The organism is Streptomyces sp. NPDC048057 (assembly GCF_040653095.1).
Lineage (GTDB): Bacteria > Actinomycetota > Actinomycetes > Streptomycetales > Streptomycetaceae > Streptomyces.
The window spans coordinates 1-56,985 of the sequence record NZ_JBEZNF010000009.1 but is presented as its reverse complement, the minus strand read 5'-3'; the positions used below and the strand labels follow the sequence as shown (position 1 = coordinate 56,985).

Annotated in this window: 47 protein-coding genes, 1 tRNA gene, 1 other RNA gene and 1 pseudogene (1 of these 50 only partly in view); 13 read left to right on the top strand and 37 right to left on the bottom strand. The window is 72.8% G+C overall.

Annotation, left to right across the window (positions count from 1 at the left end):
* From AB0E05_RS12360 to hppD, 3 genes are all read right to left on the bottom strand, one after another.
* On the bottom strand, nt 1-71 hold the beginning of the coding sequence (locus AB0E05_RS12360) for a HAMP domain-containing sensor histidine kinase (protein WP_361962182.1). Its footprint begins 2,053 nt before the window's first position; the window shows 71 of its 2,124 coding nt (coding positions 1-71); its start codon is at nt 69-71; its stop codon lies off the left edge, out of view.
* Complete coding sequence (locus tag AB0E05_RS12355; RefSeq protein WP_361962180.1) at nt 61-807, bottom strand: response regulator transcription factor; 747 nt, start codon at nt 805-807, stop codon at nt 61-63. The genes AB0E05_RS12360 and AB0E05_RS12355 overlap by 11 nt, the downstream gene beginning before the upstream one ends.
* 183 nt (nt 808-990) lie before the next feature.
* The gene (gene hppD / locus AB0E05_RS12350) at nt 991-2,136 is read right to left on the bottom strand and encodes a 4-hydroxyphenylpyruvate dioxygenase (RefSeq protein ID WP_361962178.1); all 1,146 of its coding nucleotides are present in this window, start codon (nt 2,134-2,136) and stop codon (nt 991-993) included.
* 121 nt (nt 2,137-2,257) lie between these two features.
* Between hppD and AB0E05_RS12345 the strand changes: the two genes are divergently transcribed.
* The 3 genes from AB0E05_RS12345 (at nt 2,258) to AB0E05_RS12335 (ending at nt 3,704) form a co-directional block, all read left to right on the top strand.
* Nucleotides 2,258-2,737: an Lrp/AsnC family transcriptional regulator gene (locus AB0E05_RS12345; protein ID WP_361962176.1), complete on the top strand. Its 480-nt coding sequence runs from the start codon at nt 2,258-2,260 to the stop codon at nt 2,735-2,737.
* A gap of 65 nt (nt 2,738-2,802) precedes the next feature.
* Nucleotides 2,803-3,489: a winged helix-turn-helix domain-containing protein gene (locus AB0E05_RS12340; protein ID WP_361962174.1), complete on the top strand. Its 687-nt coding sequence runs from the start codon at nt 2,803-2,805 to the stop codon at nt 3,487-3,489.
* Nucleotides 3,486-3,704, top strand: a complete 219-nt coding sequence (locus AB0E05_RS12335; RefSeq protein WP_361962172.1) for a hypothetical protein — start codon at nt 3,486-3,488, stop codon at nt 3,702-3,704. Before AB0E05_RS12340 ends, AB0E05_RS12335 begins: the two co-directional genes overlap by 4 nt.
* A gap of 42 nt (nt 3,705-3,746) precedes the next feature.
* Here AB0E05_RS12335 and AB0E05_RS12330 read toward each other — a convergent pair whose 3' ends face one another.
* The 4 genes from AB0E05_RS12330 to AB0E05_RS12315 form a co-directional block, all read right to left on the bottom strand.
* Nucleotides 3,747-4,535, bottom strand: coding sequence for a S16 family serine protease (locus AB0E05_RS12330; protein ID WP_361962170.1), 789 nt, complete (start codon nt 4,533-4,535; stop codon nt 3,747-3,749).
* 247 nt (nt 4,536-4,782) lie between these two features.
* Entirely contained in the window at nt 4,783-5,424 is a 642-nt protein-coding gene (locus AB0E05_RS12325) for a helix-turn-helix domain-containing protein (RefSeq protein ID WP_361962168.1), read from the bottom strand.
* Nucleotides 5,425-5,729: 305 nt separating this feature from the next.
* Entirely contained in the window at nt 5,730-7,520 is a 1,791-nt protein-coding gene (locus AB0E05_RS12320) for a DEAD/DEAH box helicase (protein WP_361962166.1), read from the bottom strand.
* A gap of 212 nt (nt 7,521-7,732) precedes the next feature.
* Nucleotides 7,733-9,298, bottom strand: coding sequence for an MFS transporter (locus AB0E05_RS12315; RefSeq protein WP_361962164.1), 1,566 nt, complete (start codon nt 9,296-9,298; stop codon nt 7,733-7,735).
* A gap of 179 nt (nt 9,299-9,477) precedes the next feature.
* On the opposite strand from AB0E05_RS12315, the gene AB0E05_RS12310 reads away from it, so the two are divergent.
* Nucleotides 9,478-9,549, top strand: a tRNA-Cys gene (locus AB0E05_RS12310).
* Nucleotides 9,550-9,603: 54 nt separating this feature from the next.
* Here the strand turns inward: AB0E05_RS12310 and AB0E05_RS12305 are convergent.
* The 11 genes from AB0E05_RS12305 to AB0E05_RS12255 all read right to left on the bottom strand — a co-directional run bounded on the left by AB0E05_RS12305 (nt 9,604) and on the right by AB0E05_RS12255 (nt 23,010).
* Nucleotides 9,604-10,161 (bottom strand): AAA family ATPase, encoded by a 558-nt coding sequence (locus AB0E05_RS12305; protein WP_361962162.1) that lies wholly within the window; start codon nt 10,159-10,161, stop codon nt 9,604-9,606.
* Between the two features lie 439 nt (nt 10,162-10,600).
* Nucleotides 10,601-12,916 carry a xanthine dehydrogenase family protein molybdopterin-binding subunit gene (locus AB0E05_RS12300; RefSeq protein ID WP_361962160.1) on the bottom strand — a complete coding sequence of 772 codons (2,316 nt, stop codon included), beginning with the start codon at nt 12,914-12,916 and terminating at the stop codon, nt 10,601-10,603.
* Nucleotides 12,913-14,508, bottom strand: a complete 1,596-nt coding sequence (locus tag AB0E05_RS12295; protein WP_361962519.1) for a 2Fe-2S iron-sulfur cluster-binding protein — start codon at nt 14,506-14,508, stop codon at nt 12,913-12,915. Before AB0E05_RS12295 ends, AB0E05_RS12300 begins: the two co-directional genes overlap by 4 nt.
* 137 nt (nt 14,509-14,645) lie before the next feature.
* Nucleotides 14,646-15,542 (bottom strand): FAD binding domain-containing protein, encoded by an 897-nt coding sequence (locus tag AB0E05_RS12290; RefSeq protein ID WP_361962158.1) that lies wholly within the window; start codon nt 15,540-15,542, stop codon nt 14,646-14,648.
* A gap of 308 nt (nt 15,543-15,850) precedes the next feature.
* The gene (locus tag AB0E05_RS12285) at nt 15,851-17,542 is read right to left on the bottom strand and encodes a beta-N-acetylhexosaminidase (RefSeq protein WP_361962156.1); all 1,692 of its coding nucleotides are present in this window, start codon (nt 17,540-17,542) and stop codon (nt 15,851-15,853) included.
* Nucleotides 17,543-17,629: 87 nt separating this feature from the next.
* Nucleotides 17,630-18,454, bottom strand: a complete 825-nt coding sequence (locus AB0E05_RS12280) for a carbohydrate ABC transporter permease (protein WP_361962517.1) — start codon at nt 18,452-18,454, stop codon at nt 17,630-17,632.
* Between the two features lie 80 nt (nt 18,455-18,534).
* Entirely contained in the window at nt 18,535-19,533 is a 999-nt protein-coding gene (locus AB0E05_RS12275; protein ID WP_361962154.1) for a sugar ABC transporter permease, read from the bottom strand.
* A gap of 25 nt (nt 19,534-19,558) precedes the next feature.
* A complete protein-coding gene (locus AB0E05_RS12270) occupies nt 19,559-20,863 on the bottom strand; it encodes an extracellular solute-binding protein (protein ID WP_361962152.1) in 1,305 nt (434 codons plus the stop codon).
* Nucleotides 20,864-21,150: 287 nt separating this feature from the next.
* On the bottom strand, nt 21,151-21,432 hold the full coding sequence (locus AB0E05_RS12265; RefSeq protein WP_361962150.1) for a DUF3039 domain-containing protein: 282 nt from the start codon (nt 21,430-21,432) through the stop codon (nt 21,151-21,153).
* A 52-nt stretch (nt 21,433-21,484) separates the two neighbouring features.
* Complete coding sequence (locus AB0E05_RS12260; RefSeq protein WP_361962149.1) at nt 21,485-22,252, bottom strand: ABC transporter permease; 768 nt, start codon at nt 22,250-22,252, stop codon at nt 21,485-21,487.
* A complete protein-coding gene (locus AB0E05_RS12255) occupies nt 22,249-23,010 on the bottom strand; it encodes an ATP-binding cassette domain-containing protein (protein WP_361962147.1) in 762 nt (253 codons plus the stop codon). Before AB0E05_RS12255 ends, AB0E05_RS12260 begins: the two co-directional genes overlap by 4 nt.
* Before the next feature lie 113 nt (nt 23,011-23,123).
* On the opposite strand from AB0E05_RS12255, the gene AB0E05_RS12250 reads away from it, so the two are divergent.
* A complete protein-coding gene (locus tag AB0E05_RS12250) occupies nt 23,124-24,338 on the top strand; it encodes a histidine kinase (RefSeq protein WP_361962144.1) in 1,215 nt (404 codons plus the stop codon).
* Complete coding sequence (locus AB0E05_RS12245; protein WP_361962142.1) at nt 24,335-25,021, top strand: response regulator transcription factor; 687 nt, start codon at nt 24,335-24,337, stop codon at nt 25,019-25,021. Before AB0E05_RS12250 ends, AB0E05_RS12245 begins: the two co-directional genes overlap by 4 nt.
* On the opposite strand, the gene AB0E05_RS12240 is transcribed toward AB0E05_RS12245, so the two are convergent.
* Nucleotides 24,994-25,554, bottom strand: a complete 561-nt coding sequence (locus AB0E05_RS12240) for a YqgE/AlgH family protein (RefSeq protein WP_361962140.1) — start codon at nt 25,552-25,554, stop codon at nt 24,994-24,996. The genes AB0E05_RS12245 and AB0E05_RS12240 overlap by 28 nt on opposite strands.
* Nucleotides 25,555-26,030: 476 nt before the next feature.
* Here AB0E05_RS12240 and murA point away from each other — a divergent pair, with 476 nt between their 5' ends.
* Nucleotides 26,031-27,371 carry a UDP-N-acetylglucosamine 1-carboxyvinyltransferase gene (murA, locus tag AB0E05_RS12235; RefSeq protein ID WP_361962138.1) on the top strand — a complete coding sequence of 447 codons (1,341 nt, stop codon included), beginning with the start codon at nt 26,031-26,033 and terminating at the stop codon, nt 27,369-27,371.
* A gap of 137 nt (nt 27,372-27,508) precedes the next feature.
* Here the strand turns inward: murA and AB0E05_RS12230 are convergent, their stop codons facing one another.
* The 8 genes from AB0E05_RS12230 to AB0E05_RS12195 all read right to left on the bottom strand — a co-directional run bounded on the left by AB0E05_RS12230 (nt 27,509) and on the right by AB0E05_RS12195 (nt 37,585).
* Nucleotides 27,509-27,790, bottom strand: coding sequence for an HU family DNA-binding protein (locus AB0E05_RS12230; protein ID WP_004571953.1), 282 nt, complete (start codon nt 27,788-27,790; stop codon nt 27,509-27,511).
* A 333-nt stretch (nt 27,791-28,123) separates the two neighbouring features.
* Nucleotides 28,124-29,557 (bottom strand): NAD-dependent malic enzyme, encoded by a 1,434-nt coding sequence (locus AB0E05_RS12225; RefSeq protein ID WP_361962136.1) that lies wholly within the window; start codon nt 29,555-29,557, stop codon nt 28,124-28,126.
* Nucleotides 29,558-30,071: 514 nt separating this feature from the next.
* A complete protein-coding gene (locus AB0E05_RS12220; RefSeq protein ID WP_361962515.1) occupies nt 30,072-32,522 on the bottom strand; it encodes a UvrD-helicase domain-containing protein in 2,451 nt (816 codons plus the stop codon).
* Between the two features lie 104 nt (nt 32,523-32,626).
* A complete protein-coding gene (locus AB0E05_RS12215; RefSeq protein ID WP_361962134.1) occupies nt 32,627-33,460 on the bottom strand; it encodes a zf-HC2 domain-containing protein in 834 nt (277 codons plus the stop codon).
* Entirely contained in the window at nt 33,457-34,044 is a 588-nt protein-coding gene (locus tag AB0E05_RS12210; protein WP_361534955.1) for a sigma-70 family RNA polymerase sigma factor, read from the bottom strand. The genes AB0E05_RS12215 and AB0E05_RS12210 overlap by 4 nt, the downstream gene beginning before the upstream one ends.
* A gap of 287 nt (nt 34,045-34,331) precedes the next feature.
* The gene (locus tag AB0E05_RS12205) at nt 34,332-34,970 is read right to left on the bottom strand and encodes an ABATE domain-containing protein (protein ID WP_361962131.1); all 639 of its coding nucleotides are present in this window, start codon (nt 34,968-34,970) and stop codon (nt 34,332-34,334) included.
* Between the two features lie 253 nt (nt 34,971-35,223).
* Nucleotides 35,224-36,453, bottom strand: a complete 1,230-nt coding sequence (locus AB0E05_RS12200) for a serine hydrolase domain-containing protein (protein WP_361962129.1) — start codon at nt 36,451-36,453, stop codon at nt 35,224-35,226.
* Between the two features lie 112 nt (nt 36,454-36,565).
* Entirely contained in the window at nt 36,566-37,585 is a 1,020-nt protein-coding gene (locus AB0E05_RS12195) for a LysR family transcriptional regulator (RefSeq protein WP_361962127.1), read from the bottom strand.
* A 90-nt stretch (nt 37,586-37,675) separates the two neighbouring features.
* On the opposite strand from AB0E05_RS12195, the gene AB0E05_RS12190 reads away from it, so the two are divergent.
* The gene (locus AB0E05_RS12190) at nt 37,676-38,872 is read left to right on the top strand and encodes an MFS transporter (protein WP_361962125.1); all 1,197 of its coding nucleotides are present in this window, start codon (nt 37,676-37,678) and stop codon (nt 38,870-38,872) included.
* Between the two features lie 26 nt (nt 38,873-38,898).
* On the opposite strand, the gene ssrA is transcribed toward AB0E05_RS12190, so the two are convergent.
* The 5 genes from ssrA to ftsE all read right to left on the bottom strand — a co-directional run bounded on the left by ssrA (nt 38,899) and on the right by ftsE (nt 42,916).
* Nucleotides 38,899-39,293: a transfer-messenger RNA gene (gene ssrA / locus AB0E05_RS12185) on the bottom strand.
* Between the two features lie 194 nt (nt 39,294-39,487).
* Nucleotides 39,488-39,973 carry an SsrA-binding protein SmpB gene (smpB, locus tag AB0E05_RS12180; protein ID WP_361962123.1) on the bottom strand — a complete coding sequence of 162 codons (486 nt, stop codon included), beginning with the start codon at nt 39,971-39,973 and terminating at the stop codon, nt 39,488-39,490.
* A gap of 18 nt (nt 39,974-39,991) precedes the next feature.
* Complete coding sequence (locus tag AB0E05_RS12175; protein WP_361962121.1) at nt 39,992-41,155, bottom strand: S41 family peptidase; 1,164 nt, start codon at nt 41,153-41,155, stop codon at nt 39,992-39,994.
* Between the two features lie 68 nt (nt 41,156-41,223).
* Nucleotides 41,224-42,141: a permease-like cell division protein FtsX gene (ftsX, locus tag AB0E05_RS12170; protein ID WP_361962119.1), complete on the bottom strand. Its 918-nt coding sequence runs from the start codon at nt 42,139-42,141 to the stop codon at nt 41,224-41,226.
* An 85-nt stretch (nt 42,142-42,226) separates the two neighbouring features.
* Nucleotides 42,227-42,916: a cell division ATP-binding protein FtsE gene (gene ftsE, locus AB0E05_RS12165; RefSeq protein ID WP_361962117.1), complete on the bottom strand. Its 690-nt coding sequence runs from the start codon at nt 42,914-42,916 to the stop codon at nt 42,227-42,229.
* A 265-nt stretch (nt 42,917-43,181) separates the two neighbouring features.
* On the opposite strand from ftsE, the gene AB0E05_RS12160 reads away from it, so the two are divergent.
* A complete protein-coding gene (locus AB0E05_RS12160) occupies nt 43,182-43,373 on the top strand; it encodes a hypothetical protein (protein ID WP_361534982.1) in 192 nt (63 codons plus the stop codon).
* A gap of 148 nt (nt 43,374-43,521) precedes the next feature.
* Here the strand turns inward: AB0E05_RS12160 and AB0E05_RS12155 are convergent, their stop codons facing one another.
* The 4 genes from AB0E05_RS12155 to AB0E05_RS12140 all read right to left on the bottom strand — a co-directional run bounded on the left by AB0E05_RS12155 (nt 43,522) and on the right by AB0E05_RS12140 (nt 49,232).
* Nucleotides 43,522-44,217: a hypothetical protein gene (locus AB0E05_RS12155; RefSeq protein WP_361962114.1), complete on the bottom strand. Its 696-nt coding sequence runs from the start codon at nt 44,215-44,217 to the stop codon at nt 43,522-43,524.
* 358 nt (nt 44,218-44,575) lie between these two features.
* Entirely contained in the window at nt 44,576-45,688 is a 1,113-nt protein-coding gene (gene prfB / locus AB0E05_RS12150) for a peptide chain release factor 2 (protein ID WP_361962112.1), read from the bottom strand.
* A 346-nt stretch (nt 45,689-46,034) separates the two neighbouring features.
* Nucleotides 46,035-47,282, bottom strand: a complete 1,248-nt coding sequence (locus AB0E05_RS12145; protein WP_361962110.1) for a serine/threonine-protein kinase — start codon at nt 47,280-47,282, stop codon at nt 46,035-46,037.
* A 168-nt stretch (nt 47,283-47,450) separates the two neighbouring features.
* Complete coding sequence (locus tag AB0E05_RS12140; protein WP_361962108.1) at nt 47,451-49,232, bottom strand: protein kinase; 1,782 nt, start codon at nt 49,230-49,232, stop codon at nt 47,451-47,453.
* Between the two features lie 546 nt (nt 49,233-49,778).
* On the opposite strand from AB0E05_RS12140, the gene AB0E05_RS12135 reads away from it, so the two are divergent.
* From AB0E05_RS12135 to AB0E05_RS12120, 4 genes are all read left to right on the top strand, one after another.
* Nucleotides 49,779-53,015: an FHA domain-containing protein gene (locus AB0E05_RS12135; protein ID WP_361962106.1), complete on the top strand. Its 3,237-nt coding sequence runs from the start codon at nt 49,779-49,781 to the stop codon at nt 53,013-53,015.
* Nucleotides 53,016-53,247: 232 nt separating this feature from the next.
* Nucleotides 53,248-54,606: an ABC transporter substrate-binding protein gene (locus AB0E05_RS12130; RefSeq protein ID WP_361962103.1), complete on the top strand. Its 1,359-nt coding sequence runs from the start codon at nt 53,248-53,250 to the stop codon at nt 54,604-54,606.
* A gap of 73 nt (nt 54,607-54,679) precedes the next feature.
* The gene (locus AB0E05_RS12125; RefSeq protein ID WP_361962101.1) at nt 54,680-55,966 is read left to right on the top strand and encodes a sugar ABC transporter permease; all 1,287 of its coding nucleotides are present in this window, start codon (nt 54,680-54,682) and stop codon (nt 55,964-55,966) included.
* Nucleotides 55,963-56,874, top strand: a complete 912-nt coding sequence (locus tag AB0E05_RS12120) for a carbohydrate ABC transporter permease (protein WP_361962099.1) — start codon at nt 55,963-55,965, stop codon at nt 56,872-56,874. The genes AB0E05_RS12125 and AB0E05_RS12120 overlap by 4 nt, the downstream gene beginning before the upstream one ends.
* A 20-nt stretch (nt 56,875-56,894) precedes the next feature.
* On the opposite strand, the pseudogene AB0E05_RS12115 reads toward AB0E05_RS12120, so the two are convergent.
* Nucleotides 56,895-56,985: pseudogene (locus tag AB0E05_RS12115) on the bottom strand (carbohydrate ABC transporter permease); the annotation flags it as partial.

The following is a 56,985-nucleotide window of genomic DNA, read 5'->3' as shown; positions in this document are numbered from 1 at the left end:
CGGCGCCCGCGCCCAGGACCGGTAGCGGTCTTGGTGGCGGTACTGGTGGCGGTGGCTCGGTCAGGACGCACGGCCGGCCCCCTTCGCCGGATCGGCGAGCTTGTAGCCCACGCCGAAGACCGTGAGCAGCCGTTGGGGCTTCTTCGGCTGCTGCTCGATCTTCTTGCGGAGGTTCATCACGTGGACGTCCACGGTCCGGTCGCCGATGTAGCGGGTGTAGCCGTGGAGCTCCTGGAGGAGGCGCTGGCGGGTGAAGACCCGGCCCGGCTCGGCGGCCATGGCGCTGAGGATGCGGAACTCCCCCGGGGTGCACTCGACTCCGGTGCCGTCCAGGGTGATCTCGTGCCGCTCGGGGTCGATCACGAGGGCGCCGACGGTGATCAGGTGGTCCTCGGCGGGGGCGGCGGCAGGGGCGGCTGCGGCACCCGGCGCCACGGGAGGCGCGGTGCGGCGCAGCAGCGTGCGCACCCGGGCCATCAGCTCCCGCGGGCTGTACGGCTTCGTCATGTAGTCGTCGGCGCCGAGGTCGAGCCCGAGCAGGAGGTCGTCCTCGGTGGAGCGGGCGGTGAGCATCAGCACCGGGAGTCCGTACGACTCGGCCCGCAGGATGCGCAGCACGTCGAGCCCGTCGGTGCGGGGCATCATCACGTCGAGCACGAGGAGGTCCGGCGCCCGGTGGCGGACCTGCTCGACGGCGGCGCGGCCGTCCGTCACGACCGTGACCGTGTGGCCCTCCCGCTGGAGGTAGCGGCGGACCAGCTCGGCCTGTTTGTCGTCGTCCTCGGCGATCATCACATGTGCGCACACGCCAACGATGGTAGGCAGCGGAAACGAACACGCGCTCAGGCCTGTGGATAACTCCGGTGGACAACTCCGTGCGAACGGCCGCGTGATGGGCCGCCGGCCCGGCCGTGCGCACGGCGTCGGGCCGCGGACGGCCGGGCGCGGTGCGCGCCGGCCGTCCGCGCAACGACGGTGCGCCCTACGGCGTCAGAGGTTGCCGCGCTTGGCCTGCTCGCGCTCGATCGCCTCGAACAGCGCCTTGAAGTTGCCCTTGCCGAAGCCCATGGAGCCGTGTCGCTCGATCATCTCGAAGAAGACCGTCGGCCGGTCCTGGACGGGCTTGGTGAAGATCTGCAACAGATAGCCGTCCTCGTCGCGGTCGACGAGGATCTTCAGCTCCCGCAGGGTCTCCACCGGCACCCGGGTCTCGCCGGCCCACTCGCCGAGGGTGTCGTAGTACGAGTCGGGGGTGTCGAGGAACTGGACGCCCGCGGCCCGCATGGTCCGCACCGAGGCGACGATGTCGTTGGTGGCGAGCGCGATGTGCTGGACGCCGGCGCCGCCGTAGAACTCCAGGTACTCGTCGATCTGCGACTTCTTCTTCGCGATCGCCGGCTCGTTGATGGGGAACTTCACCTTCAGGGTGCCGTCGGCGACGACCTTCGACATCAGGGCGGAGTACTCGGTGGCGATGTCGTCGCCCACGAACTCCTTCATGTTGGTGAAGCCCATGACCTTGTTGTAGAAGCCGACCCACTCGTTCATCCGGCCGAGTTCGACGTTGCCCACGCAGTGGTCGATGGCCTGGAAGGTGCGGCGGGCCGGCGGCTCGACGATCGGGGCGGTAGCGGTGAAGCCGGGCAGGTACGGCCCGTCGTAACCGGAGCGCTCGACGAGGGTGTGCCGGGTCTGGCCGTAGGTGGCGATCGCGGCGAGGACGACGGTGCCGTGCTCGTCCTTCAGCTCGTACGGCTCGGTGATGCCGCGGGCGCCGTGCTCGGTGGCGTAGGCGTACGCGGCACGGACGTCCGGGACCTCGATGGCGAGGTCCACGACGCCGTCGCCGTGCTCGGCGACGTGCTCGGCGAGGAAGGCGCCCCACTCCGAGGTCTGCTTGATGACGGAGGTGAGGACGAACCTGGCGGAGCCGTTCTCCAACACGTAACTGGCCGTCTCGCGGCTGCCGTTCTCCGGCCCGGCGTAGGCGACGAGCTTCATCCCGAAGGCGGTGGAGTAGTAGTGGGCGGCCTGCTTGGCGTTGCCGACGGCGAAGACGACCGCGTCCATTCCCTTCACCGGGAAGGGGTCGGCCTCGCGCGCGGTGGTGGGGTGGTGATCGATGGTCTCAGTCATGGTTGCAGGCTCCACCCGATCCACAAGGTGCGCAATAGTTCGTCGTTCCTCTGGGCAACCTGTCCACCCGGGGTCCACGATGGTGGCCCCTTCTGTACATGGTGACCATCGGGGAGCGGGTATGGCGATCGATCATTTGGACGGCCGGCTCATCGTGCTGCTGGCCCGCGAGCCCCGCATCGGCGTCCTGGAGGCGTCGCGGCGCCTCGGGGTCGCCCGGGGCACCGTCCAGGCGCGGCTGGACCGGCTGCGGTCGCACGGGGTGATCCGGGGCTTCGGCCCGGACGTCGACCCGGCGGCGCTCGGCTATCCGGTGACGGCGTTCGCGACGCTGGAGATCAAGCAGGGGCAGGGCCCGGACGTGCGCAGTCATCTGGCGTCCGTGCCGGAGGTGCTGGAGCTGCACACCACGACCGGGCACGGCGACATGCTGTGCCGGCTGGTGGCGCGCTCCAACGCGGACCTCCAGCGGGTGATCGACCGGGTGGTGGGGTTCGAGGGGATCGTCCGGGCGTCCACGGCGATCGTGATGGAGAACCCGGTGCCGCTGCGGATCATCCCGCTGGTGGAGCAGGCCGCGGCTGAGCCGGGGCCCGGCTGAGGCGCCCGGAGAATCCATGCCAACACATCTTTGCAACGAGGTGGATGCAAAGCTATCTTTGCATCATGTCGGAACAGCACCCCGCCTCGGAACAGCACCCCGCTCCGGAACCGTCTCCCGTCGCGCCCCACGCCCCCGAGGACCCGCGCGCCTACCAGCCGTTGAACCCGCGGTCGCTGCGCGGCCTCGCCCACCCCCTGCGCATCCGACTGCTGGCCTCGCTCCGCCACGACGGACCCGCCACCGCCTCCGGCCTCGCGGAGAAGCTCGGCGAGTCGAGCGGGGCGACCAGCTACCACCTGCGACAGCTCGCCACCCACGGCTTCGTCGAGGACGCGCCCGAGCGCGGCAAGGGGCGCGAGCGCTGGTGGCGGGCGTCCACGGCCGGCACGAGCATCGACCACTCCCTGTTCACCGACCCCGATCCCGCGGTCCGGGGCGCGGCGGACCTGTTCATCCACGAGATCGCCACCCTCCACACCGAGGAGGTCAGCACCTGGCTGGGCACCGCGCACGAGTGGCCCGAAGCCTGGCGGCGAGCCTCGGACCTCAGCGACTTCACCCTGCGGCTGACGCCCGCGCAGGCGTTGGACCTGAGGGACAAGGTGCACGCCCTGATCGAGGAGTACCCCGTCGAGGACCCGGGGCCGGACGCGGCGAAGTTCCGGGTGCACCTGCACGCCTTCCCCCGCGGCGGGCCGGACGGAACACCGGGCGAGGGGCGTCGGGACGAACCGGGAGGCGTCGGATGATGCACGAAGGCGATCCGGAACTCCGGCTCCGCCTGGCCGCGGAACGCGCCGCCCGGCTACGGGGCGAGGCCCGGGCGGCGGCGCTGGCCGCGCGGGCCCGGGCGCTGCGCCCGCCGCGCCCGCCGCTGGAGGTGCGCGTGGGGTGGGCCCTGGTGGAGGTGGGCCTGCGGCTGGTGCAGCGGCAGGCCGGGCCGATGCGGTCCCGCACGGCCTGATCCGCCCTCACGGATCCGTACGGGCCCCTGCGAACGGTCCGCTCAGCAGGACGGGACCTTCTCGCCCTTCTGGAGGGCCCGCAGCGCGTCCACCGCGCCGTCCAGGGTGGTGACGGGAATCAGCTGGAGCCCCTTCGGCAACTCGGCGTCGGCATCGGCGCACTCCCCCTCGGGCACCAGGAAGACGGTCGCGCCGTCCCGCTTGGCGGCCTGCGTCTTCAGGGAGACCCCGCCGACCTCACCGACCTTCCCGTCCGGGCTGATCGTGCCCGTACCGGCGACGGTACGGCCCCCGGTGAGGTCGCCGCCGGCGCCGTTGCCGTCGAGCTTGTCCACGATCCCCAGCGAGAACAGCAGCCCGGCGCTCGGCCCGCCGATGTCCTCCAGCCGCAGGGACACCTTCACCTTGGCGGGGTCCTCGTCGAGGTACGAGAGCGCCGCCTTGGCCGCGTCGTTCTGCGACTCCTCCATCGCCTCCAGGTTGATCTTCTCCACCTGCCGGTCGGACTTGCCCGCGGGATAGACGGACTCCCGGGGCAGGACCGCGCGGTCCGTGCGGAACCAGCTGTCCACCACGTCCTGGACGTCCACGTCCGTGGACGGTCCGGTCGCCACGATCGTCGTCATGCGCAGTTGCCCGCTGGTCTTGCGCACGGGCGCGCCCTCGATCGAGATCACCGGCTGGCCGTCCTGCTCCCCGAGCACGTCGGCCGTGGTCCCCGGCTGGGCGATCACGAACGGCAACGGCACGAAGACCGCGACCGCGAGCAGCGCGATGACGGGGAGGGTGCTGAGGGCGATGGCGCGGGGGCGAGTGAGACGGGAGAGCACGGAGCCAATCTAGTGGCAGCGGCGCCGGGGCAGCGCCGCGGCCACGGCTTGGGGGGCTCGGCAGCACCGCGACTCGGGGTGCCAAGCATTGCTGGCAGGCGTCTGCGGGCTGCTTGCGGTTGTTCGCGCAGTTCCTCCCCCTGTGCCCTGCGGGCACGAGGGCACCCCCCAGCGCCCCTGTTCCGCTGCCCTCGATGGCATACCTGCGGCCCGGCGGGGGCTTGTCACGGCGCTGGCGCGCCGCGCGTCACCGCAGCGCCTCGGCCACCTCGCGGGCCGCGTCGACCACGCGGGGGCCCACGCGTTCGGGGATCGAGTCGGCGAGCATCACGACGCCCACGCTGCCCTCTATGCCGGTCACCCCGACGAGGGGGGCCGCCGCGCCGCTCGCGCCCGCTTCGAGTTCGCCGTGGGTGAGGGTGTAGTCGGGGTCGTCGGCGGGGGCCTGGCGGGCGGCCAGTATCGCCTTGCCCGCGGCGCCCCGGTCCAGCGGGTGGCGGAACCCGGCCCGGTACGCGACGTGGTAGTCCGTCCACGTCGGCTCGACCACGGCGACGGCGAGCGCCTCCGCGCCGTCCACGAGCGTGAGGTGGGCCGTCGCGCCGATGTCCTCGGCGAGCGCCCGCAGCGCGGGCATCGCGGCCTCCCGCACCAGCGGGTGCACCTGGCGCCCCAGGCGCAGCACGCCGAGGCCGACCCTCGCCCGGCCGCCGAGGTCGCGGCGGACGAGGGCGTGCTGCTCCAGGGTGGCGAGCAGCCGGTAGACGACGGTGCGGTTGACGCCGAGCTTTCCTGACAGCTCGGTGACGGTCAGCCCGTGGTCGGTGTCGGCGAGCAGCTTGAGGACACGCAGTCCCCGGTCGAGCGTCTGGGAGGTCTCCGCGGTCACGACGCCCTCTCCTTCGGAGTGAGTGACGGCGGGTCCCCCGGTCGTCGCGGCACCGGTCCCGTCGGCGTCGCACCGAAGGCCCACCGACGGGCCATGGCACACCGGTTGGGCTCCGCGGCTGCGCTGCCACGGGGCGCTTGGATTGTGTGACCGGGACAGTAGCGAGCCGGTTCGCTCAGCGGAAGACCCCGTCCAGAATCCGGTCCCCCAGCTGTGATATAGGACCGGTTCCTCCCCGTTCCTCCCGGGGAAGTCCGCGACGAGTCCCCGGCAAGCCCCGCGTGATGACCCGCAGCGGCCCGGGGTCACCGCATCCGCGTCGCCCACTCCTGGACCTTCTTGATCCGCTCCCGGATCTGGCCGGCCGTCGCCTCCGCGCTCGGCGGCCCGCCGCACACCCGCCGCAGCTCGGTGTGGATGACGCCGTGCGGCTTGCCGCTCTGGTGGACGTACGCGCCGACCATCGTGTTGAGCTGCTTGCGCAGCTCCAGGAGTTCCTTGTGGGAGACCACGGGCCGGCGTTCGGCCGGCAGCTCCAGCAGGTCGGCCTCGGTGTCCGGCTTCTTGCGGCTGTGCGCGATCTGGCGGGCCTGGCGCTTCTGGAGCAGCATCTGCACCTGGTCGGGTTCGAGGAGGCCGGGAATGCCGAGGTAGTCCTGCTCCTCCTCGCTGCCGGGGTGCGCCTGCATGCCGAACTCGGCGCCGTTGTACATCACCCGGTCGAAGACGGCGTCCGACTCCAGCGCCTCGAAGGGCAGCTGGTCCTGCTCGCCGGTGTCCTCGTCCTGCGCCTGGTTCGCCTCGTCCATCTCCTTCTCGGACTCGGCGTACGGGTCCTCCTCGCCCTCCTTCTTCGGCCGGTCGAGGACGTGGTCGCGCTCGACCTCCATCTCGCCGGCGAAGCCGAGCAGGTTGGGGATGGTCGGCAGGAAGACGGACGCGGTCTCGCCGCGCCGCCGGGAGCGCACGAAGCGCCCCACGGCCTGGGCGAAGAAGAGCGGCGTGGAGATGGTGGTGGCGTACACCCCGACGGCGAGCCGGGGCACGTCGACGCCCTCGGACACCATCCGCACCGCCACCATCCAGCGCTCCGTGCCGTCGCTGAACTCGTCGATGCGCTGGGAGGCGCCCGAGTCGTCGGAGAGGACGACGGTCGCCTTGGTGCCGGTGATCTCCCGGATCAGCTTGGCGTACGAACGCGCCGAGTCCTGGTCGGAGGCGATGACGAGGCCGCCGGCGTCCGGCACCGACTTGCGGACCTCGATCAGCCGCTGGTCCGCGGCGCGCAGCACGTTCGGCATCCACTCGCCGCGCGGGTCCAGCGCGGTGCGCCACGCCTGGGAGACCGCGTCCTTGGTCATCGGCTCGCCGAGCCGGGCCTCGATCTCGTCGCCGGCCTTGGTGCGCCAGCGCATGTTGCCGCTGTACGAGAGGAAGATGACGGGCCGCACGACGCCGTCGGAGAGCGCGTTGCCGTACCCGTACGTGTAGTCGGCGGCGGAGCGGCGGATGCCGTCGTTGCCCTCCTCGTACGTGACGAAGGGGATCGGGTTGGTGTCCGAGCGGAACGGGGTGCCGGTCAGCGCGAGGCGCCGGGTCGCCGGCTCGAACGCCTCCAGGCACGCCTCGCCCCAGGACTTGGAGTCGCCGGCGTGGTGGATCTCGTCCAGGATGACCAGCGTCTTGCGCTGCTCGCAGCGGTTGCGGTGCAGCATGGGCCGCACCCCGACGCCCGCGTACGTCACGGCGACGCCCTGGTACTCCTTGCTGAGCGGCCCCGCGCTGTACTCCGGGTCCAGCTTGATCCCTATCCGCGCCGCGGCGGCGGCCCACTGCTTCTTCAGGTGCTCCGTCGGCGCGACCACGGTGACCTGTTGCACCACGTGGTGATGGAGCAGCCAGGAGGCGAGGGTGAGCGCGAACGTGGTCTTCCCGGCGCCGGGCGTCGCGACCGCGAGGAAGTCCCGCGGCTGCTCCTGCACGTACTTGTCCATGGCCGACTGCTGCCAGGCGCGCAGCTTCCCTGCGGTGCCCCAGGGGGCACGGCCGGGGAAGGCGGGAGAGAGGTGGTGGGAGTGGGCGGCGGTGGTAGTCACGGTCTCCGGTTCGACGGGCGCGACGGGCACGGAGCCCCGGCTCGACGGGGCTCGCCGCGGTCGCGGGCGGTTCCAGCCGAGCCCCTCGGGGGCTCGGTATGACAACCGGGCCACCCTACCGGTGTGCCCGGACCGCTCCGGCTCGGACCGGGCCGGCCCGTGGGCGAGTGCGAGTTACCTCACACGGGCCGTGCCGTACGTCCGGGTGCGCGTCAGGCGCCCGCCCCTTCGGGGGTACGGGTCCGCAGCCGGGTGGCGACCCAGGCGCCCGCCAGGGCCACCAGCGCCATCGGCAGGAAGACCGCGGCGAAGGCGCCCGGGTGGGAGCCGGCGGACTCCGCGGCGGAGGTGGAGGCGTGGTGCGCGACGGAGCCGCCGCCGAGCGCCGCGAAGGCCGCGCCGCCGATCGCCAGCAGCATGATGTTCGACAGCCCGTCGGAGATCTGGAGCGCGGCCGAGTTCGTCCCGGCCTCCTCGGGCGCGGACAGCTTGAGCAGCAGCACGCTGGTGGACGCGATGACCATGCCCATGCCGAAGCAGCCGACGCCCCAGGCGACGGCGAGGCTCCAGACCGGCACGGAGTCGATCAGTACGGCCGGGGCGGCGGCGATGGCCACGGCGACCAGGACCATGCCGAGGGCCACCAGCCGCTCGCGGTGCGGCTCCATCTGGGGGCGGGACTGGAGGAACGAGCCGAGCGCCCAGGTGAGCCCGCCGGCCGCGAGGGAGAGGCCGGCCATCGTCGGGGACAGCCCGCGCTGGGTGACCAGCATCAGCGGGATGAAGGACTCGGCGGCGACGAAGGAGCCCGCGGCGACACCGCGCAGCAGCACCACCGACGGGAGTCCGCGGGCCGCCCGGTAGGTGCCCCTGGGCAGCAGCCCGAGGACCGCGGGCACCAGCAGCGCCGCGCCCGCGACGGCCGGCAGCACCGACAGCCACGCCAGGTCCTGCGCGGCGTACTGGAGCAGTCCGGCGCCCAGCGAGATGCCCAGCGCCAGCCGGATGCGGCGGGCGTCGAACGCGGGCAGCGGCGCGCTCGGGTCGGCCGGCCCCGACGCCATCCGCCGGATCGCGGGCAGCGCGAGCGCCAGCGGGAAGACGACGAGCGCGGGGATGCCGATGAACACCCAGCGCCAGCTCAGGTGCTCGGTGATGGTGCCGGAGACCAGCGGCCCGACGATGGAGGGGATCACCCAGCTCGCGGCGAACGCGGCGAGGATCTTGGGCCGCAGCCGCTCCGGGTAGGCGCGGCCGATCACCACGTACAGCGCGACGATGACCAGGCCGCCGCCGAGCCCCTGGACCGCCCTTCCGAGGATGAAGAGCCACATCGCGTTCGCGGTCCCGGACAGCAGCAGCCCCACCCCGAAGGCGGCGATGCCGGTGGCCAGCGGGCGCAGCGGCCCCTGCCGGTCGGCCCACTGGCCGGAGAGCACCATCGCGAAGAGGCTGGTGGTGAAGTACGAGGAGAAGGCGAAGGCGTACACCTCGATGCCGTTCAGCTGGCGCGCCGCGACGGGCATGGCGGTGCCGACGGCGGTGGCCTCGAAGGCGACGAGCAGGACGACCGTGATGATGCCGATGCTCAGCGCCCGGTGCGTCCGGCCGAGGACCCCCGTGGGCTCCGCCTCCGGCTCCGGGGCGTCGGGTGGTGCGGGCTGGGCCGCCTGGCTGGCAACGGACGGGTTCGTAGCCGTCACGGCGGGCGCGGCGGCGCCTGCTACGTCTACGTCTACGTCGACGTCACGGGGTTCGGGGGCGGGGGCGGGGGTCATGCGCTCAGGGTAAGTGGCGTGGAGCGAAATCGACCCTGTCGCTGGGCGGGCCCGGACTCCTCCCTTGGTCGTACGACCGCGGGGCGACGTGTGAACGGCACATGGCAGTCACATTGCGGGGCGCCGGGATTCCTTGGCCGGACGGGGGCGTGCGATCTACGTTCTTCTCACGAACACCTGACCGTGTGCCCGAGAGGCTCAGGGACTCGCCTGCAACGCGAGGTACACCGGTTCGAATCCGGTCACGGTCTCCCGTGCACGCGGGTGACCGCCCCCAGCGAGGAGGGGGGCGGTCACCCGCGTTCTCAGACCCTCGCCTCCGGCAGGCGCGCCAGGAGGGCGTCCACCGTCTCCTGCGGCGTCAGGGCGCTGGAGTCGAGCCAGAGCCCGATCGGCGGCGTCTCCTCCCGCAGCACCGCGTCCAGCCGCGCGACGGTCCAGTCGCCGCCGTACCCGGTCTTCGCCCGGCCGGCCTCGCGGGCGGCGACGGCGTCGGGCGCGGGCGCGAGGACGACGACGTACAGGGGGCGGGTGCGCACGAGGTCCACGTAGTGCGCCAGGTCCTCGCCGATGACGATGTCCTGGACGACGGCGGTCACGCCGGCCTCGGCGTACAGGTCCGCGGCGGCGGCGGAGATCCGGTGCCGCAGCCGCAGCTCCTCACGGGCGGGCGACCCCGGGCCGCTCTCGACGGTCATGTCCGCGCCGCCCGTCACGATCATGCGCCGGAACGCGTCCCCGCGGACGTGCGCGGCGCGGGGCAGGCGCTCGGCGAGCTGCTGGGCGACGGTGGACTTGCCGGAGGCCATGATCCCGGTGACGAGGAGCACGGCGGAGTCGAGGGGGCGGGGGGTCGTTGGCATGCGCCGACGCTAGGGCGCGCCTGCGCCACGGCTCAACTGATTTGCCCCACGGCCGCGGCGCGCTGCGCTTCCGCTGCGCTTTGCCTGGCGCGGTGGAGGTGCCCGCCGCTTCCCTGCGGGTGCGCTGCTCGCTGCGGGTGCGTCGTGGTTGTTCGCGCAGTTCCCCGCGCCCCCAAAACCCCCTGCCTCAGCCCGCAGACAAGTGACGGGGGCAGCGAATCAGGGGCGCTGGGGGTACCACCACGCCCTTCGGGCGTAGGGGGCGGAACTGCGCGCCAAGCCGACCACCGGGTCGTAGAGACCGAACTTGCCCGCAGGGTTACGGCGGTGGTGTCAGGGGCGCGGGGAACTGCGCGAACAGCCCACCACCGGGCCGCAGAGACCAGCGCACCCGCAGGGAAGCGGCGGACAGGTCCACCGCGCCCGGCAAAGCGCAGCGTTACGCGTGGGTGACCGCCGCCTGGGGGCGGATGGGGAGGCGGTTCACCGGGCGGCCCGTCGCCGCCCGCACCGCCGCCGCCACCGCCGCCGGCGACGTCACGATCGGCACCGCACTCGCCGCCTTCGCCCCGAAGGGCGCCACCACGTCCCGCTCCTCCACCAGCTTCACGATCCGGATGTCCGGCGCGTCCAGCGCCGTCGGCAGGGCGTACCCCGTCAGGTCAGGACGCCGGACCGTGCCGCGCGAGGTGCGGAGGTTCTCCGTGAGCGCCGTGCCCACGCCGAAGGTGACGCCCGCCTCGATGCGGGTCGCGAGCTGCGCCGGGTTCAGCACCCGCCCGACGTCCTGTGCCACCGCCATCTCCACGACCCGGATCGCGCCCAGCTCGATGTCCACGTCCACCACCGCGCGCACGGCGCAGAACGCCATGCCCACGAAGGCGTCGCCCTGGCCGCTGTCGTCCAGCGGCTCGGTGGGGTGCGGTCGGCACTGCGCGGTCGCCCACAGCTCCTTGCCGTCCAGCACCTCCGCGACCGTCACGGACAGCACCCCGTCGTACGAGGTGATCTTGCCGTCGGCGATCTGGAGCAGCTCCGTGGACATCCCGAACTGGTGGGCCAGCGGCTGGAGGAGCTGGGTGCGGACCATCTTCGCGGCCCGCTCCACCGCACCGCCCGAGACCCAGGTGTGCCGGCCGTGGCAGGCCGCGCCCGAGGGCGGCTGGTCGGTGTCGACGGGCGCCACGCGGACGTCGTCGATGCCGAGCACCTCCTGCACGATCTGGCGGGCCAGGGTGGCGAAGCCGGAGCCGGTGTCGACGGCGGCGCAGATCACGGTGGCGATGCCGTCGTGGACCCGGACGGTGGCCGTGGAGACCTCGTCGGCACCTTCCGCGCCGAGCATGTGGACCATGCCGAGGGCGTAGCCGACGCCGCGGCGCACCGCGCCCGGCTCGCCGGCGCCCTCCGGGCCGCCCGGCAGCAGCCAGTCGTCCTCGGGCGAGTCCTTCGGCAGCGCGGGCAGCGGGTAGTCCCGTACGGCGTGCAGCAGTTCGGCCACCGGTGCCGGGCAGGTCACGGTCTGCCCGGTGGGCAGGAGGTCGCCGGTCGCCAGGACGTTGCGCAGCCGGACGTCGGTGGGGTCGAGGCCGACCTTCGCGGCGAGCTTGTCCATCTGCGCCTCGTACGCCGCGCACACCTGCATCGCGCCCTCGCCGCGGACGTGGCCCGCGGGCGGGTTGTTGGTGCGCACCGCCCAGCCCTCGATGAAGGCGTGCGGGACGACGTAGGGGCCGCAGGCGAAGGCGACCGCGGCCGCCAGGGACTCCGAGGAGTCGTCGGCGTACGCACCGGCGTCCAGGAGGAGTTGCGCCTCCACCTTCACCAGGCGGCCCTCGGCATCCGCGTGGTGGCGGTAGCGCAGCAGCGTGGGGTGGCGGTGGGGGTGGCCGAGGAAGGACTCCTCGCGGGTCGCGGCCAGCTTCACCGGGCAGCCGGTGCGCAGCGCGAGCAGGGCCAGCGGCAGGTGGAAGCCGGGGTCCTCGCGGTCGGAGGTGGCGCCGGGAACCCCGGTGACCACGACCTTGACCCGGTCGGGCGCGAGGCCGAGGAAGGACGCGGCGAGGTCGCGGTCGGTGTGCGGGTCGGTGGAGGCGACGTACAGCTCCACCCCGCCGTCGGGGCGGGGCACCGCGAGGCCCGCCTCCGCGCCGATGGGCGCCGGGTCCTGACGGCCGATGCGGTACAGCCCCTCGACGACGACCTCGCCGGTGACGTCGGGGTCGCCGTAGCGCAGGGGGATGTGGCGGATCAGATTGCCGTCGGGGTGCAGCGGGGGCGCCTCGAAGGCGGCTTCGGGGTCGGTGACCGGTTCCAGGACCTCGTACTCGACCGCGATGGCCGCGGCGGCGAGCCGGGCGGTGTCCGGGTGGTCGGCGGCCACGGCGGCGATCGCCTCGCCGTGGTGGCGCACCACGGTGGAGGCGAAGACGGGCCGGTCGGCGACGCGCCGCCCGTAGCCCTTGTCGCCGGGGACGTCCTGGTCCGTGATGACGGCGCGCACGCCCTTCATCTCCAGGGCGGCCGAGGTGTCGACGGAGACGATGCGGGCGGAGGGGTGCGGGGCGCGCAGGATCGCCGCCCACAGCAGTCCCTCGGCCCACAGGTCGGAGGCGTACGGGAAGGTGCCTTCGGTCTTCGCGCGCGCGTCGGTGGGGGCCAGGGACGCGCCGAGCCCCCGTTCGTCGACGGGCTGTTCCGGCCGGGGCGATCCGGTCGCCTGGGGCGTCGCGGTGGTGGCCGCGTCGTTGCTCACGCCATGCCTCCGTCGTGCGGGTGGGGCTGCACACTACCCGCACCGGGAGGCGCCTGGTGCGGAATGAGGGGGTCCGGGCCGGGCCCGTGCGGATCCGGGCCCGCGGTGGCCTCGGCGCCCTCTGCTTCTTCGACCAGCGCCGCCGCGCTCGCCTCGCGCTCGGTGACGACCTGTTTCACCGCGTCCAGGACCCCTCGGTAGCCGGAGCACCGGCAGAGGTTGCCGCAGAGCGCCTGGCGGGTCTCCAACTCGGTGGGATTGTGGTTGCCTTCGAGCAGGTCGTGCACGGTCATCGCCATGCCGGGGACGCAGAAGCCGCACTGCACCGCGCCGCAGGCGGCGAGCGCCCGCTGCACGTCGGACGGTTCGCCCTCGGTGGCGAGCCCTTCGACCGTACGGACCTCGCTGCCGGCGGCGGTGGCCGCGGGGACCAGGCAGGAAGCGACGAGACGGCCGTCCACCTGGACGTTGCAGGCGCCGCACTCGCCCTGGGAGCAGCCGTCCTTGGCGCCGGCGAGGCCGAGGCGCTCGCGCAGCACGTACAGCAGCGACTCGCCGATCCAGGCGTCGGTGACGGGCCGGTCGGTGCCGTTGACGCGCAGGACGTACGAGGTGGGCGGGTGCTCCTCGAAGACGGGCGGGGGGACGGCCGCGGGTGCTTCGGCGGCGTCCGGCGCGACTTCAGGTGCTTCCGGAGCTTCAGGCGCGGCGGTACGGGGCGCGGGCACCGCCGCCGCGGACGGCTCCTCGGGCACTGCCTCGGGCTCGGGCTCGGGTTCGGGCGTCTCGGTCGCGGCCGGCCCGGCTGCGACGGGCTCGGACACGACGGCCTCGGGCGCGGCGCTCTCGGGGGCGTCCGCGGCGGCCTGGTGGCCCTCGGCGGGCGCCGGCTCCTCGCGCGGCTCGTCCTGCGCGTCCACGGGCACGGGGTGCGGCTGCGCCGGGTGCGCCGCGGGCGCCGCGGGCGCGTGTGCGCCCGTGTCGTACCCGCCGCTCTCGGGCGCGGGCCGGGGCGCCGAGGCGTCCGGGCCGTCGGCGGGCGCTTCGGTCTGCACGGGCTCGGGTTCGGTCGCCCACGGCGCGGGCGCACCGCCCGGCAGGGTCGTGGGTGCTTCGGCGGCCCAGGGCGCGGGCGCGCCGCCGGGCAGGGTCGGCGGGGCGGAGTTCCACTGCTGCGCCTGGAGCATGGCGGCGGTGTACTCGCCCGTCTCCTCCGGCAGGTCGCCGTGGGCGACCGGGATCGTCCACTGGCCGGTGACGTCCGAGGCGGGCGCCGGCACCGGCCCGGTCGACCGGTCGGCGTCGGGGAAGGCCCACTGGGCGGTGGCGTGCGGGTCGTCGGTGTACGGCACCGCAGAGGCCGTCGAGGAGGCGGAGGAGGCCGAGCCGGGGGCCTGCGGCCAGTCTTCGGGGCCCTGCGGCTGCGCCAGTGCCTCCTGGGGCACCTGCGGGTCGGCCACGGGCGTCAGCGGCAGGATCATCGGCGGGACGTAGCCGTGTCCGGGCGCCTCCAGGGGCGCGGCGTGCAGCGCCTCGTCCGGGGGCAGTTGGACGAAGGCGGTCGCGTCCTGCTCGAACGCGCCCTGCGGCATGGGCTGCCAGCCGCCGTGCTCGGGGGCGTGCGGCGCCGGGTACTGCGGGTGGTGCCCGCCCTGCTGGGCGGTGTGGTCGGCGTGGGGCTGGCGGTCCTGCTCCCCCGCGCCGTTCTCGGTGTTGTTGGTGTTGCCGTTCACGACAGCGCCCTCCCCAGTGCACGCCGGGCCAGCGCGGCGACGGTGCGCCGCAGATGCAGTACGGCGGGCGGCAGCACCTGCTGCTCCTCGCCCTGGGCGGCCGGCTCGGGGTCGGGGATGCACGCGGCGGCGACGTACTCCCCGAAGGCCACCAGCGCCTCCGCCGCGAGCCCGCGCTCGCCGTCCCAGTCGATCAGCGAGGCGATCCACCGCTCCGCCTCCAGCGGGCGCAGCGGCATCGTGGCGATGGCGCCGACGGCGCAACGCACCCCGCGTCGCTGCGGGTCGAGGACGACCGCGACGGACGCGGTGGCGCGCCCGGGGCCGGTGCGCCCGGTCGCCTTGAGGAAGACCTGGGGCGCGTGCAGAAGGGGTACGCGCACGTGTCCGATGAGTTCGGCGGGGGCCAGCACCTCGCGGCCGGCCAGCAGATGGGCGACCGGGACCTCGCGGCGGCTGCCGCCGGGGCCGGCGACGATGAGGTCGGCCTCCAGCGCGGCGAGCACCGGCAGGGTGTCCCCGGTGGGGGCGGCGGAGGCGATGTTGCCGCCGAGGGTGCCCGCGTTGCGGATCTGGGGCGGTCCCGCGGCGCGCGCGGACGCGGCGAGCGCGGGGATCAGCGCGGCGAAGTCGGGGCGGCCCATGCGGGCGTGGGTGAGGCCGGCGCCGAGGAGGGCGTGGCCGTCCTGGTAGCGCCAGCCGCGGATCTCGCTGATGCGGCCGAGGCCGACGAGTCCGGCGGGGCGCAACTGCCCCTTGTTGACGGCCGCCATGAGGTCGGTGCCGCCCGCGACCGGCACCGCGGCGGGCATGGCGGTCAGCGCCGCCACGGCCTCGTCGAGCGAAGCCGGCATCGTCACCGACTGCGATGTCTGCGGTGCGTGCGTGGTCACCCCAGCTGCCCCTTCCCGGTGTCCGGCGATCCCGGCTGTGTTGCCGTACCGTACGTGCTCACCGCCCGGACGTGGCAACTCTGGCACATCTTCCGAGCCGCCCGCCGCGGGGGTCCGCGAAGGGCACTTCCGCGACGGATGCCCCCTTGTTGGGGTGTTGCCCCGTTTCGGACGGGTCAACGGCGTGACGGGCCTTCGGCGCACCGCGCGGATCGACACGGTTCGCCATGGGTCGGGACGAGTTGTTCCGCAGCACGGTTCCCACGGTGCCAGGAGCCCGGTGCGCGGGCACCGGGCTCCTGGGCGGATCACACGTTCGGGTTCGGCGCTTCGCGCGGATACCCCTTCACGCCGGGCCGCTTCTGCCAGGGCAGCGGCCCGGTGGGCGGCCGGTAACCGACGCCGAGCGCGTCAAGCCGCGGGTAGTGCGCCGCCATCCGTCGTTCGAAGTCGGCGAAGTCCCGCTCGTCGGGCGCGGGCAGCTCGGACCAGGCGACTTCGGCGAGGGCGACGAGCCGGGGGAAGACCTGGTAGTCGACGCGGGCGCGCTCCTGCATGACCTCGGTCCAGACGTTGGCCTGGGTGCCGATGACGTGCTTGGCCGCGTCGGGCGTCAGCTCCGGCGGGACCGGCTCGAAGCGGTAGATGCTCTCCAGGGTCTGGACGAAGCCGATCGGGATGGGCTCGTCGGGGTCGTCGGTCTGGCGGTGGTCGAGGTAGACCCGGTGCTCGGGACACATCACGACGTCATGGCCGGCCTTGGCCGCCTCGATGCCGCCCTCGTAGCCGCGCCAGGACGAGACGGTGGCGCCGGCGGCGAGCCCGCCCTCCAGGATCTCGTCCCAGCCGACGAGCCGCCGCCCGCGCTGGGTCAGCCACTTGTCGAAGTGGCGCATGAACCACGACTGGAGGCCGTCCTCGTCGCCGACGCCGAGTTCCGCGATGCGCGCCTGCGCGGTCGCGGACGCCTTCCACTGGTCCTTGGGGCACTCGTCGCCGCCGAGGTGGATGTAGGGCGAGACGTCGGCCGGGAAGAGTTCCAGGAGCTCCTCCAGCACGCCCTCGTAGAAGCGCAGCACGGTCTCGGTCGGGGCGAGCACGTTGGGGTTGATGCCCCAGGTGTCCCAAGGGGTGAGCGCGGAGGTGTCGATGACGTCGGTGTTGCCGAGTTCCGGGTACGCGGCGATCGCGGCCTGCGAGTGGCCGGGGATGTCGATCTCGGGGACGACCCGGATGTGTCGCTCGGCCGCGTAGGCGACGATCTCCCGGATGTCGTCGTGGGTGTAGTAACCGCCGTACGGCTTCTCGTCCCACTGGTCGGAGTAGCGGTGCCCCCACTTGGTGCGCGGACGCCAGGAGCCGACCTCGGTCAGGCGCGGGTGGCGCTTGATCTCGATGCGCCAGCCCTGGTCGTCGGTGAGGTGGAAGTGGAAGACGTTCAGCTTGTGCGCGGCGAGCAGGTCGAGCATCCGCAGCACGTCGGACTTCTGGGTGAAGTGCCGCGCCACGTCGAGCATCATGCCGCGCCAGCCGAACCGGGGCGCGTCCTCGATGGTCTGCGCGGCCAGCTCCGGGGCGCCGGCGGGGCCGACGGGCGCGGCGCGGAAGGCGGTGGGGCCCAGGAGTTGGCGCAGGGTCTGGGCGCCCCAGAAGACGCCGGCGCCGCTGCCGCCGCGGATCTCCACGCCGGTGCCGTCGGTGACGGTCAGCCGGTACGCCTCGGGCTGGAGGTCCTCGTCGACGAGGAGGGTGACGGAGTTGGGGGCGGCTGCGGCGCCGGGGGCGAGGGGCAGCCCGAGGGCCGCGCCGACCGTGCTGCGCAGCCAGCGCTCGGCCCGTTCGGTGCCGGGGGCGGCGTAGAGGGTGGTGTGCGCGTCGGGGGCGAACGCGCCGCCGCCGTCGGCGGGGCGGACGGACTGCGGGGCGGGGACCAGCAGCGGGCCCGCCGACCCTTCGGGGGAGCCTTGCGTCGGGCCGCCGGTCGTCGTGGCGTCGGGCATGGTGTGGATCCTTCCTTGGCCGGGTGAGCCTTGGCTTTCGGGGGTCCGGGAATTCCTCCGGCCGCGGGGGAACGGCCGGAGGAAGACTTAGTCCTTCACTGCGCCGCCGAGTCCGGAGACCAGGCGTCGCTGCACGAGGACGAAGAAGACGAGCACCGGAATCGTCATCACCGTCGAGCCCGCCATGATTCCGCCCCAGTCGTTCTCGTCGGGTTTGAAGAAGACGAGGAGCGCCATCGGGAGGGTCGACTGCGAGGTGTCGCTGATGATGAACGACTTGGCGAAGAGGAAGTCGTTCCAGGTGGAGATGAAGGAGAAGACGCTGGTCGCCACGAGCCCCGGGAAGACCAGCGGGAAGAGGATCTGCCACAGGAATCGGGTGCGGCTGGCGCCGTCGATGTAGGCGGCTTCTTCGAGCGCTTCGGGGACGGCCTTCACGAATCCCCGCAGCATCCAGATGGCGAAGGGCAGCGAGAAGGCGATGTGGGGCAGGATCAGCGACCAGAGGGAGTTCAGTTGGCCGAGGTCCCGCATGAGGAAGAACATCGGGATCGTCAGTGCCTCGATGGGCACCATCTGGGCCACCAGGAACATGATCAGCAGCGTCGTGCGGAACTTGAACTTGAATCGGGTCACCGCCGTCGCCGCCAGGAAGGCGATCAGCGCGGAGGCGAGCACGACCGTGCCGGCGACGAAGAGGCTGTTGAGGAAATAGCGCCCGAACTCCTGCTGCTCGAAGACGCGGCGGAAGGAGTCGAGCGACGGGTTGAGCGTCCAGGGGCGCGCCTCGGTCGACTGGATCTCGCCGGCCGGCTTGAAGGCGGAGAGCACCATCCAGTACAGCGGGAAGGCGACGACGACCGCGACGAGGAGCGCGGACGCCTCGGCGGCCAGTCGCCAGGGACGCCGGATCCGGAAGGAGCGCTTACGGCTCGTCGAGTTGCTCGTCGACTCGTGTGTCGACTTGCTCGTCGAGGTGCTTGTAGAAGTGCTCACAGCTCTTCTCCCTGGCGTCGCATGAGGCGCAGATAGACGAGGGTGACGGCCAGCAGGATCAACAGCATGATCACGCCGATGGCCGAGCCCAGGCTGTACTGCGAGGACGCGAACGCCTTCTGGTACGCGTACACGTTGAGCACGAGGTTCTGCCCGGCGATGCCGCCGCCGGAGGTCATCACGTAGATCTGGGTGAAGACCTTGAAGTCCCAGATGATCGACTGGATGGTGACGACGATCAGGATGGGCCGCAGCATCGGCGCGATGATCGTGCGCCAGATCCGCCACTGGGACGCCCCGTCGAGCGAAGCGGCCTCCAGCACCTCGGAGGGGATCGCCTTGATGCCCGCGTACACGGTGACCATGACGAACGGGAAGGAGCACCAGACGACCTCGAAGAGGACGAGCGCGAAGGCGCTGTAGCGCCCGTACGTCCAGGAGAAGTCGCCGAGGCCGAGCAGCCGGTTGACCGGGCCGTGGTCCGGGTCGAAGAGGAAGACCCACACCGTGGAGCCGGTGATGGCGGGGGTGGCCCAGGCACCGAGCGCGGCCAGCATCAGGGCGAGCCGGGGCAGCGCCCGGATGCGGGTCAGCAGCACGGCGAGGGCGCAGCCGACGGCCAGGGTGGCGATCACACAGGCGGCGGCGAAGACCACCGTCGCCAGCAGGACCTGCCAGAACTGGCTGTCGGAGAAGAGGGTCTGGTAGTTCCCGAAGCCCTTGAAGGTGGTGGGTTCGCCACCGCTGACCTGGGCCTGGGTGTATTCGAGGAACGAGATCAGGCCGAGCTGGTAGATCGGGTAGACCAGCAGGGTCGCGAGGACCACCAGCGCGGGGATCAGGTAGAGCCAGGGCGTCCAGCGGCTGCCGTGCCGCCCGCCGGGCCCGCGACGGCGCGCGGGCCCGGACTTCCCAGTCCGACCGGAGAGCTTCTCGGCGGGGGCCGGGGCGGTGGTGGCCACCGCGCCCGGCCCCGCTGTCGCTTCGTGCGTCATGTCGAGGTGTCCGCGTCCCGTCCGGTCAGCCCGCGGCGGAGAAGGCCGCGTCCATCTTCTTGGCGGCCTCGTTCGATGCCGCGGCCACGTCCTTCTTGCCGCTGACGATCTCCTGGAACATCGTCGGCAGGACGGTGGAGGCGTCGATCTGGCCCCAGCCGGCGGAGGCGGGGACGAACTTGGCGCCGGCGGCGAGGGTGTCGACGAAGGGCTTCACGAAGGGCTCCTTCGCGGCGATCTCGGTGCGCACGTCGGTGAAGGTGGGCAGGAAGCCCATGGCCTCGAAGAGCTTGCGCTGGCTCTCCTTGCCGGTCAGCTCCTTCATCAGGTCGACCGCGAGGGTGCGGCGCTCGCTGCTCTTGAGGACGCCGACGTTGTTGCCGCCCGCGAAGGCGGGGGCGATGGAGCCGGCCTTGACGCCCGGCAGCGGGACGACGGCGTACTTGCCCTTCGCCTTGCCCGCCTCGACGGCCTGGTGGCTGAAGTCGCCGCCGATCGCCATGGCGGCGGTGCCGGAGGCGAAGGCGGTGACGGTGGCGTTGCCGCCCATGGAGGCGCACTTGGAGGCGGGACAGTTGTCGTCGCCGAAGAGGGAGGTGTAGGCGGTGATGCCCTTCTGGGCCTCGGGGCTGTTGATCGCGGACTTGTAGCTGTTGCCGTCCTGCTTGGCGAGTTCACCGCCGTTGGCCCAGATGAACGGCATGGCGCCGTAGGTGTACGTGCCGCCGACGGCGAGACCGTACAGCTCGGGCTTGGCCTTGCGGATCTGCTTGGCGGTGGAGATCAGCTCGTCCTGGGTGGTGGGCGGCTTGAGGTTCAGCTCCTTGAACACGTCGGTGCGGTAGTACAGCGCGCGCACGCCGACGAAGAGCGGGGATCCGTACACCTTGCCGTCGACGGTGACGGACTGCTTGGCCGTCGCGTCGGCGTCCTTGGCGTCCGCCCAGTCGCCGAACTCCTTGCTGACGTCGGCGAGGCCGCCGTCCTTCACGTAACCGGCGGTGTCGGTGTTGCCGTACTCGATCAGGTCGGGGGCGCTCTTCGGGTCGTTGAAGGCGGCCTTGATCTTCTGGGCGCGGGTGTCGACGGGGATGTACTCCACCTCGACCTTGGCGTCCTTGTTCCGCTTGGTGAAGGCGGCGATGGCCTCGTCCACCACCTTCTTCTTGGGCCCGTTGTTGACCTCCTGGAAGAGCCAGACCCGCAGCGTGCCGGACTTCTCGTCCTTGGAGGAGCTGTTGTCGGAGGTCTGGGGCGCGCACGCGGTGGCGGTGAGGCCGGCGAGGACGAGCGCGGAGACGGGAGCGGCTATGCGGGAGCGGAGCTTCATGGGCGGTCCCTCGGGATGAGTGCGAGGTATGCATTGCGACATATGCAACGCATGTTTCGTGCTGCACAACAGGAGGCGAACATAGAACGGCTCAAACCTGGGGACAAGTGGTCTCAACCACTCTGTGACCGGGCGGAGCATCCTGTGCAACGACCGCCGAACCCCCCGAAAAACCTCTGCAAACCCTGCACATCGCCACAGAAAACACAGAACGGCCCCTGGGGCGCGCCTACTCGCGCGCCCCAGGGGCCGTTCCGGACCCGCCGCCGGTACCCGGCAGCGCTGCCCTACTTCTTGTCCTTGCCGCCCTTGTCCCCGCCGGGACCCATGGAGTCGTAGATCTCCTTGCACATCGGACAGACCGGGTACTTCTTGGGGTCGCGCCCCGGCACCCAGACCTTTCCGCACAGCGCGACCACGGGAGTGCCGTCGAGGGCACTCGCCATGATCTTGTCCTTCTGAACGTAGTGGGCGAAGCGCTCGTGATCGCCGTCGCCGTGCGACACCTGCGGCGTCGGCTCTACGAGGGTTCCCGTCCCTGTCCCGCGATCGGGCTCAAGAGTGCTCATGAAATCCAAGGGTACCCGGGTGCCCGCGGCGCGCGGCCCCTGTGTGGCAGGCTCACGCGTCGCGCCGGCGCAGCACCACCAGACCGGCCGCCAGTGCCGCCGCGGTCCAGGCCAGGAAGACCGCCAGCCCGGTCAGCGGGCCGTAGCCGACCCGGTCGAAGGGGACGGTGGACATCAGCCGCGAGCCGGCCAGGTGCGGCAGGAAGCGGCCCGCCTCCGCGACCCCCGGCAGCGTCGCCAGCACGTCCCCGATCACGAAGAACAGCGGCACCAGGACGGCCAGCGAGGCGATCGTGCTGCGCAGCACCGCGGCGACCCCGGCCGACACCAGACACAGCAGGGTCAGATGGAGGGCGAAGCCGAACACCGCCCGGAGGGCGCCCCGGTCGCCCAGGGAGGCGTTCAGCTCACCGCCCATCGCGGTCTGAGCCGTGAAGAACGTGGCGAAGGCCGTGGGCAGGGCCACCGCGAGCGTGGCCGCGCCCAGGACGGCGACCTTCGCGGTCCAGTACGCCGTGCGGTCCGGCACGGCTATCAGGGAGGAGCGCGCCAGGCCCGTCGTGTGCTCCCCGGCGACGGCCATCACGCCCAGGCAGACCACGGCGAGCTGCCCCATGGAGACCCCGGCGAAGCCCGTGAGGACCGGGTCGAAGTCCTCGGTGCGGTAGTCCTCCGCGTTCGCCCGGATCATCGTCCCGTACAGGAGCCCGAAGGCGACGTTCACCACGAAGGCCGCCGCCAGCGTCCACCAGGTGGAGCGCAGGGTCCGCAGCTTGAACCACTCGGCGGCCAGCGCGGGGGCCAGCGCGCCCGCCCTCATCGCGCACCCCCGCCGACGCCGGTGCGCCTGCTCGCGCCCTCTTCGGGCGGACCTGCGGCGGTGAGGCGGATGAACGCCTCCTCCAGGGAGCCGCCCGGCGAGGCGTGCTCGGCCACGACCTCCTGCACCCCGCCCTCGGCCAGCAGCCGGCCGCGGCCGATGACCACCACCTGGTCCACGGTCAGGGCCGCCTCACCCATCAGGTGCGAGGAGACGAACACCGCCCGACCCTGCCCCGCCAGGTCGCGCATCAAGGTGCGGATCCACACGATGCCCTCCGGATCGAGCCCGTTCACCGGCTCGTCCAGCAGCAGATAGCGGGGGTCGCCGAGCAGCGCCGCCGCGATCCCCAGGCGCTGCCCCATGCCCAGGGAGTACGTCCCCACCCGGCGGCGCGCCGCGGCTCCGAGGCCGACCTGCTCGATCACCTCGTCCACGCGCGCATCCGATATCCGGTGCGTACGGGCGAGGAAGCGCAGGTGGGAACGGCCGGAGTGCCCCGGGTGCACGGCCCGGGCCTCCAGCAGCGCGCCCACCGTGCGCAGCGGGTGGCGCAGCCGGGCGTACGGCACGCCGTCGAAGAGGGCCGAGCCGCGGGTGGGCCGGTCCAGGCCGAGCATCATCCGCAGCGTGGTGGACTTTCCCGCGCCGTTGGGCCCGAGGAAGCCGGTGACGCGGCCCGGGCGCACGGTGAAGCTCAGGCCGTCCACGGCGGGCGTCCGGCCGCGGTGCTTGGTCAGGTCGTGGATGTCAATCACGTTTCCCACCGTGACGCACCGCGCCGGTGCCGCGCCTCCCCCGCCGGAGGGAAAGGTGCGTCTCCCTCTGGAGGGGGAGGCGCGGGCGCCGACGGCCCGTCTACCGTCGGAGGATGACCGCCCACGGACGACCGAAAGCGGCCCTGGTGGGGCGGGACGGGCTCGCGGTCGCCGCGTATCTCCTCCTCGTCTCGACCACCGGTGCCGCCGGCTCCACCGGCGCCGGCTCGTCCGCGCTCCCGGACGGGCTCGCGTCGCTGCTGGTGTTGGTGACGGTGGCTCCGCTGGTGGTGCGCCGGCTGTGGCCGCTGCCGGTCTTCGGCGGCGTGCTGGCCGCCACCTGCGTCGGCGTGCTGCTGGGCGCGGTGCACGATCCGTTCGTCCCCGCCGCCTTCGCGCTGTACACGGTCGCCGTGCAAGGGGCCCGCGAGCACTGGTGGCAGCGGTGGCTGCCCGCCCTCGCGGTCGGCGCGCTGTCCCTGTGCGCCCTGGTCGCCCCGCTGCGCGAGGGGCGCGGCGCTTGGTGGACGAGCGGCCCCGGCCTGCTCGTCCTCGGCTTCGGCGTGCTCCTCGGCGCGTGGGAGCTGGGCCGGGCGGCCAGCGAGCGGCGCGCGTTCGCGATCCGTACGGCCGAGCAGCTCGCGCAGCGCGCCGTCACAGAGGAGCGGCTGCGCATCGCCCGCGAGCTGCACGACGTGGTCACCCACTCCATAGGACTCATCGTCGTCAAGGCGGGCGTGGCCAACCACGTCGTGCGCACCCGCCCCGACGCGGCGAACGACGCCCTGCGGGTCATCGAGGGCACCGGCCGGGACGCCCTGACGGAGCTGCGGCGCATGCTGGGGGTGCTGCGCGCCTCGGACACCGGCGAGCGCGTCCCCGCGCAGCTCGCCCCCGCGCCCACGGTGGCCGAGCTGCCGGAGCTGGCTGCCCGCGCCGGCGCCGAGCTGACCGTGGGTGACCTCGAAGGTCTGCCCGAAGGGGTCGGCCTCGCCGTCTACCGGATCGTGCAGGAGTCCCTGACGAACGTCCTGCGCCACGCCGGCCCGGGCACCCCGTGCCGGGTCGCGGTCGATTCCGACGGCACCGCGGTGCGGCTGGTCGTGGCCGACGACGGCCCGCCCGGCGGCCCCGCGCCCGACGGCCACGGCATCGTGGGCATGCGCGAGCGCGTCGCGCTGTACGGCGGCGTCTTCGCGGCCGGCCCGCGCGCACCCCGCGGCTTCGAGGTCCGGGCGACGATTCCGTACGAGCGCGTCCACCGCCCCGGGGGCGAGCCGGCGCCCGAGCCCGAAGCGGCCCGGGCGCACGTCGAGGTGGGCCCGTGATCCGGGTGCTCGTCGCCGATGACCAGGCGCTGCTCCGCGGCAGCCTGCGGCTGCTGGTGGAGGCCGAGCCGGGCCTCTCCCCCGTCGGGGAGGCCGCGGACGGCGACGAGGCCGTACGGCTGGCCCGGCTCACCCGCCCCGACGTGGTCCTCATGGACGTCCGGATGCCCGGCACCGACGGCATCGAGGCCGCCCGCCGCATCAGCGCCTCCCCCGAGACGGCCGCCACCCGTGTGCTGATGCTCACCATGTTCGACCTCGACGAGTACGTGTACGGCGCGCTGCGCGCGGGCGCCAGCGGCTTCCTCCTCAAGGACGCCCCGCCCGCCGAGCTGCTCTCCGCGGTGCGCGTCGTCGCGGCCGGCGACGCGCTGATCGCGCCCGGCGTGACGCGCCGCCTGATCTCCGAGTTCGCGCTGCGCCCGCCGCAGGGCCGCCCGGACGCCACCGCGCTGGACGCGGTCACCGGGCGGGAGCGCGAGGTGTTGGAGCTGGTGGCCCGCGGCCTGAGCAACACCGAGATCGCCCGCCGGCTGTACGTGGGCCTGTCCACGGTGAAGACCCACGTCAGCCATCTGTTGGGGAAGTTCGACGCGCGGGACCGGGCCCAGCTGGTGATCGCGGCGTACGAGACCGGCCTGGTGGTCCCCGGGCGTCAGTTGAGGGAGGGGTCTTCCGGATAGGTCGCGAACATCGCCAACTCACTGCGCTGGCGCCGCAGGACGGCCCGCCACAGCTGATCGGGCCGCGGTGACGACACGTCGCCCGGCTCGGAGTCCACGACGTACCAGGCGCCGTCGTCCAGTTCGGCCTCCAGCTGACCCGGGCCCCAGCCCGCGTACCCCGCGAAGATCCGCAGCGAGCTGAGGGCCGCGCCGACCAGTTCGGGCGGCGCCTCCAGATCGACCAGGCCGATCGCGCGGTGCACGCGCCGCCAGCCGATGGGGCCTTCGTCCCCCGGGATGACGGCGACGCCGAGCGCCGAGTCGAGCGAGACGGGTCCGCCCTGGAAGACGACGCCCGGCTCGCCCGCGAGCGCGGCCCATGACTCCAGGATGTCGCCGACGCCCACGGGCGTGGGGCGGTTGAGGACCACGCCGAGGGAGCCCTCGTCGTCGTGGTCGAGGACAAGGACGACGGTGCGGTCGAAGTTCGGATCCGCGAGTGCCGGTGTGGCGACGAGCAGTCGCCCGGTGAGCGAGGACACCTCGGTCATGCGCTACATGATCCCGCATCGGGCCCGGTTGCGGGTCCGATGCGGCGAAACCCAGCGCGCCCCGGGGTGCTCCACCGCGTGCCCTGCCCCGGCGCCCCCGACAACCGCGCCGTTCCCCTGCGGGGTGGCATTTGTCTCTGTGGCCCGGTGGTGGGTTGTCCGCGCAGTCCACCCCCTCTGCCCGGAGGGCATGGGGGACCCCAGCACCCCTGACCACCCCGCCGTAACCCTGCGGGAGCATTGGTCTCCGCGGGCCGCCTGTGGCCGCAGACGCTGGACCAGAGCGCGCCGCACGGCGAGAGCGCGGACCGTACGCGCACCCCGCGGGGGGTCACGCTGCGGCGTTGCGCGGGGACGCAGCGTGCTGTACCGAAATCATTACGTACCGGGACCCTCCTCGGCCTTACGGGGCACCGCCCCCCGCCCCTTACCCTTTTCTCTGTCCCACTGCCCGACCACTCCGGAACGCGAGATCCATGACCGGCACAGACGATGTACTGCTTGTCCACGGCGGCACCCCGCTGGAGGGCGAGATCCGCGTCCGCGGCGCCAAGAACCTGGTGCCGAAGGCAATGGTCGCCGCTCTCCTGGGCAGTGAACCGAGCAGACTGCGCAACGTGCCGGACATCCGTGACGTCCGGGTGGTGCGCGGGCTGCTCCAGCTGCACGGGGTGACGGTCCGGCCCGGTGAGGAGCCGGGCGAGCTGGTGCTCGACCCGACGCACGTGGAGTCCGCGAACGTCGCCGACATCGACGCGCACGCGGGCTCCTCCCGCATCCCGATCCTCTTCTGCGGCCCGCTGCTGCACCGCCTGGGCCACGCGTTCATCCCCGGCCTCGGCGGCTGCGACATCGGCGGCCGGCCGATCGACTTCCACTTCGACGTGCTGCGGCAGTTCGGCGCGAAGATCGAGAAGCGGGACGACGGGCAGTACCTGGAGGCCCCGCAGCGGCTGCGCGGCACGAAGATCCGGCTGCCGTACCCCTCCGTCGGCTCCACCGAGCAGGTGCTGCTGACCGCCGTCCTCGCCGAGGGCGTCACGGAGTTGTCGAACGCGGCGGTCGAGCCGGAGATCGAGGACCTGATCTGCGTCCTGCAGAAGATGGGCGCCATCATCTCGATGGACACCGACCGCACCATCCGCATCACGGGCGTCGACCGCCTCGGCGGTTACACCCACCGGGCGCTGCCGGACCGGCTGGAGGCCGCCTCGTGGGCGTCCGCGGCGCTCGCCACCGAGGGCAACATCTACGTCCGCGGCGCCCAGCAGCGCTCGATGATGACGTTCCTGAACACCTACCGCAAGGTGGGCGGCGCCTTCGAGATCGACGACGAGGGCATCCGCTTCTGGCACCCGGGCGGCTCGTTGAGCGCGATCGCCCTGGAGACGGACGTGCACCCCGGTTTCCAGACCGACTGGCAGCAGCCGCTGGTGGTGGCCCTCACGCAGGCCTCCGGGCTCTCCATCGTCCACGAGACGGTGTACGAGTCGCGGCTGGGCTTCACCTCCGCGCTGAACCAGATGGGCGCGCACATCCAGCTGTACCGGGAGTGCCTGGGCGGCTCGGACTGCCGGTTCGGCCAGCGCAACTTCCTGCACTCTGCGGTCGTGTCGGGCCCCACCAAGCTCCAGGGCGCCGACCTGGTCATCCCGGACCTGCGGGGCGGCTTCTCGTACCTGATCGCCGCGCTGGCGGCGCAGGGCACGTCCCGGGTGCACGGCATCGACCTGATCAACCGCGGCTACGAGAACTTCATGCAGAAGCTGGGCGACCTCGGCGCGAAGGTCGAGCTGCCGTCCGGCCCGCTCGGCTGAGAGCCTGACGGTCGCAGCAACGCCCAAGGGCGGTCACCACCTGGTGGTGACCGCCCTTGCGTTTGTCCGTTCGTCCTGGCTCCCGCGTCCCGCACTCGGCCCGTCGCCGGGCACCGCGGGTCGAGGGACCCGGGGACTTACTTGCCCTTGGCCGCTTCCTTCAGCTTCGAGCCGGCCGAGACCTTCACGCTGTAGCCCGCGGGGATCTGGATCGGGTCGCCCGTCTGCGGGTTGCGCGCGGTGCGAGCGGCACGGTGGGTGCGCTCGAAGGTCAGGAAGCCGGGGATGGTGACCTTCTCGTCGCCCTTGGCGACGACCTCGCCGACGGTCTCGGCAAGGGCGGCCAGCACGGCGTCGGCGTCCTTGCGGGTCACCTCGGCGCGGTCGGCCAGCGCGGCCACCAGCTCACTGCGGTTCATGTTCTTACTCCCGTGTTTCTTCTTGCCTGTGAGGCGTGAGTCGAAGCCGATGCTGCCAGGGCCCTCTGACACTCCCCCGAACCGGGGGTCCGTCAGTGAACCCCGCCCTGTCTGGTGAAACTCCCCAGGGACGCAGGTCCTCGGAGCAGCATCCTGCCTCCACCGACGGCGCGAACGCCAATCCGGCACCCTCCTGGGTCACACGAAAAGCGCCACTGCCTCGCGGTGGTGACGTTCCGTCGACACGGCGGGGACTCACCGGAGCCGCCCGGTCCGTGGTCCGGCCACCCTAGATCGGCGGCAGCGGCCCGGGACCGCGCGACGCGCCGGAGGTCAGGCGGACGTGGAACCCGTCACATCCGCGCCGGCCGCCTTCGCCGCGTTGCGCACGGCACCGGCGACGGCCCCGGCGACCTTGTCGTTGAAGACGGACGGAATGATGTAGTTCGGGTTGAGTTCGTCCTCGGTCACCACGTCGGCGAGGGCCGCGGCGGCGGCCAGCATCATCTCGGTGTTGACCGTGCGGGACTGGGCGTCCAGCAGACCGCGGAAGACGCCCGGGAAGACCAGCACGTTGTTGATCTGGTTCGGGAAGTCGGAGCGGCCGGTGGCGACCACGGCGGCGGTCTGCCGGGCCACGGCCGGGTCGACCTCGGGGTCCGGGTTGGCGAGCGCGAACACGATCGCGTCCTCGGCCATCGCGGAGACGTCCTCGGCGCCGAGGACGTTGGGGGCGGAGACGCCGATGAAGACGTCCGCGCCGACGACGGCCTCCTTGAGCGTGCCGGTGACGCCCTCGGGGTTGGTGTTGTCCGCGATCCAGCGCAGGGCGGAGCCGGGCGCCGCGTCGACGAGGTCCTCGCGGCCCGCGTGCACCACGCCGTGGATGTCGGCCACGACGGCGTGCTTCACGCCCGCCGCGATCAGCAGCTTCAGGATGGCCGTACCGGCGGCGCCGGCGCCCGACATGACGACCCGTACGTCCGAGACGGCCTTGCCGACCACCCGCAGCGCGTTGGTGAGCGCGGCGAGGACGACGATCGCGGTGCCGTGCTGGTCGTCGTGGAAGACCGGGATGTCCAGGGCCTCGCGCAGCCGGGCCTCGATCTCGAAGCAGCGGGGTGCGGAGATGTCCTCCAGGTTGATCCCCGCGAAGCCGGGGGCGATCGCCTTGACGATCGCGACGATCTCGTCGGTGTCCTGGGTGTCCAGGCACAGCGGCCAGGCGTCGATGCCGGCGAAGCGCTTGAAGAGGGCCGCCTTGCCCTCCATGACCGGCAGCGCGGCCTTGGGGCCGATGTTGCCGAGGCCGAGCACGGCGGAGCCGTCGGTGACCACGGCGACGGAGTTGCGCTTGATGGTGAGGCGGCGGGCGTCCTCGGGGTTCTCGGCGATCGCCATGCAGACCCGGGCCACGCCCGGGGTGTAGACCATCGAGAGGTCGTCACGGTTGCGGATCGGGTGCTTGGACTGCATCTCGATCTTGCCGCCGAGGTGCATCAGGAAGGTCCGGTCGGAGACCTTCCCGAGGACGACGCCCTCGATGGAGCGCAGCCCCTCGACGATCTCGTCCGCGTGTGCGGTGGAGGAGGCTGCGATGGTGACGTCGATCCGCAGCTTCTCGTGACCGGAGGCGGTCACGTCGAGGCCGGTCACGGACCCGCCGGAGGATTCCACGGCCGTGGTGAGCTGGGAGACCGCGGTTCCGCTCGCGGGCACCTCCAGCCGGACCGTCATCGAGTACGAGACGCTTGGCGCCGTTGCCATGGCCGGATTCCTCAACTTTCCTAGCTTTTCCTGGGACCGCACCGCCGCCGCGGCCCTCTTGCGCAAAAGGCCCCGGCAGCGCTATCCGATGGTCGCACCTACCAGCGAGTAGCTGGTAATAGTGGTCGTTTTGTTTTCGAAAACCAACTTCCACCATACGAGACAGGCGTCCCGTGGTGGAAGCGCAACCATCCGACGCACCCGAAAACGCCACCAGGTCCGCGCCCATTCCTGGGGCGCGGACCTGGTGGTACGTGCGGTAAGTGGCACCGACCCGCCATGCTCGCCTCGCGGCAAGTGGTCGCTCGAAGCGACGAAGGTTGGGCCCGGGGGCTTGGATCGAGCCGGTGCCACACCCAGGCTAACAAACCACCCCGGTAAGTGATTCCCCCCTCACAGGTTGACACCCCATCAGCCCAGCCCGTGTTGCGCGGGCCTCCGGAAGGGTGCTCCCGGAGGCGTTCGAGCAGACCGTACGAGCAGGGCGTACGGGCAGGGCACACGGCCCGTGGCCTCAGGGCCGCAGCAGCTCCGGAACCGCGGCGGCGTCCGCATCGTCCCGGTTCCCCGACACCACCGTCAGCTCCTGCGTGGCCCGGGTCAGCGCCACGTACAGCACCCGCAGGCCGACCGCCGTTCCGTCGGCGATCTCCGCCGGGGCCACCACGATCGTCGCGTCGTACTCCAGCCCCTTCGCCTCCAGGGAGCCCAGCGGCACCACGCGGTCCCCGAGGCCGTCGAGCCAGCGGGCCGCCTCCGCGCGCCGGTGCATGGCCACGACCACGCCCACCGTGCCGTCCACCCGCGCCAGCAGCCGCTCGGCCTCCGCCCGTACGAGCGCGCCCAGCGCAGCGTCGCCACCGCCCCGGCCCGCACCCTTGTCGGGCACGGCCGCGAAGCGCGGCACGACGCCCGTGGACCGCACCGCCGACGGCGCCTCGGCCCCCGGCATCGCCCGCGCCAGCACCCGCGCGGCCAACTCGGCGATCTCCGCGGGGTTGCGGTAGTTCACCGTCAGCTCGAAGCGCCGCCGCGGCCGGGTGCCGAGCGCTTCGTCCCGCGCCTGCGCCGCGTCCTCCGGCTCCGGCCACGAGGACTGCGCCGGGTCCCCGACCACCGTCCAGGTGGCGTGCCGCCCCCGCCGGCCGACCATGCGCCACTGCATGGGGGTGAGGTCCTGCGCCTCGTCGACGATGACGTGCGCGTACTCCGTGCGCTCCGCCGCCAGGCGCTCGGCCCGCTCCCGCTGGGTCTCCTCGCGCTGGGGCATCAGCTCCTCCAGGCCGCTGAGCTGGTCCAGCGGGTCGTACTCCCGCTTCTTCTTCGGGCGGGCCGGGGTGCCGAGGAGGGTGTTCAGCTCGTCGAGCAGGGCCACGTCGTGCACCGACAGCGGCCCGGTGCCGTCCGTGCCGGCCCGCTTGAGCGAGCGCGCCAGCCGTCGGACCTCGCCCGGAGTCAGCACCCGGCGCGCCCAGCGGCCGAGCCGGCGTTCGTCGGCCATCGCGGCCAGCACCCGACGCGGCGTCAACTCGGGCCACCAGGCGTCCAGGAAGGCGGTGAACGAGTCCTCGCCGGTGACGTCCTCGTCGAAGGAGGACCGCAGTTCGGCGGCGAGTTCCGGGTCCGCGTGCCGGCCGACCGCGCCGGACTGCGCGTACAGCGCGTCCAACAGCAGTCGACGGGCCCGGGGGCGCAGCAGGTTCACGGGCGCGGTGCCGCTGAGCACGGTCTGGCGGATCCGCTTCAGCTCGCCCGACGCCAGCTCCAGCCGGCGCCCGAAGGCGACCACCCGCAGCAGGTCGGTCCGTACGGCACGGGCCGGCGGCTCCTCGTCGGCCGCGTCCCCGAAGTCCCCGAAGTCCCCGAACGAGAGCTGCCCGTCGTCCTCGACCGGTGCGGCGGGCGCGGCAGGTGCCACCTCCAGCGCCCCGCGCGCCGCCCTCCGCAGCACCTGAAGCATCCGCGAGGACCCCTTCACGCGGGCCACGGCGGGGTCGTCGTACGCGGTCGCCTCCGCTCCGTCGACCAGGCTCCCGACCGCGCGGATCGCCACCTGCCCCTCCTCGCCCAGCGACGGCAGCACGCCCTCCGTGTACGCCACCAGCAGCGGGGTCGGCGAGACGATCAGGATCCCGCCCGCGTACCGCCGGCGGTCCTGGTAGAGGAGGTACGCGGCGCGGTGCAGCGCCACCGCCGTCTTGCCCGTGCCGGGCCCGCCCTCCACGTACGTGATCGACGCGGCGGGCGCCCGGATGACCAGGTCCTGCTCGGCCTGGATGGAGGAGACGATGTCCCGCATCGAGTGGCTGCGGGCCCGCCCCAGCGCCGCCATCAGCGCGCCGTCGCCGATCACCGCGAGCTCCTGCCCGTCCAGGCTGGCGGTCAGCTCGGGGCGCATCAGGTCGTCCTCGACGCCGAGGACCTGGCGCCCCTTGGAACGGATGACGCGTCGGCGCACCACACGGCCGGGGTCGACGGGGGTGGAGCGGTAGAAGGGCGCGGCGGCGGGCGCGCGCCAGTCGATCACCAGCGGCGCGTAGTCCGCGTCCAGCACGCCCATCCGGCCGATGTGCAGGGTCTCGCCGACGTCCGCGGTGCCGTCGGGGCGCACGGCGTCGTCCGCGGGTTCCACTGAGGTGTACGCGCCGTCCGGGCCGCGCTTGCCGTCCTTGCCGTGCAGGAGGTCGATGCGGCCGAAGAGGAAGTCCTCGTACTCGTTGTGCAGCCGGTTGAGGTGGACGCCGGCGCGGAAGACCTGGGCGTCCCGCTCGGCCAGCGCGCCGGGGGTGCCCACCTGGCTGAGCTTGGCCGCGTCGTTCATCAGGAACTCGGCGTCGTGGATCTTCTCCTCAAGACGCCGGTACACCCGGTCGAGGTGTACTTGTTCGACGGCGATCTCGCGGTCGCGGAGCGAGTCCCCGCCCGCGTCGGCCGCCGCGTCGGCCGGGTCGCCGGCCGTGTCCACAGCGGCATTGTGCTTGGCCACCGAGGCCCCCTTCTGACGTGCACTGGGCAGCGGTCAACCGTACGCGAAGGGGACGCGTCTGTCAGGCGGCGGTCACGGGCCGGTCACGCGTCGATTTCCACCAGTTTCTGATTGTCGACGGTCCGCACCTCGAACCGGTCGATCTCCGAGCGCTCCATCGCGGCGCCGCCGTGGACGTACAGCGGGTTCCTCGACGTCTCGGTGGGGCCGTCCTCGATGCCGTATCCCCACTTCGGGACGGCCCACGAGGTGACGACCTCTTCGGCGCCGGACTTGGCCACGGCGATGAGGCGGCACTTGAGGGGGCCCTTGACGCCCTTGAGTTCGAGGACGGCGTGAGTGCCCCAGCCCTTCTTCTCGATGCCCACGGTGGCGGACACCCGGGTCGCGGTGTCGGTGGCCGTGACCTTCTCCTCCATGTGGTGGAAGAAGGAGTCCTCGGCGGGGGAGGTGGGATGGGGCTCGGCGCGGCCGTGCTGCTCGCCGCCGTCGCCGATGACGGCGTACGTCACGAAGGGGGCGAGGAGGATCAGGGCGGCTGCCACGGCGATCAGGTACATGCTGCGGCGGTGCCGGGCCGCGCGCTTGGCGGCGACCTCGCCCAACAGGCCGTCCAGCACCCGGTGGGCCGGCGGTGCGGACAGCGCCGCCACGGGTGGCAGCGCCAGCACGTCCTGCCAGCCGGAACTCGGCGGCGCGGGCGGCGGGACGCGGATGGGAGCGCCGGGCGGCGGGGCCGCCTGCGCCAGTGCGGCGAGCATCGGCTCCACGCCGGCGAACTCGTCGAGGTGGGTGGCGCAGACGTCGCACCCGGCGAGGTGTGCCTCGAACTCCGTGGCGTCCGCGTCTTCCAGAACTCCGAGGACGTACGCACCAACTGCGTCGTGCACGGATTCCGGTTCCCCCCGCGTGGTCATGCCGAGACCCCCCTCTCCTCCAACGCGAGCTTCATGGACCGTAATGCGTAGAAAACCCGGGACCGCACCGTACCGCTCGGTATGCCGAGCGTTTCCGCCGCCTCATTGACCGTACGCCCCTTGAAGTACGTTTCAAGAAGTACTTCCCGGTGCGCCGGAGTCAAATCGTCCAACGCGTCCGAGAGCGTCATCAGCCACAACGCCTTGTCTATCTCGTCCTCCGCGGGCATGACCTCCAGCGGCGACGGATCGACCTCCTGCGGCCGGGCCTGCCGGCTGCGGTGGCCGTCGATGACGATGCGCCGGGCGACCGTCACCAGCCAGGGTCTGACAGAGCCGGTCGCCTGGTTTAGCCGACCGGCGTTCTTCCAGGCACGGATGAGCGTCTCCTGCACCACGTCCTCGGCGCGCTGGCGGTCGCCGGCGACGAGGCGCAGCACGTAGGCGAGCAGAGGACCTGCGTGTTCGCGGTACAGAGCACGCATCAACTCCTCATCGGGCACCGAGGCGTCGAAGCGCGATCTGTCGCTGCGATGGCGTGCCCTCTGCGGACGGTCATCGGCCACGGCGGCATCTTTGCGCACCTGAACCTCCCGGTCGAGACCCCTGAGTTGACGGGCCGTACTTCGTCGTCCCTTACGGACGGAACCCGCGGGCCATTCAACGGGAGCGATATTTCTTCACATCCCTTTCGCCGAATTCGGGCGATACACAGGCGATTCGGCCCGGAATTCGGGGTGCGGCGGGGCGATTTCAGGGCCGGGTTCAGGCTGAGTTACACCCCGGGTTACAGCCCGGATTGCGTCCCGGGGGTACGGCTCGGGTTAGGGGACGGCTCACCGGACGGTCTCGGAACGGCTTGCGGTCCGGATTATGAGACGGTCCGCAGCTCCGCGGCGCGCCGGCGGTGGCGGGCCACGCGCTCGCGGTTCCCGCACACCTCGCTGGAGCACCAGCGCCGCCGACGGCCGCGCGAGGTGTCCACGTACACCCGGTGGCAGCTCTCGCCCTCGCACTGCCGTAGGGCGGCGCGGGCGGCGGGGTCGGTGAGCAGCTCCACCGCGTCGCGCGCGACGGCCGCGAGCAGTTCGCCGCACTCGGGGTCGGCGGCGAGGGCCCGCACCAGCTCGCCGCCGGGGCCGCGGACGGCCCGTACGGCGGGGGGCGCGCCGGCGGCGAGCGCGTTGATCCGCTCCAGCGCGGGTTCGGCGGACCGCCCCTCGATCTCGGCGCGCACCACCTGCGCGAGGTGGCCGCGCAGCTCGGCGAAGCGTTCGACCCAGCGGGGGCCGCAGGCGGGCAGGGGGGTGTCGGCGGGTACGAGGCGGGCGCCGACGAGCCAGCGGCCGAGGCGGCCCTCGCCGGCGAGGGGTTCCTGCGCGTCATCGTCGGCGTCGGGAGGTTCCGCTTCGGCCGTGGCGAGCAGGTCGAGGCAGACCCGTCCGGCGTCGAACCGCCAGCGGTCGCTCCTGTGCGCCGTGTGCACTGCGTGCGCCGCGCTCGTTGCCATGCGCCGTCACCACCCGGTCTCACCGCGGAAGCCCCGCCCTCCAGAGTGCCAATGCGCTGCCGCTCCGAAAACCCCCCGACCCCGCGCATCGCGTCCCGAGCGCCCCCCGGCCCCTCCGCCGCGGCCCTGCGGGCGCGCTGACCCCTGCGGGTGGTGCGTGGTTGCTCGCGCAGAGAGCAACCTGCCCGCAGGGAAGCGGCGCGGTCGTCAGCGGCCCGGGCAGCTCCCAGCGCAGGCGCGGCTTCAGGCCGCGTCAGTCACGGAGGACCGACGGGGCGACGTCCTCGAAGCGTTCGGCCGGAGCGGCAGAGCGCACCGCAGCGCCTGCCGGCTTGCCGCAGAACGTCGCCTCCAACGTCCGCGGCAGCACGTTCAGCACCGTCCCGTTGTTCGACGTGTTCGCCACCGACGTCACCGCCCGCCCGCCCCCCTTCGCCGCGAACGCGAACGTGTAGTACCCCTGCACCGTCCCCGTGTGTCCGTACACCGACACCCCGCACGACAGGTCGCGCCGCCGCAGCCCCAGCCCGTACCCCTGCGTCGAGTTCACCGGCACCCACTGCTGCATCTGCGCCAGCTGCGCCGCGGAGGTGAGCCGTCCGCCCATCAGCGCGGAGAGGAAGGTGTTCAGGTCCCGGGTGCTGGAGATGACCGCGCCGGCGCTCTGTGCCCAGGACGCCGTCTGGTACGAGGAGTCCACCAGCGGCGCGCCCGCCTCGTCGGGCCTGAGGTAGCCCTTGGTGTGGCGGCCGGCGATCGCGGTGCTGGGGTGGACGTACGAGGTGTCGTCCAGGTCCAGCGGGGCGATGATCCGCTCGCGGTACTCCGTCGCGACGCCGCGCCCGGTGATCTTCTCGATCAGCATGCCGGCGACGACGAAGTTGGTGTTGGAGTACGCGTACGACGTGCCGGGCGTCACCGTCAGCGGCTTCGCCAGGGAGAGGTCCAGCAGCTCCCGGTAGCTGAAGACCCGGTTGCGGACCGACTCGAAGCCGGGGACGGTGCGGGCGAACATGTCGTTGGTGTAGTCGTACAGCCCGCTGCGGTGGCTCAGCAGGTGGCGGACGGTGATCCGCCGGTCGACAAGCCCGGGCAGATAGCCGTTCACCGGCGCGTCGAGGTCGAGCTTGCCCTCGTCGACGAGCTGGAGCAGCACGACCGCGGTGAAGGTCTTGCTGACGCTGCCGATGCGGAAGCGGTCCTTCGTGCTGATGGCCCGCCCCGTCGCGCGGTCCGCGACGCCCTCGGTCAGCTTGTGGACGGTGCCGTTGTCGTCGATCCGGGACATGGCGCCGGGCGCGCCGTTGGCCAGCGCCGCCTTCAGGGCCGTGCGCAGCCCTTCGAGGTCGGGCGCGGGCGTCGCGGCGGCCCGGGGCTTCACAGCAGGAGCCGGCGCCGCCGTCGCGGAGTGCGCCGGCACCGTCAGCAGCGACAGCAGGACCGCCCCGAGAGCCGTGCCCGTGCCCGCCTTGCCTGAGATCATCTGATCGTTCTCCCGATCGTGTCGTGGCGACAGGTCTGATGTCCTGTCACCACCTATAGACGGCCAGGGCGCCGGCGGGTTGCGGCACCGAGCGACGAACTCCCGTACGACGTCACCGAAATGGCCGAATGTCGGCCGCGCCCCGTACCGTCGCGTCCCGCACCGCCACGCCCGGCTCCATCGCCCGCAGGTCCTCCTCCGGCAGCCACCACGCGGCGTCGGGACGTTCCAGCCATCCCTCGGCCGCGCCCAGTCGGCGGGCCGCGGCGAGCAGCGCGTCCGCCGCGGGGTGGCGCAGCCCACGGCGTCGTACGAGGGAGACGGGCGACAGCGGCACCGGGGCCACCAGGGGGCGCACCACCATGTCCGGCACCGCGATGAACTCGGTGCTCGCCAGGACGGACCAGCCCCGGCGCCGCACCACCCGGACGAACTCGTCGGGTCCCGCTATCTCGGGGAAGGGTTCTGCCATGGCGATGGAGAACTCCGCGAACAGCCGGGCCGCCAGCGCCGTCCACTCCGCGGTCGCCGGATTGCCGGCGCCCGCGTACAGGGTCTCCCCCGCGAGTTCGGCCACCGGCACCTGCGGGAGGCCGGCCAGTCGGTGCTCCGCCGACAGCAGCACCGCCATCCGCTCGTACCGCACCGGCACGTGGTCGAGCCCGGCGCGCACCGCCGCGTCCAGACCCGCCACCCGTCCGAAGGCGACGTCCACCCGCCCGGCGAGGACCTCCGCCGCGGCCCCGGTCAGCCCGCTGTGGAAGCGGGCCACCAGCTCCAGCTCGGGCGCGCTCCGCCGGGCCTCGTCCAGCACCCGCTGGGCGGTGCTCGCCCGGGAGCCGACGTCCACCACCAGCGGACGCCGCTCGGCCCGGAACGCGATCCGCAGCTCGTCGTGGGCGGCGAGCACAGCACGGGCGTACGGCAGCAGCCGCTCCCCCTCGACCGTGAGCACCACCGACCGGGTGGTGCGGCCGAAGAGTTCCGCGCCGACCTCGCGCTCCAGCCGTCGCACGTCCCGACTGAGGGCCTGCTGGGCGACGTGGAGGCGGGCGGCGGCCCGGGTGAAGTGGAGTTCCTCGGCGACCGCGACGAAGCCGCGGAGCAGCCGGGGATCGATGTCATGGGGCACGACCGGACCGTACTACTGACAACCCAGGTGCGTGAATGGTGGTCCAACAAGTGTTGGACCACGGCTCTGACCTGCACAGATGCTGGCTCCATGCCGCAACGGACCCTCACCGACAACGTCACGTACCGCTACCGCCGCCTGTTCGCCCCCGCGGGCGCCAGCGCCTTCACCGCGGGCTCGCTCGTCGCCCGGCTGCCGTTCGCGATGTTCAGCGTCAGCGCGGTCGTCATGATCGCCGCCTCCCGCGGTTCGTACGCCCTGGCGGGTGCGGTGACCGCGACCGGCCTTGCGACCACCGCCCTCGTCGCGCCGTGGACCGCGCGCCTGGTGGACCGGTACGGGCAGGCCCGCGTCGCCGTGCCGGCCGCGGCGCTGGCGGCGCTCGGCGCGCTCGCGCTGGTGCTCTGCGTACGGCTCGACGCACCGGCCTGGACCCTGTTCGCCTCGTACGCGGCCACCGCGACCGCTCCCAACGTCGGCGGGATGGCCCGCGCCCGCTGGGCGCACCTGCACCGGGACGACCCGGGCGCCCTGCACACCGCCAACTCCTTCGAGCAGGCCCTGGACGAGCTGTGCTTCATGACCGGCCCGGCGCTCGGCGCGCTGTTGTGCGCCGCGCTCTTCCCCGAGGCGGGCACCCTCATCGGCACGGCCCTGCTGGTCACGGGGACGCTGCTGTTCACCGCCCAGCGCTCGACGGAGCCGCCGCCCGCGCCGCGCGCCGCGGGCGCCCGCTCGCCGCTGCGGGTGCGCGGCATGGCGGGGCTGCTCGTGGTCTTCCTCGCCACCGGCGTGGTCTTCGGCGCGCTGGAGGTGACGACGCTGGCGCACGTGGACGGCCCGACGGCCGGGCTGGTGCTGGGCCTCCAGGCGGGCGGCTCCTGCGCCGCCGGCCTGCTGTACGGGCTGCTGCCGCCGGCCCGCGCCCTGCCGCGCCGGCTCGTCGGCTGTCTGGCGGCCATGACGGTGCTGATGGCGCTTCCGCTGCTGACGGCGAGGGCGGGTTCGACGGCGCTGCTCGCCGGCGGTCTGCTGCTGGCGGGGGCGGCCACCGCGCCCACGATGGTCACCGGGATGGCGCTGGTGCAGCGACTGACCCCGCGGGGCGCGCTGACCGAGGGGATGACGCTCGCGGTCACCGCGGTCCTCGGCGGCATCGCGGTGGGCTCGGCGACGGCCGGCTGGTGCGCGGAGCACCTGCCGGCGGGCGCGGGCTTCGCCGTACCGGTGGTGGCGGCGGCCCTCGGGGGCGTTGCCGCGGGCATGACGAAGGCCCGGCCGTCGTGACGGCCGGGCCTTCGCCCACATGGGATGAGTGGAGATGGCGGGAATCGAACCCGCGTCCAACGGTGCAGAAACAGGGCTTCTCCGAGCGCAGTCCGCTGCGATTTTCTCAGCCCCGGAGATCACACGGACAAGTCTCCGACGGGCTCAGTCACTGTTTGGTTTCCCTCTCAACCCCGTGACCGAGTTGAGAGGTTTAGTCCCCTAGTTGACGCCAGGATCCGGGTCGGGAACAGCCCCGGGCTGACGCTCCATGAGAGAAACCTTCGACCTACTGCTTATTAGGCAGCGAGGGCGAAGGCTTCGGAGTTATCGCGCTTGGTATTGGCGATTATTGTTTGCGACATATGGTTTACGAGATCATTGCCGCTTCCTCGGCTCGCTTCCCCTGCCTCGACATCCGCTGTCGAAACCGATCATCCCCATGTTGATTTTTCAAGGCGCACACCGCGACACCCTCAAGAAGGGGCGAAGTGCACTGGCGTCCCGTCCTGCGGGACTCCTCCATCGTACGTGACCGACGCGGGCGCGTGCCAGCACATATCCGGGGATCCCGGACGGGACCGTCAGACCTCGGCCGCAGAGCTTCCAGACCCCGGACCTTCCGGACCTCGGCCCTCAGACCTTGGCCCGCTGACGCCGCCGGGCCGAGGCGATCGCCCGGTCCGCCTCGCGCCGGTCCTGGCGCTCCCGCAGCGTCTGCCGCTTGTCGTACTCCTTCTTGCCCTTCGCCAGCGCGATCTCGACCTTCGCCCGGCCGTCCTTGAAGTACAGCGCGAGCGGCACGATCGTGTGACCGGTCTCCTGGGACTTGGCCTCCAGCTTGTCGATCTCCTCCCGGTGCATCAGCAGCTTCCGCTTGCGGCGGGCGCTGTGGTTGGTCCAGGTGCCCTGGGTGTACTCCGGCACGTGGACGTTGTGCAGCCACGCCTCGTGCCCGTCGATCTGGACGAAGCCGTCCGCCAGGGAGGCCCGCCCCTGGCGCAGCGACTTCACCTCGGTGCCCGTCAGCACGAGACCGCACTCGTAGGTGTCGAGGATGTGGTAGTCGTGCCGCGCCTTCTTGTTCTGCGCGATCAGCTTGCGCCCTTTTTCCTTAGCCATAGTGCGGTCATTTTCGCACTACGACCCCGTACCGAGGCCAGTCAATACCGACTCCGCCTCCGCCTGGACGCTTTCTCCCTCCGCGGGGGTCACGTCCGGGACGATGCCGAGGCCGTCGACCTCGCGCCCCTCGGGGGTGCGGTAGTGCCCGACGGTGAGTTCCGCGACGGAGCCGTCCGGCAGGGTGCTGGGCATCTGCACGGACCCCTTGCCGAAGGTCCGGGAACCGACGGTGACCGCACGACGACGGTCCTTGAGGGCGCCGGTGACCATCTCCGCCGCGCTCATCGTGCCGCCGTCGACCAGCGCCACCACGGGCCGCTCGGTGTCGCCGCCGGGCTCCGCGTACAGGGCTTGCTGCTCGCCGTTCACGTCGTACGTGGCCACCAGCCCGCCGTCCAGGAAGGCGGAGGCCGCGGTGACGGCCTCGGTGATCAGGCCGCCGCTGTTGCCCCGCAGGTCGAGCAGGACGCCGGCGCCGTCGGGGGCGTCCTCGACGGCGTCCTTCACCCGCTTCCCGGAGCCGCGCGTGAAGGAGACGACCTTGATCTTGACCGCCCCGCCGTCGAGGCGCTCGACCGTGACGGACTCGCTGGGCAGGGTCGTACGGATCAGGCTCTCGCTCCAGCGGCGGCCCTCGCGCTGGAGGCCGAGGTCGACCTCGGTGCCCTCGTTCCCGCGCAGCAGCGCCACCACGTCCGTGACCGGGCGGCCCTCGACGGCGCTGCCGTCGATGGTGCGCAGCCGGTCGCCGGCCTCGACGCCGGCCTTCGCGGCGGGGCCGCCGGGCTGGACCCGGGCGATCTCCACCCGCCCGTCGCCCGAGCGCCGGGCCCACAGCCCGACGCCGGTGTACTCGCCGTCGAGGGACTGCTGGAACTGCTCGTACTCCTCCTTGCCGTACACCGAACCCCAGCGGTCGCCGCTGCGGCTGACGACCTCCTCGGCGGCCTGGGTGGCGGACTCGCCCTCCGCGACCGCCTCGGCGGCGGCGCGCGCCACGTCCTCCCGGTCCACCGTGGCGCCCACCGGGCGCACGACCAAGTGGTCCTGCTCGGCGTCGGGTTCGTGGGGCAGCGCGTCGGCGGCGGCGCCGGTCGCGAGCACGGTCGCGAAGACCAACGACAGGGCCGCCCCGCGGCGGGAACGGCGGGGCCGAGGGCTGAACTCAGGGCCCGGCATGACGCTGAGTCTAGGACAAGCCACCAGCGCCGTAGGCTCGTTGCCACCACGGCGCCCCGGGGCGGACGTCACACCTTCAGGTACTTGCGCAGCGTGACCAGAGCGGCAAGGGCCGGCAGCAGCAGTCCGATCGCCAGCACCAGCGGGAGCTTGGTGAGGACCGCGTCCCAGCCGATGAAGTTGACCAACTGCATCTTGTCGGCGAGCGCGAGGCCGTTGTCGATCAGGAAGTACCGGCCGAGCAGCAGCATCACCACGGCCAACAGCCCGCCGAGCAGCCCCGCGAACGCGGCTTCCATGATGAACGGCATCTGGATGTAGAAGTTGGACGCCCCCACCAGCCGCATGATGCCGGTCTCCCGACGACGGCTGAACGCCGAGACCCGCACGGTGTTGACGATCAGCAGCAGGGCGATGATCAGCATCAGGAACATCACCACGATCGCGGCGAAGTTCATGCTGTTCATCAGGTCGAACAGGTTCTGCAGGATGTTGCGTTGGTCCTGTACGGACTGCACGCCGGCCCGCCCCGCGAAGGCCGTGGCGACCACGTCGTACTTCTCCGGGTCGTGCAGCTTGACCCGGAAGGACTCCTGCATCTGGTCCGGGGTGATCGTGGCGGCGATGGGCGTGTCGCCGTACTGGTCCTTGTAGTGCTTGTACGCCTGTTCGGCGCTCTCGTAGTGGATCTGGTCGACCACGCCCATCTTGTCCAGGCCGGCCTCGATCTGCTTCTTCTGCTCGGCGGTGACGGCGCCCTTGGTGCACTGGGGCGAGGTCGTGGCGTCGTTCTTGTTGCAGAGGAAGATCGAGACGTTGACCTTGTCGTACCAGTAGTCCTTCATCGTGCCGACCTGCTCGCGCATCAGCAGCGCGCCGCCGAAGAGGGCGAGCGAGAGGGCCACCGAGATGACGACGGCGAAGGTCATCGTGAGGTTGCGGCGGAGACCGACACCGATCTCCGACAGTACGAACTGGGCGCGCATCGCGTGCGTTCAGCCTTTCTCGCGCTGGTTCTGGGGTCTGTCTCATGGATCGGGCGCGAGCCCGGCAAGATCCGTAAGACCGGCCCTAGTGCTGGTAGCCGTAGACGCCGCGGGCCTGGTCGCGCACGAGTCGGCCCTGCTCCAGCTCTATGACGCGCTTGCGCATCTGGTCGACGATGTTCTGGTCGTGGGTCGCCATCACCACGGTCGTACCGGTCCGGTTGATCCGGTCCAGCAACTTCATGATGCCGACGGAGGTCTGGGGGTCCAGGTTGCCGGTCGGCTCGTCGGCGATGAGCAGCATCGGCCGGTTGACGAAGGCCCGCGCGATGGCCACGCGCTGCTGTTCGCCGCCCGACAGCTCGCCCGGCATCCGGCCCTCCTTGCCGCCGAGTCCGACGAGGTCGAGCACCTGGGGCACGGCCTTGCGGATCTCGCCGCGGGGCTTGCCGATGACCTCCTGGGCGAAGGCCACGTTCTCGGCGACGGTCTTGTTCGGCAGCAGCCGGAAGTCCTGGAAGACGGTGCCCAACTGGCGCCGCATGTGCGGCACCTTCCAGTTGGAGATCCGGCCCAGGTCCTTGCCGAGCACGTGGACCGTGCCGTGACTGGCCCGCTCCTCGCGCAGGATCAGCCGGAGGAAGGTCGACTTGCCGGAACCGGACGAGCCCACCAGGAAGACGAACTCGCCCTTGGCGATCTCCAGGGAGACGTCGCGCAGGGCCGGGCGGTTCTGCTTGGGGTAGGTCTTGGAGACGCTGGCGAATCGGATCACGGGTGCACACCACGGGCCGGGGGTAAAGGTGTGCGTGACACTACGCGAACGGGGCTTGCCTGGGCAGCCGGCCGCCTGGGTTGCGCGGTTTGTCACGCCCACGAGCCACGCGGTCACGGTCCGGAGGTCGCGGGGACGCGCGCCGAACGCTGCGGGAGCTGGCACAGTGGTAGGGGAACAGTTGCGTGTTTCCGGGCGTTTCCCCCATGAGGGAGCTGCGCCCACGGTCCGCGAGGGCGGTTCCGCGCGCGGGAGAGGAGAGCGCATGACCTACGACAGATTGGTGTGCGCCAACTGTGCGGCCCCGGTCGCCGAGGGCCGCTGCCCCGTGTGTCGGGCCAATCGCGAGCGGCTCCAGCAGCAGGGCCCCTTCGCAGGACTGACGCCGGCTGCACTGGTGACGCTGCTGGTGCTGCTGATCGGAGCCGTGGCCGTCCTGGCCGCGCGTACGGCCTGAGGCGCGGCCGGCCGCGTACGAAACGTACCGCACGCCTCACTTGAGGTCACCAGACGCGCACAAGGGCCCGGGGTGCTGTGCCACACCCCGGGCCCTTCGTCACGCTCTGGTGCTACCGCGTCACCACGGCAGCGGGGACGGTCGTCCCTCAGACGGCGGTACGGCCGCCGCCGACGAGACGCGGCAGCATCCGGAAGCCGATGCCGCCGGCGATCATGGTCGCGGCGCCGATCACCAGGAACGACGTCTCCATGGCGCCGGTCTCGGCGAGCTCTTCCTTCGCCGCGCCCTGCTGCACGGGCTCGGAGCCCGCGTTGTTCGTGTCGGTGTTGCCGCCCTGCGGGCCGGTGCCACCGCTGGTGTCGTCAGCGCCGCCACCGTTGGTGCCGCCGTTACCGCCCGGGTTCGACGGTCCCGGGTTCGACGGGCCGGGGTTGGACGGTCCCGGGTTGGACGGTCCCGGGTTCGACGGACCGGGGTTCGACGGTCCCGGGTTCGACGGGCCGGGGTTGGACGGGCCGGGGTTGGACGGTCCCGGGTTCGACGGACCGGGGTTCGAGGGACCCGGGTTCGACGGACCGGGGTTCGAGGGACCCGGGTTCGACGGACCGGGGTTGGACGGGCCCGGGTTCGACGGTCCCGGGCTGGACGGGTCGACACCGCCACCGGGCGGCGTCGACGGGCCGTTGTCCGGCGGGTCGTTCTCCAGGCCGGCGCTCACCTCGACCGACAGCGGGCCGACGTTCAGGGCGGAGGCCGCCCCGGCCGCGGCCAGCGACGCGCCGGCAGCGATCACCGCACCTGCGGCGACGCGTGCCACGCGAATTCGCGTCTTCTTCGTCATCTAACTGCTACCCCCAGTAGCTCACTCGTCATCTGAGCCGGGTCTCCGGAGCGGCCACTCACGGGAGAGTCGCACTCTCACCCTGCTCACTCACGCTCGGAAACACGCATGCCGCGCGCCAGCCTTTCCCGTCTTCCCGGGACACGTCAAGCGCAATCCGCGCTCGTTGTCCCCATTTGGGGCGTGTTGGCGGCGCGAGGTCCATACAACTGTGACATCACGGGGTGTTGGCCCCTGTCAAGGGTCTATTGCCTTGTCGATAAAGCGAGCTGACCTGGTGTGATGTTGACGCGAACGGCGAAGGCGCCGTACCGCGTACGGTACGGCGCCTTGCGTCACTCGGGGCGCGGAAGGAGGCTCACTGCTCCTGGTCCTGGCGCTTGCGCCAGCGGATCCCGGCCTCCAGGAAGCCGTCGATCTCACCGTCGAGGACCGACTGCGGGTTGCCCACCTCGAACTCCGTCCGGAGGTCCTTCACCATCTGGTACGGGTGCAGGACGTACGAACGCATCTGGTTGCCCCAGGAGTTGCCGCCGTCGCCCTTGAGGGCGTCCATCTTGGCCTGCTCCTCCTGGCGGCGCCGCTCCAGCAGCTTGGCCTGGAGGACGTTCATCGCGCTCGCCTTGTTCTGGATCTGGGAGCGCTCGTTCTGGCAGGAGACCACGATGCCGGTGGGGATGTGGGTGATGCGGACCGCGGAGTCGGTGGTGTTGACGCCCTGGCCGCCCGGGCCGGAGGCGCGGTACACGTCGATGCGGAGTTCGGACTCGTCGATGTCGACGTGGTCGGACTGCTCGACGACCGGGAGCACCTCGACGCCGGCGAAGCTCGTCTGGCGGCGGCCCTGGTTGTCGAACGGGGAGATGCGCACCAGGCGGTGCGTGCCCTGCTCGACGGAGAGGGTGCCGTAGGCGTAGGGCGCCTTCACGACGAAGGTGGTCGACTTGATGCCGGCCTCTTCCGCGTACGACGTCTCGTACACCTCGGTGCCGTAGCCGTGGCGCTCGGCCCAGCGCAGGTACATGCGCTGGAGGCGCTCGGCGAAGTCGGAGGCGTCGACGCCGCCGGCCTCGGCGCGGATGTTGACCAGCGCCTCGCGCTCGTCGTACTCGCCGGACAGCAGCGTGCGGACCTCCATCTCGTCGACGGCCTTGCGGACGTCGACGAGCTCGGCCCCGGCCTCGGCGAGGGTGTCCGCGTCGTCCTCGGCCTCGGCCAGCTCGAAGAGCACCCCGAGGTCGTCGATGCGGCCCCGCAGCGCCTCGGCCTTGCGCAGCTCGGCCTGGAGGTGGGAGAGCCTGCTGGTGATCTTCTGGGCCGCCTCCGGGTCGTCCCAGAGGGACGGGGCCGCGGCCTGCTCCTCAAGCACGGCGATGTCGGCCCTCATCCTGTCGAGGTCCAGGACGGCCTCGATCGACTCCATGGTCGAGGAGAGGGACTTCAGCTCTTCGGATACATCGACGACTGCCACGCATCCAAGCGTAACGGCTGAGTGCGTGGTCCCCGCCCGCGGGCGCCGGCTCGCCTGCGGCGGGCTCGGGTCGGGGTGCGGGCCCCTGCGCCTCCCTGCGGGGCGGGGCGCCGTGGGGCTTCCTGTCGTTCCGCGGCTTCGGCCCGTCTGCGCCTGTTCCCCCAGCTCCGCGATCCGGGACCGCACCCCCTCACCGTGAGAGTTCTCTCGCACCGCGACTGCGGCCCGGTGGCGGGCTGGTCGCGCAGGAAGACGGCGAGGTCTGGAGGCGAGGCGCCGAGGGGCCCCGTGCCCGCAGGGCACAGCGCACAGGGGGCAACGCTTCCGCCGGGAGACCGCGGGCGGCTCAGGGGGCCAGAGGCAGCTCGGAGGACGGTGTGGGGGGCGCCGGGTCGGATTGCGCGTCCGTGGACGTGGCCAGCCAGCCGCCGACGCCCACCACCAGGACCACCAGCCCCGCCAGCACCCGTCTGCGCAGGCGGACCGAGGGCGCCGGCTTGCGCGCGGGTTTGTTGCGGGCCGAGCCGGGGCGCCGCTGGCCCGGCGCGCGCGGCGCACGAGCCGTGCCGTGCGCCCCGCCCGCCAGCTCCTCCGGGCCGGGCACCCGCATCGAGGTGTGGGTGTCGCGGTTGGAGTCCGCGGGCGCCGCCCCGGGCACCAGGGACACCGCGCCCCGCCGTCGCGCCTCTCCCGCGGGCTCGGGCGCGGGCTCCTCGTACGGCTCGGCCTCGTGCTCCGCGCCCGGCTCGTCGACGTCCAGGGGCGGCATCCCGGCCAGCGAGGGCAGCAGCTCCCGCAGCCGGGTCCCCATCTCCGAGGCCCGCAGCCGGGACGCCGGCGCCTTCGCGAGGCACTGGATGAGGAGCTGCCACAGCTCGTCGGGGATGCCGGGGAGCGGCACGACCGCCTCGGTGACGTGGCGACGCAGTACGGCTCCGGGGTGGCCGCCGCCGAACGGCGTGAAGCCCGCCAGCAGCTCGTACAGCACGGTCGCGAGGGCGTAGATGTCCACCGCGGCGCGCGGCGGCAGGCCCTCGACGATCTCGGGTGCGAGGTAGTCCGGCGTGCCGATGATCTTCGTGGACTTGGTGCGGCGCGCGGTGTCGATCAGCTTGGCGACGCCGAAGTCGGTGAGCAGCGCCGGGTGCGCGCCGCCGGGGCCGAGGGGGCCCGTCATGTCGAGGAGGACGTTCTCCGGCTTGACGTCGCGGTGGACGACGCCCGCGCGGTGGGCCGCGGCGAGACCGTCCGCGACGTCCGCGACGATCGCGACCGCGGCCTCGGGGGCGAGCCGGCGCTCGCGGTCGAGCCGGCTGCGCAGGTCCGTGCCGCGGACCAGGTCCATGACCAGCGCGAGGTCGTTGCCGTCCACGACGAGGTCGCGGACGGCGACGACGCGGGGGTGGTCGAGCCCGAGCAGGGCGGTGCGCTCCTGGACGAAGCGGCCGACCAGCTCCTGGTCGGCCGCCAGGTCCTCGCGCAACAGCTTGATCGCGACGGGCCCCTCGGGACCCTCGCCGGCCCACACGGTGCCCGCGCTGCCCCGTCCGAGGATCTGGTGGGCCGTGTACCGGCTGCCGATTTTCCGTGCCAAGACTGCTCCCTCAGCGGCTGGCGTTGCCCATAACGTACGCGGCCGTCCAGGGCGTTCGTGCCCCGGACGGCCGCATGCCGCACGTACGTGGGAGTCAATCAGGGGCAAACCACCCTAGATCGCCACCCCACTTCACGGCAGAAATCGACAAAGAGACCCAGCCGCGGGTCAGTTGCCCGTGTTGTTGCCGGTGTTGTTCGTCGGGGTCTCGGTGCCCGAGTCGGAGTTGCTGAGGTCGGAGATCCAGTCCGCGGCCTTGGAGACGCCGTCGCTGATGGCGGTCCAGAAGCTCTTGCCCTCGGCCACCCAGTCCTGGAGCGGGGTGAGTTCCCAGACCAGCCAGCTCGCGACGATCAGCAGGACCACCGAGAACAGGCAGCCCTTGAGGCAGCCCAGGCCGGGGATGCGCATCGGGTTGGCGCTGCGCTGGCGGGGCTGGCGCGGGGCGGGCTCGGGCCGCTGCGGACGCTGCGGCTGCTGGGGCGCCTGCGGCTGCGGCTGCGGCGGAGGAGGCGGCGCGGGTGCGTACCGCGGCTGCTGCTGCGGCTGCTGGGGCGGCGGCGCGTACTGCTGGCGCTGCACGTGCTGCGGCGGCGGTGCGTACGGCTGGGGCTGCTGGTGGTGGTGCGGCGGCTGCTGCGGGTGCTGGGGGTGCGGCTGCTGGCGCTGGGGACGCCGACGCAGCGGGTCCTGCCCCGGGTCCAGGTACTGGATCTGGGTCTGCTCGTTGCGGTCGCGCGCGGCCCGCAGCTGCGACTGCCAGGGGTGCGGGTCCTCGGGGCCCTGGCCGCCGGGCGCGCCGGCCGTGCTGCCGTGTGACGACACGGGCGGCAGCACGGCCGTCGGGTCCGGGGCGCCGCCGGGGCCGCCGGTGTGCGGCAGGACGCTGGTGGCGTCCGCGGCCCCGGGAGGCCCGGCCGGCGCACCGGTGTGCGGCAGGACGCTGGTGGCTGCGGCCGGGTCGTACGATCCGGCGTTGCTCGGCAGCACCTGGGTGGGGTCGGCGGCGCCCGGCGTCTCGGGCACCGGCGCCGGGGACGGGTCGGGCGCCAGCAGCGCGCCGACGCCGAGCGCGGCGTCCACCTCGGCCGCCGACGAGTGCACGCCGATGCCGGCCGCGACGACCCGCAGGCCGCGGGCGAGGTTCTCGGCGCTGGGGCGCTCGCCGGGCTCCTTGCGCAGACAGCGCTCTATCACCGTCCACAGCGGCTCGGGCACGGTCGTGGGGCGGCGCGGCTCCTCGCTCAGATGGCGGTGCAGCACCTCCAGCGCGGAGTCCCCGGCGAACGGCGGCCGGCCGGTGACCAGCTCGTACAGCAGGATGCCGGCGCCGTAGACGTCGACGGCGGAGGTCTGGGGGCGGCCCTCGGCGGACTCGGGGGCCACGTACGCGGGGGTGCCGACGAACTCGTGCGCGCGGGTCAGGCCGGGCGAGTCCGCGAGGCGGGCGATACCGAAGTCCGTCAGCATCGGGTGCATCTGGCCCTCGGCGTCCGTCTTCAGCAGCACGTTCGCCGGCTTGAGGTCGCGGTGGACGACGCCGTCGGCGTGGCTGGAGGCGAGGGCGTCCGCGATCTGGGCGGTGAGCAGGGCGGCGGCGACGGGGGTGAACGGGCCGTTCTCCCGCAGGTAGCGGTGGAGGTCCGGGCCGTCGATCAGGTCCATGACGAGGGCGAGGAGGTCGCCCTCCACGACGAGGTCGCGGGTCCGCACGATGTTCGGGTGGGTCAGGCGGAGCAGGACGGAGCGCTCGCGCAGGAAGCGCATCACCACGTCCGCGTCGTTCGCCAGCTCCTCCTTGAGGACCTTGATCGCCACGGTCTCGCCGGGCTGCCCGGGCACGGCGGCCTCGGCGCCGGCGGTCTCCCGCTGGCGGGCGCGCCAGACGGTGCCGGTGGCTCCGCGGCCGAGTGGCTGCTCCAGGAGGTACTTGCTGCCTACAGGCCGCACGTCATGCGCTCCCTGCTGATCGTGGTCCGTGGGTGGGCCGGGTCTCGAAGCCGCCGGTGGTCTCGACGGCCCGGGGGCTCGCGACGACCCGGCCCCGGCGGTTCGCGTTTCCGATCCACTGTAGTGGCGTCGAACAGGGCGACGGTCGGTTGCCGGTCCCGTACGCCCCGTGGCGCGGGAGGGGCGCGACCGGCCGGCCTGCCGCGCGCCCGCGCACCGTACGCGTACGGTGCGCGCCGTTCGCCTGCAAGACGTCGTCGCGCCCCGGAAGGTTGCGGCCGTACCCGGTGAACCGGGCGAACCGGAGTGCCCTACGCAACACGGCGCGTTCGCTTGGTGACGCAACCAGGCACTTTTCCGTCCGGAGCGGGCCAATCAAGATCACTTATTGGCAGCACCCGGGCGTGTTGTCAGTGGCAGGTGCGAGGATGCCCCTTGCGCGCGGTCTCGGGGTGGGGAGCCCCGGGTGCGCGCCGACCAGCCGGGTGGGGGCGACGGAGGCGGTTCCCCTGCCGGCACCCCGCGCAGAAGGGATTCCTGACGGCCATGCAGATCCGGCTGACCGTTCTCGCGCCGCGCGGCGGACAGGCCGTCGCGGGGCCCGCGTCCGGGACCCGCGCGTGCGACGTGCTGGTCACCGCGCCCGCGGGCACGGCGCTGGCCGCGGTGGCCTCGGGTCTGGCGTCGGCCGCCGCGGGCCCTGAGGCGGCCGGCAGCTCGGGAAGCACGGTGTTGTACGCCGGCGCGGAGCGGCTGGACCTCCAGCGCCGCACCCTGGGCGAGCCGCCCCTGGTGGACGGCGCGGTCCTCTCGCTGGGCCAGCCCGGCCCGGAGGGCCCGGGCGACGCGGACCCCTCGACGCAGCTGCACGTGGTCGCCGGGCCGGACGCGGGCGGGGTCCATCTGCTGCACGGAGGTCGGGTGAGCATCGGCCGCTCCGCCGACGCCGACGTGCCCCTGGACGACCCCGACGTGTCCCGGCTGCACTGCGAAGTGACGGTCGACGAGGACGGCCGGGTCACCGTCGCCGACCTCGGCTCGACGAACGGGACGGCGCTGGACGGCCGCACCGTCGGCCGCCGCCCCGTCACCCTCCCGCCGGGGGCGCTGCTGCGTCTCGGGGAGTCCACGCTCCGGCTGTCCCCCGCCGACCGCACGGCCGCGCTGCCCACCGCCGCGGACGGCGAGGGCCATCTCAGGGTCGCCGGGCCCGCCGCCCCGGCCGCCGCGCCCGCGCCCGTCGCCGAAGCCGGTAAAGAGGCGGGCCACAGCGCGTACGTCCCCGACGGCCCCGCGCCCTCGACCACCGGCCCCACGCCTGCGTACGGCACCGTCACCCCGCACATCGCCAGCAACACCATCAGCACCGGCAGTACCGGCCGCGAGACCCACCCGCCGGCGCAGGCGGACGGCGGGCACGCCCGGGCCGCCGACCTGACCGACCCCTGGAGCGACGCCGAGGGCGGCGACCCCGAGGCGCACGCCCGGGCCCACGACGGCCTCCGGAAGAAGGGCATAGGCGCCTGGGCACGCCGCCTCAAGGGCGACGCCGCCCGCGGCGAGCAGCGCGACGCGGGCGCGGCAGCCCCGCTGCCGGCGCCGATCGCACCCGAGGCACCCCCCGCCGAGCCCGCCCCGGCCGCCATCGACAGCTGGCCCGACCCCGCCGCCGTCCTGCTCACCGCGGTGCGCCCCGGCGCGCGGCTGTGGGAGCGCGGCCCGGACCACCCCGAGTCCCTGGTCCTGCGGCTGGGCACGGCCGATCGGGACGACCTGGCGTCCGTGCCGGTGACCGTGGGCCTGCGGGAGGCCGGTTCGCTGGGGCTCGCCGGCCCGCGGCGCCGGCTGGCCGGCGCCGCGCACTGGGCCGTGGCGCAGCTCGCCGCCCTGCACTCCCCCACCGATCTGGAGATCGTGCTGATCTCCACGGACCGCGCGCGCTCCCTGGAGGAGCGCCGGGCCGAGTGGGCGTGGCTCGGCTGGCTGCCGCACGTGCGGCCGGCGCACGGCCAGGACTGCCGTCTCCTGCTCGCGTACGACCGCGACCAGGCAGCGGCGCGCACCGCGGAGCTGATCCGCCGGCTGGACGACGGCTGGCTCGGCCCCGGCTGGCCGAGCGCGGACCGCACGGCCCTGACGGACGCCGCCGAGCGGTACGAGGGCCCGCGCACCCTGGTCGTCGTCGACGGCGACCCGGGCTCCGCCGCCCTGCGGGAGACCACGGCCCGGCTCGCCGGCGCCGGCTGGTCCGCGGGCATCCATCTGCTGGTGCTGGCCGAGGCCCCCGCCGCCTCCCCCGTGTCACCGGTCGCCGCGACGTACGAGACGGCCTGCGCCGCTTCGCTCGCCTTCCGGGAGTGCGGGGCGGTCGGGCTGCTCAGCGGTGAGGTGGCGATCGCGCTGCGGGTGCTGCGCACCGCGGGCGGGCTGCCCGCCGGCCACGGCGCGCTGGCCGCGGTCGACGCGGTGTCGACGGCGTGGGCGGAGCGGTTCGCCCGGGCGCTGGCGCCGCTGCGTACGGAAGGGGCCGGCCCTCAGGTCCCGGGCCGGGCGGCCGTGGTGCCCCGCTCCTCCCGGCTGCTCGACGAGTTGGGGCTGGCCAGGGCCACTCCGGCGTCGCTGATGGCCCGCTGGGCGGCGGCCGGGGACGTCCCGGGCAGCCCGGTGGTGTTGGGCACGGATCCGCGCGGACCGCTCGCGGTCGACCTCGCGGTGGAGTGCCCGCATCTGCTGATCGAGGGCCCGCCCGGCAGCGGGCGCACGGAGCTGCTGCGTTCCGCCGCCGCCTCACTGGCCTCCGCCGGCCGGCCGGACCGGCTCGGGCTGCTGCTGGTCGACGGCGCCGGCGGCGAGCGCGGCGAAGGGCTCGCGGTCTGTACGGATTTGCCGCACGTGATGGACCACCTGGTGGCGAACGACCCGGTACGCATGCGGATGTTCGCCCAGGCGCTGGGGGCGGAGCTGAAGCGCCGCGCCGAGGTGCTCGGCGGCGTGGACTTCGCCGAGTGGCACGCTTCGGGCGGCACCGCCGGCCGGGTGGTGGGTCAGCGCGCGCCGAGCGCGGCCGAGCAGGGCGGGCCGCTGGCCCACGCCTCGGCGCGGTCGGCCCGGGCCGTGGGCCGGATCGACCACTCCGCGGTCGCCGGCCAGGCCCCCGATCCGCGGGCGGCGGCCCGTGGTGACCTGGAGTCCCCGCCGAGCGGCACCTTGCGGCTGCGCCCCGGCGGGCGCACGCGCCCGGCCGGCCCCGCGCCGCTGCCCCGACTGGTGGTCCTGGTCGACGACTTCGACGCGCTGGTGGCCCCCGCCCTCGGCAGCCTCGGGCGACCGGCGGCCGGCTCGGTCGTCCGTGCCCTGGAGGCCGTGGCCCGGGACGGCGGTCGGCTCGGGGTGCACCTGATCGCGACCTCCGCCCGCCCGGACCGCACCGCGGACACGGAGCTGGCGCGCACGGCCGGGCTGCGGGCGGTGCTGGACGCGCCGCCGGTCTCCGCCGGGCCCGACGACCCGCTGCCGGGCCGGGGCCGGCTGGGGCATCCGGACGGCCGGGTGACCCCGTTCCAGGGCGGTCGGGTCACCGGCCGCATCCCGCGCACCGCGACGCTCCGGCCCACGGTCGTGCCGCTGGAGTGGGAGCGCATGGGCGACCCGCCGACCCGCCGTCCCGTACGGGAGTTGGGGAACGGCCCGACGGACCTGGCGCTGCTGGCGAGCGCGCTGGAGCGGGCCGCGACGTCGGTGAACGCGATACCCCTGCCACCGCTGTCGCCCGTGCACCCCTGACACACCGCGCGCCGTGGTCCTGCACCGCACCGCTGTCCCGTACCGCACCACGCGTCGCCGCGATGCGCACCGTTCCCTCAACTTCTGCAAATACTGCGCGATTTGACAGGACATCACGTCACAGAGGGATCACGAAAGAGCCATCGGCTCACGCAGCGGATTGCGGGGCCTGTGCCCCGGGCGTAGACCTGTCGGGCAACGCGTCGGTGCTACGGCAGAGAACGGGGCAGAAATGCGGACAACTCTTCGCACGAGCAAGGTCGCCATCACATTCGCCGTCGTCGCGGCGCTCGCCCTCGCCGGCTGCGGCGACGGCGACGACGACTCCTCGGACGCGGACGGCAAGAAGGGCTCCGGTTCCGGCTCCACGGTCGAACTCCCCCGGTTGGAGGGGGAGACGGTCCAGGTCGCGGCCGTGTGGAGCGGGGCCGAGCAGGAGAACTTCGAGAAGGTCCTGACCGAGTTCGAGAAGCGCACCGGGGCCGAGGTCACCTTCGTCCCCGCGCAGGACCCGATCGTGAACTTCCTCGGCACGAAGATCGCCGGCGGCAGCCCGCCCGACGTGGCGCTGCTGCCGCAGCCGGGCGCCATCGCGCAGGCCGTGCGGCAGAAGTGGGCCAAGCCCGTCGGCCCGGAGGCCAAGGCCCAGCTCGCGAAGAACTACTCCCCTGGCTGGCAGAAGATCGGCCAGGTGAACGGCGAGCAGTACGGCGTGTACTACAAGGCCGCCAACAAGTCCCTGGTCTGGTACAACACCGCGGCGTTCGACGCGGCGGGCGCCAAGGAACCGAAGACCTGGAAGGAGTTCCTCGCCACCGCGGAGACCGTCTCCGCGTCCGGCGTGACGCCCGTGTCGGTCGCGGGGGCCGACGGCTGGACCCTCACGGACTGGTTCGAGAACGTCTATCTCTCCCAGGCCGGCCCGGAGAAGTACGACCAGCTCGCCCGGCACGAGATCAAGTGGACCGACCCCTCGGTGACGCAGGCGCTCACCACCCTGGCGGAGCTGTTCGGCAAGCCCGCGCTGATCGCGGGCGGCGCGGACGGCGCCCTGCAGACCGAGTTCCCGGCGTCGGTGACGCAGACCTTCACCGGTGGTGACCAGCCGAAGGCGGCGATGGTCTTCGAGGGCGACTTCGTGGGCGTCAACATCGCCCAGACGAAGGCGGAGCTGGGCACCGACGCGAAGGTGTTCCCCTTCCCGGCGGTCGGGGCCAAGCCCTCGGTGGTCACCGGCGGCGACGCGGCCGTGGCGCTGAAGGACAGCAAGGGCGCCCAGGCGCTGCTGACGTTCCTCGCCTCCCCGGACGCCGCGAAGATCCAGGCCGCCGCCGGCGGCTTCGTGTCGCCGAACAAGGCGCTGGACGTGGCCGCGTACCCCAATGACGTGATGCGGGGCATCGCCGAGGCCCTGATCGCCGCGGGCGACACGTTCCGCTTCGACATGTCGGACCAGATGCCGCAGTCCTTCGGCGGCACCCCGGGCAAGGGCCTGTGGAAGACGCTCCAGGACTTCCTGAAGAACCCGAAGGACGTGGCGGGGGCGCAGGCGAAGCTGGAAGCGGACGCCGCCAAGGCGTACACGGGCTGAGCGGCGGGTGTCCACCGCAGTGAAGGCGGGGGGTCCGGCCCGGCCGGCTCCCCCCGCCCGTCCGCGCAAGAGCGTGACCGGCACCCGCAAGGCGGTCGCGGCCGGCTTCCTGCTGCCCGCGCTGGTGCTGCTGGGCGCGCTCGTGGTCTACCCGGTCGGGTACTCGGTCCACCGTTCCTTCTTCGACCAGTCGGGCAGCGGCTTCGTCTGGTTCGACAACTACGCGGAGATCTTCACCGACGACGCGATCTTCACGGCCGTCAAGAACAACGCGATCTGGGTGGCCTTCGCCCCGGCGGTCGCCACCGCGCTCGGGCTGATCTTCGCCGTGCTCACCGAGCGGATCCGCTGGGGCACCGCGTTCAAGCTGGTCCTCTTCATGCCGATGGCGATCTCCATGCTGGCGGCGGGGATCATCTTCCGGCTGGTGTACGAGCAGGATCCGGACCGCGGCGTCGCCAACGCGGTCTGGGTCGGGGTGCACGACACCTTCGCGGAGTCGTCCGTCTTCCCCCGGGCCCGGCCGCTGCCGGTGCACCCGCTGGAGTCGGGCGGCGGCGGTTCGTTCGTCACCAAGGAGCCGGCCGCGGTCGGGGCCCCGGTGCTGCTGCCGCTGGTGGGCGTCGCGCCGGCGCGCATGCCGTCGGACGCCGAGCCCGCCGCGCCGCCGGCGCAGGGCGGCGAAGGGAAGGTCACCGGGACGGCGTGGCTGGACTTCACCCGGGGCGGCGGCGGCAAGCCCAACGTCGTCGACCCGAAGGAGCTGGGCCTCAAGGGCCTGAAGATCGAGGCGGTCAAGGACGGCGAGGTGGTGGCGTCCACCCGCGCCGGCCCCGACGGCTCGTTCGCCCTGCCGGCCGCCGCCGACGGCGCCCAGCTGCGGCTGCCCGGGGACAACTTCCGCGAGCAGTACAACGGCGTGAGCTGGCTCGGCCCCTCGCTGGTCACCCCGGCGATCATCGGCAGCTACGTGTGGATGTGGGCCGGCTTCGCGATGGTCCTCATCGCGGCGGGGCTGGCGAGCGTGCCACGGGAGCTGATGGAGGCGGCCCGGGTCGACGGCGCCAACGAGTGGCAGGTCTTCCGCCGGATCACGGTGCCGCTGCTGGCGCCGGTGCTCTCGGTGGTGCTGGTCACCCTGATGATCAACGTGCTGAAGATCTTCGACCTCGTCTACATCATCGCGCCCGGATCCGCGCAGGACGACGCGAACGTCCTGGCGCTCCAGCTGTACCGCTCGTCCTTCGGGACCGCCGCCGACCTGGGCGTCGGCAGCGCCATCGCGGTGCTGCTGCTGTTGCTGCTGGTGCCGGTGATGGTGCTCGACATCCGTCGTACGCGAAGGGAGAGGCGCCGATGACCACGCGCACGTCCACGACAGCGCGCAGCACCGCCTCCGGGGGCGCCCCGAAGGCGCGGCAGCCGCTCGCGAGCCGGCTCGCCGGGTGGGCGGGCGCCGGCGCGGTGCGGGTCTTCCTGCTGGTCGTCGCGGTGTTCTGGCTGACCCCGGCGGTCGGTCTGCTCGTCTCGTCGCTGCGCGGCCCGGCGGACATCGCGGACAGCGGCTGGTGGCAGGTGTTCACCGCACCGGCGCAGCTGACCCTGGAGAACTACGAGGGCCTGCTGAAGAACGAGGCGATCACCGATTCGCTGCTCAACAGCATCGTGATCACGGTCCCGTCGACCCTGCTCGTGGTGGTGATCGGGGCGTTGGCGGGGTACGCCTTCGCCTGGATGGACTTCCCCGGGCGCGACTGGTGGTTCCTGATCGTCGTCGGCCTGCTGGTGGTGCCGGTGCAGGTGGCGCTGATCCCGCTGTCCAAGCTGTTCGGGCAGATCGGGATCTTCGAGACGACGATCGGGGTGATCCTCTTCCACGTCGGCTTCGGGCTGCCGTTCGCCATCTTCCTGCTGCGGAACTTCTTCGCGGAGATCCCGCGGGAGCTGCTGGAGGCGGCGCGGCTGGACGGCGCGGGCGAGCTGCGGCTGTTCGTCCGGGTGGTGCTGCCGCTCGGCGGGCCGGCGCTCGCCTCGCTGGGGATCTTCCAGTTCCTCTGGGTCTGGAACGACATGCTGATCGCGCTGATCTTCGCGGACACCGACAGCGCACCGATCACGGTGGCCCTCCAGCGCCAGGTCCGTCAGTTCGGCAACAACATCGACGTCCTCGCGTCGGGCGCGTTCTTGTCGATGGTCATCCCGCTGGCGGTGTTCTTCGCCTTCCAGCGGCAGTTCGTGTCCGGGGTGATGTCGGGTGCGGTGAAGTAGCGGCGCGAAAGGTGGTGCGGGAGCCCGGGCACGAACTGCCGCTGGAAGGCGAAGAACACCGCCAGCGGGATGACCATCGACAAGAACGCGCCCGACGCGAGGACGTCGATG

What these genes read in the sequence shown, in the direction of transcription:
- hppD (WP_361962178.1), bottom strand. Translation starts at nt 2,136, where the DNA reads ATGACTGAGACCATCGATCACCACCCCACCACCGCGCGCGAGGCCGAC.
- AB0E05_RS12345 (WP_361962176.1), top strand. Translation starts at nt 2,258, where the DNA reads ATGGCGATCGATCATTTGGACGGCCGGCTCATCGTGCTGCTGGCCCGC.
- AB0E05_RS12340 (WP_361962174.1), top strand. Translation starts at nt 2,803, where the DNA reads ATGTCGGAACAGCACCCCGCCTCGGAACAGCACCCCGCTCCGGAACCG.
- AB0E05_RS12335 (WP_361962172.1), top strand. Translation starts at nt 3,486, where the DNA reads ATGATGCACGAAGGCGATCCGGAACTCCGGCTCCGCCTGGCCGCGGAA.
- AB0E05_RS12315 (WP_361962164.1), bottom strand. Translation starts at nt 9,298, where the DNA reads ATGACCCCCGCCCCCGCCCCCGAACCCCGTGACGTCGACGTAGACGTA.
- AB0E05_RS12305 (WP_361962162.1), bottom strand. Translation starts at nt 10,161, where the DNA reads ATGCCAACGACCCCCCGCCCCCTCGACTCCGCCGTGCTCCTCGTCACC.
- AB0E05_RS12295 (WP_361962519.1), bottom strand. Translation starts at nt 14,508, where the DNA reads ATGCCGCAGGGCGCGTTCGAGCAGGACGCGACCGCCTTCGTCCAACTG.
- AB0E05_RS12285 (WP_361962156.1), bottom strand. Translation starts at nt 17,542, where the DNA reads ATGCCCGACGCCACGACGACCGGCGGCCCGACGCAAGGCTCCCCCGAA.
- AB0E05_RS12275 (WP_361962154.1), bottom strand. Translation starts at nt 19,533, where the DNA reads ATGACGCACGAAGCGACAGCGGGGCCGGGCGCGGTGGCCACCACCGCC.
- AB0E05_RS12270 (WP_361962152.1), bottom strand. Translation starts at nt 20,863, where the DNA reads ATGAAGCTCCGCTCCCGCATAGCCGCTCCCGTCTCCGCGCTCGTCCTC.
- AB0E05_RS12265 (WP_361962150.1), bottom strand. Translation starts at nt 21,432, where the DNA reads ATGAGCACTCTTGAGCCCGATCGCGGGACAGGGACGGGAACCCTCGTA.
- AB0E05_RS12260 (WP_361962149.1), bottom strand. Translation starts at nt 22,252, where the DNA reads ATGAGGGCGGGCGCGCTGGCCCCCGCGCTGGCCGCCGAGTGGTTCAAG.
- AB0E05_RS12250 (WP_361962144.1), top strand. Translation starts at nt 23,124, where the DNA reads ATGACCGCCCACGGACGACCGAAAGCGGCCCTGGTGGGGCGGGACGGG.
- AB0E05_RS12240 (WP_361962140.1), bottom strand. Translation starts at nt 25,554, where the DNA reads ATGACCGAGGTGTCCTCGCTCACCGGGCGACTGCTCGTCGCCACACCG.
- murA (WP_361962138.1), top strand. Translation starts at nt 26,031, where the DNA reads ATGACCGGCACAGACGATGTACTGCTTGTCCACGGCGGCACCCCGCTG.
- AB0E05_RS12230 (WP_004571953.1), bottom strand. Translation starts at nt 27,790, where the DNA reads ATGAACCGCAGTGAGCTGGTGGCCGCGCTGGCCGACCGCGCCGAGGTG.
- AB0E05_RS12225 (WP_361962136.1), bottom strand. Translation starts at nt 29,557, where the DNA reads ATGGCAACGGCGCCAAGCGTCTCGTACTCGATGACGGTCCGGCTGGAG.
- AB0E05_RS12215 (WP_361962134.1), bottom strand. Translation starts at nt 33,460, where the DNA reads ATGACCACGCGGGGGGAACCGGAATCCGTGCACGACGCAGTTGGTGCG.
- AB0E05_RS12205 (WP_361962131.1), bottom strand. Translation starts at nt 34,970, where the DNA reads ATGGCAACGAGCGCGGCGCACGCAGTGCACACGGCGCACAGGAGCGAC.
- AB0E05_RS12200 (WP_361962129.1), bottom strand. Translation starts at nt 36,453, where the DNA reads ATGATCTCAGGCAAGGCGGGCACGGGCACGGCTCTCGGGGCGGTCCTG.
- AB0E05_RS12190 (WP_361962125.1), top strand. Translation starts at nt 37,676, where the DNA reads ATGCCGCAACGGACCCTCACCGACAACGTCACGTACCGCTACCGCCGC.
- smpB (WP_361962123.1), bottom strand. Translation starts at nt 39,973, where the DNA reads ATGGCTAAGGAAAAAGGGCGCAAGCTGATCGCGCAGAACAAGAAGGCG.
- AB0E05_RS12175 (WP_361962121.1), bottom strand. Translation starts at nt 41,155, where the DNA reads ATGCCGGGCCCTGAGTTCAGCCCTCGGCCCCGCCGTTCCCGCCGCGGG.
- ftsX (WP_361962119.1), bottom strand. Translation starts at nt 42,141, where the DNA reads ATGCGCGCCCAGTTCGTACTGTCGGAGATCGGTGTCGGTCTCCGCCGC.
- AB0E05_RS12160 (WP_361534982.1), top strand. Translation starts at nt 43,182, where the DNA reads ATGACCTACGACAGATTGGTGTGCGCCAACTGTGCGGCCCCGGTCGCC.
- AB0E05_RS12155 (WP_361962114.1), bottom strand. Translation starts at nt 44,217, where the DNA reads ATGACGAAGAAGACGCGAATTCGCGTGGCACGCGTCGCCGCAGGTGCG.
- AB0E05_RS12135 (WP_361962106.1), top strand. Translation starts at nt 49,779, where the DNA reads ATGCAGATCCGGCTGACCGTTCTCGCGCCGCGCGGCGGACAGGCCGTC.
- AB0E05_RS12130 (WP_361962103.1), top strand. Translation starts at nt 53,248, where the DNA reads ATGCGGACAACTCTTCGCACGAGCAAGGTCGCCATCACATTCGCCGTC.
- AB0E05_RS12120 (WP_361962099.1), top strand. Translation starts at nt 55,963, where the DNA reads ATGACCACGCGCACGTCCACGACAGCGCGCAGCACCGCCTCCGGGGGC.